We start from the raw sequence: 43,808 nt of genomic DNA, 5'->3' as shown, positions 1-43,808 counted from the left end.
GAGGCGGAGACCGATCCGCCTCTGACTCCCCAGGCGACAAACCACACGGGCGATGGACATCGACCGAGACCGTGTCCATCGATCGCGGCTCACCCGACGCGAGGGATGGTGCGGCTGTGGATCCCATCGCGGCGTACCGGGTGGGACGGCATTTGCGGGGCTCTTGGGGGCTTACCTACTTCGGGAGGACTCCATGCTGAACGTCGAGCTCACGCCCGCCGAAACCGCCATCTTCCGCGACGTGCTGGAAAGCGTCCTGTCCGATCTCGGGATGGAGATCGCCGGGACGGACTCGCAGGACTTTCGTGATTCACTGAAGAAGCGAAGGGAAGTGCTCAGGAAGGTCGTCGCGGCCCTCGACCAACGAAACACTCGCGGCTGAGCACAAGCGCTGCACTCCAGGTTCGCAGAGGCTCCGCCCTCACGACCGATCCCGCTGCGATCGGTCGCCGTTCGCCACGGAAAACCGTTCGAACAGGAGCTGACCGCGAACACCGACGCGCCGCCGGTTCTCGCCCGTCATCGCACTCGCTCTCGGCTGTGGGGACCTCAGGAACGGCGAAGTCGTGCTTCGTCCGCCGCAAGCCGAAGGTCCGCGAGGTGAGGTGATGGGATGACGGAATGGGTTCGTAGCCAGCGTGGGAAGGGCCCGCCCGTGCTCATCGAAGCCATCAGCGGCACCCCTGGGGTGTGAGGCTCACCGAGGGCGCCGCAGAGCCTCCTGCAGTTGGCTCAAGGAGTCACCGAGCTGCGGGTTGTTGGCGGTGTAGGCCAGCGCCGCCATCATCACTGCATCCGGCCGCGAACCCACTTCGAACACCGCGGCGGCAGTCATCACGGCGTGCTCCATCGCGCCCAGCCAGATGGGCGGCGGCGCGAGACTCTCTCGGAGGCGCACGCCGCGGGGTGATGGCAGCGCCTCGGCGACGCTCACGACGCGGCGAAAATGCTCGACCGGTGAAGGGTTGAGAACCACCGGGAAGGATCGGTCGGCCGGCTTGAGGACCAGGAACCCGTAGTGCTTCCGCCCCGCCGGGGATGGCATGGCCTTCCACTCCACTTCTGATGATTCCGCCAGCCCCCGGGAAATGAGCCGCATCCAGAGCGAGCGGAAGTCGCTGATCGCCACCACCACGTGAGGGATGTCCACCAGGCAATCCATCCCCTCGAAGTCGCCCGCGCCCAGATCATAGCGCACGCTGCTCGCGATGATCGCTCCCCGGTTGGAATACGATCGGAGAAACGGACGCGCAGTCTCCTCGTCGACGGTCCAGGTCGAGCTCAGCGGCGTTCCATCTTCGTCCTCGCCTCGCATCGGGGCACGGATGAGCAACCCCTCCACCCACTCGCTGCGACGAGCGAAGTTCACCACCGACGGTGTCCGGTTTCTGGAGACGATCAGATATGGCTCCAGGTCGAGCAGGAAGACGTTTTGAACGGGATCATCAGGGAGGGGCCGTTCGCGGGCGACTTCTCGGCGATCGAGCACACAGGTCTGTGCATAGCGGTCCAGCCCGAACAGGAATCCGTGAGTCACGTCAAAAATGTCGAAGGCCTCCAGAAGCTCATCGTCCGAGAGCACGTTCGCGGGCCGTTCTCCGGCGGTCGTCACCAGCGCGTGCAGCCCAACCCGGGTCAGAAGCGTCCGCATCAGCTTCGCGGTCTCCGCTCGAGGCAGGTCGGTCCGACGCACCACAGGGAGGGGGGCGCGACGGCGGCTGAAGATCGAGCGGTCTTTGCCACCGGGCGGCAGATGCGGGACTTTTACCCCGTCGGGGTCTTCTTCGGTGGCCGGCAAAATGCCGGCGCGGCGCTTTGCCCAGCTGAGGGCCTCCGCATAGGGGACCGTCTCGAAGTAGCTGCAGAGCCATTCGAAACGCTGTTGCGGCGCGTTGGACGTCGTACGAAGGGCATTGTCCAGGCGGCGAATGACCTGCTCCGGGGCCTCCCATAGCTCGCGCATCAGCGGCAGGTCGAGCGCCACGACGCCGATCTCGTCGGCGATTGTCATGACCTCGGTGTGTCGCTCGGCGAGGCTGCCTTCCGGACGGCCGGGCATACCCTCGAGCGTCTTTCTGAGCCTCTGCACACCGGGGGCGAAGTCGGGTGGAGCACGCAGCTCCTCACGCTCCTCTGTCTGCATCTCGGTTCCGAGCCACGCGATCGCCTCGTGGGTGGACTCGGTGGCCCTGAGCACCGCGTTCGTCATGTCCTGGATTGCCGCGATCACGCGCGGGTCGCCACCCTGCTCGTGCGCCGACCACACCAGCCAGAGGAGGATTCGCTCCAGCAAGCCCATGCTGCTTCTCTGCACCAAGTACACATGGGTGATCTCATGGTCGACCACGACGGCGGGCTCGAGCTCGTCCTGGGGCACCAGTGCGATCTGGTAGGCGGAGTCATAGAAGCCAAACCCACCGTGGGCGCGGCCCGGTACGCTACCCCGGTTCCGGTGCCATGGCGTAGACATGACCTCCCCCCTTTGAGTGGGGTGACCGCTATCGCCCCGCCAGGAAGTCGATCAGCGAGGCTCGAGATTTCGCGGGCGCAGGGCGATCCATGGATCGTCCGGGAAAACGTGGCGCGGGGACAGTCGGTTCCGGGACGCCGGCGCGAGTCTCCGCCAGGGTCTTGATGATCAGGGGCGCGGAAAGGCCGATGTGGAGGACGAGGATGGCGTTGCGCGGGTCGGTGCCGTAGAGCACCGCCAGCAGTCCACCGCTGACGATCATCAGCACGGTCACCACCCAGTACCGGAGTCCTCGCGCGTATTCGGGAAAGTGCTCCGACTCGCGCACCTGGTACCAGCGAAGCAGCTCGGCGAGAAAGCCTCCGAAGCTGGCGCAGAGAAAGATCTGGAGAAAACCGGCGATCACCATGGCAGGACCTCGCAGACGGACGCGGACGAGAGGTGGGATGTTGAAGATTGAGCCTGCTCGGAGGTGGACGCCAGAGTTTCGATCTGGTTACTCGTACAAGCTTGGGTTATCCGTTGTCCGGTACAAGCTTGGGTTATCCGTTGTCCGCTATACGTTATCCGTCCCGGACCGGTGGTCCTGTTTCGAGGTCAGCCCACACATTGCGCGGCGGGCCGCCCGGTTCGGGCGGGATCGCCCCAGCCCGCACTGACGTGTCGGGGAGCCAGCAATTCGGTTCGGACTGGTGACTGATAACTGATAACCAGCCAACGGATAACGGATAACCCAAGCTCCACTACCGCTGCCCTCAACACAGCCCGTCCCCGCTACACGAACATCCCCTCCCGCAGGTTGATGCCGTACTCGAGATGCGCCTTGAGCGCGCAGAGCATCTGCGACCAGCCGAAGCAGTTGTCGTAGGAGGCGCGCAGCCCCGCGTCGGTCGGGCGCCAGCCCTCCTCGGCGATGCGCACGAGCGTGCGACCGTCCTCGAGCGGCTCAAAGGTGATCGTCACGGTCGTCTGGTAGTCCGCCGGCGCGTCCGCCCCCTCCTCGTAGGCATCCCAGCGCAAAACGATGCGTCGATCCTGCTCCACCGCCAGGACCTGCACGGGGAAGGCGCCGGGGTAGTCGGCGAAATCCCAGCTGACCGTCGCGCCCGGCTCCAGCCGCCCACTCGCTCCGCCCGTAGTGAAGTAGCGCGAAAGCTGCGACGGATCGGCCACCGCCTCGAACACCGCGTGAACCGGCCGGGCGATGCGTCCGGCGACCTCGAATCTGAGCTCCATCCTCCCCTCCTTGTGCTTGTGCCGCTTGAAATCCGCACCTTGTGTTATATTTTTATAACATGTCATCCCCCGAAGTCAATGACGATCTGATTTTCAAGGCGCTGGCGTCACGGACGCGTCGGGCGCTGCTCGACGCGCTGCGCGATGGGCCGCGCACGACGGGTGAGCTGTGCGGCCTCTTCCCCCACCTGGATCGCTGTACCGTGATGCAGCACCTGCGCGTGCTCGAGAAGGCGGAGCTGGTGATCCCAGCCCGCCGCGGGCGCGAACGCTGGAACCATCTGAACGCGATCCCGATCAAGCGAATCCACGACCGCTGGATCCGGCCGTACGCCGTCTCCGCGGTGAGCCTGCTCGATCGGCTGAAGCGAGATCTGGAAGAGGGGGCGGAGGGGAAGATCGACTGAAGCCCTACGGCCGCCCGGCCACCGGATGGAGACGGGGTGGCTCGGCGATGGTGTCGCCATCGGGGAGCGCGTAGACCGTCAGCTCGCGGGCACCGGCGAGACGGGTGGAGGAGAGCGCGAGCTCGAGACGGGAGCGCGCGGCTTCGGACCCGTCGAGGTCGGCGACGAAGATGCCGCTGGTTTCGTCGCGGGAGGACGCGAGCAGGAAGACTGCTACGCCGGTGTAGCGGGCCAGCGCCCTGGCAAAGCTGAGCGCCGCCTCGTGGCCGTCCTCGTCCCGGTCCTCGGTCCCGATGGCAATCAGCTCGGCGTCGCGCTCGCGCGCGTACTCCGCCAGCTGCTCACCCGGCTCGCCTTCCCGCACTGCCACTTTCACGCGGGTGCTGCCGAGCACGTCGGCAATCTGGTGGGCGACGCTCTCGACGTACGCCTCGCGCAGCGCGTGCTGACGCCCGTTCTTCCCGAAGCCGGCGTCGCGCGGACTGCGGCCGGGCGCCGCATCGGCGGCATCCGGGGAGGGGCGCAGGTCGACGACGTGGACCACGGCATCGCTTCGCCGGCCGAGCTCGATGAGGAGCGGGATCAGTCGCGGCGAGAAGAGCGCGTCGTGTAGCGGCAAAATCACCGAAAGACTCATGGCACTGGGGTCTGGTTCGTATGCGGACGACCGGTCAACGCCGGCCGCACACCTGCTCACCTCGACCGGTCGACCTCCCTCGCCCTCCGACTGAGCCCATGATGGCGGGAGCGGTTCGGCGTCCATCCTGATGGTCCGCTCCTCGTGCCGTTTGTTACGGACTGGCAAAACGGTGGCAGCTCTTTCGACATCCGGGCACGCCCGCCGTGAAATCCGGCCCGCCCCCGTCCGTGCGTCGAGCTGCCAGCACAACGTTCTCCGCGGCTCGCGGACGCCGTGTAACATCTGCGCCGCTAGCGAGACTCTCCAAGTAAGAGACACGCACGAAGAGCCCCCGCCGCATGGGCCGAACAGATCGACCATGCGGCGGGGGCATGCACATATGTCGACCTCGCTCTCCGGTCGTCAGGAGCCACAACCCGCGCGAAATTCGATCCAAGGAGGGGGTTGGGCGATGCGCTTGGAGGTCGCGAACATCTGCGGAAGAGTCCATGAACACCTCTCTGGAAAGCCGACTCAACAGCCAGCTCGAGCAGCTGATCTGGGAGCTGACCGAGCACATCCCGCACATGCTCGGCATGGAGCACACGCCCGAGGAGTATTCCGCGATTCTCGACCGGCAGCGCGCCGTTCAGCAGAAGGTTCGCTATCTGAAGCGCGTACTCGCCGGACTGGAGCGGGTGGGGACGGATATGGTCATGGTCGATCGAGCTGGATTCGGCTCTCGAATCCTGGTAGAGGACCTTCGGACGGGTGATTCGTTCGAGTACACGATCATGAATGGCGACGACCTGGATCTCGACGCGGGGGAGGTCACGATCGGCTCTCCCGTGGGCCAGTCGTTGCTCGGCGGACGCGAGGGCGACCTGGTGGAAGTGGCCGCGCCTCAAGGAAGGCGACGTCTGAGGATCCTTTCCGTATCGACAGTGTTTGATATGGTAGGCATGGGCGAGGCAGAGGTCAGCCAGACGCTCGGGCGGCGGAAGCGCGACTACCCGCCCGATCGGATCGCGGCCAGTGCCTGACTCCGGCGTACGCACACAACGAGAGCTGGATCCTCATGGGGCCGCAGCGGCGGCCCCATGATGTTATGGTCACCCTGGAACGAGGTGCTGACGTGAAATCGACGACTCGAAAGTGGCTGCGGAGCCCGCGTGAGCGCGTAGGCACGCTGTCACATGCCGACCTTCCGCCGCCGCTGCCGACACCCAGGAAGGCCAGCGCGGAAACCCTGCTGCTGCGGGCACTGCGGGATGGCGACGAGGCCGCGTTCGAACGGCTGCTGGACCGCTGGTACTCGCCCATGTTGCGCGTGGCCCGGAGCTACGTCCGCACCGATGCGGATGCCGAGGAGGCCGTCCAGGAGACCTGGCTCGCCGTGCTGCGGGGAATCGACACCTTCGAGGGACGGGCCTCGCTGAAGACATGGGTCTTCCGCATCCTCGCCAACCGTGCCCGCAGCCTGGCTCGTCGCGAGGCGCGCAGCGTTCCGATGAGCGACCTCGCCGTGCCCGCCAACGCAGCCGGAGCAAGCACGGGAGAGGAGCTCGAATGGCTGTTCCTCCCGGAGCGCACGGGGCCGCTGGAGTGGCATGGGAACCTGGCCAGCGGAAGCGATCCCGACGAGGAGCTCGCCGGTCGCGAGCTGCAGGCCCGCATCGAAGCCGCAATCCGCGAGCTGCCCCCGCGGCAGCAGCAGGTGATCACGCTGCGGGATCTGGAGGGCTGGAGCGCCGAGGAGGTCTGCGAGGCGCTCGACCTGAGCGATGGAAACCAGCGCGTGCTGCTCCACCGGGCTCGCACAAAGATCCGCGACGCCATCTTCGCCGAGGCCTGAGCTGCGCGGTGGGTGCGTAACGATCACCCGGGCGGAGGGACTGAATCAACGAGTGACCTTCATCGTCCCGTGCTCGCCAACGATTGGGTCGCGGCGCTTCCGCCGCGCCGCCCCCGCGCAGGAGGAAATGATGCTGGCCGAGGTAAAGACGCGGATCGGAGAAGAGCTGGAAACCCTATCGCACGAGCTGACCTTGCGAATGTCCGCGCGGCTTTCGCAGTCGTTGGAGGTCTCCGAGAGTGAACTGGCGGAGAGCGTGGAACGGATCTATCAGAAGCGAATCCGGTTTCTGGGACAGTTGTTGGCGGGGATGACCCACATCGACCCTCGAACGCTGTGGACCGATCGGGTGGGCTACGGCTCACTCGTCCGCATCCGTGATCTCGATACGGGTGTCGAGGAGACGGTGACCCTGCTAACGGGGCACCTCGTCGATCCAGAGGAGGGGCAGTTGTCGATGTCTTCGCCGCTGGGCGAGGCGCTGCTGGGTCGATCGAGCGGGGAGATCGTCACGGTCCCGGCCCCGGGAGGGGAGCGGCGCTACCAGATCGTCGACTTCGTGCCACTCACCCAGCGAGTCGGGCAGCGGACCGCCGAGATGGAGCTTCTTGCGGGCGAGGAGGACGCGGAGCTCTCCGCAGGATCGCGAACGTAACCCTTGGAGGTAGCCGGCAAGATCTGAAAGGTCAGGAGGATACCAGCCCTTTTCCGTACTCCCTCATCTCAGCGAGGCACCCACTCGCTCCGCCGGGCCTGGAGACTGCTACGAAAGGAACAGGTCGTGCTCAGTAGAGCGGCTGGAGCCACCTACCGCTCCACCTGAAGCCGCCTGTTCCCGCTCACCAGCGCGTTCCACATCCGAGGTAGTCGCTCGAGGGCGGGAGAGGCGACGCGGCGCGGCAGCCGACGCCGCAGAGCGAATCTCACCTCGCAGGAGTTCTCGATGCGCTGGTCCTTCACCATTCTCCGGGTGGCGGGAACCGACGTGAAGATCCACGTCACCTTCCTGCTCCTCCTGGTCTGGATCGGGATCATCTACTACTGGCAGGGGGGACCTGCAGCCGCCATCAGCGGGCTGATCTTCATCCTCCTCATCTTCGCCAGCGTGCTCCTGCACGAGTTCGGACACGTGGCCGCCGCCCGCAGGTACGGCATCGAGACCCCCGATATCACGCTCCTGCCGATTGGCGGCGTGGCGCGGCTGAAGCGGATGCCGGACGACCCGAAGCAGGAACTGGTGGTGGCGCTCGCCGGTCCGGCGGTGAACGTCGCGATCGCGGCCATCCTGTTCCTGATCGTGGGCCAGATGGCGGATCCGGAGGCGCTGGCGCAGCCGGGAGCGGCGGCGCTGCTCGCGCAGGTGCTAACCGTCAACGTGATGCTGGTGCTCTTCAACCTGCTGCCGGCCTTCCCCATGGACGGCGGTCGCGTGCTGCGCGCCTTCCTCGCGATGCGGATGAGCTACGTGCGCGCCACCAGCGTCGCGGCCCGCATCGGACAGGGGATGGCCTTCCTCTTCGGCTTCGTGGGGCTCTTCACGAACCCCTTCCTGGTCTTCATCGCCCTGTTCGTGTACCTGGGCGCCACCCAGGAATCCGCCGCTTCGCAGATGCGCGACGTCACCGAGACGCTCCCGCTCTCGGAGGCCATGGTAACGCACTTCCGCACGCTGCCGCCGAGCGCGACGCTGGCAGACGCCGCCGACGCCCTGCTCCACACCCACCAGCACGACTTCCCGGTAGTGGATGGAGCCGGGATCGTTCTGGGCATCCTCACTCGCGACGACCTCATCACCGCGCTCCGGCGCCGCGGCGCCGACGCACCGGTTCAGGAGGCGATGCGCACCAACATCCCCTCGATCCCCTGGTGGGCATCTTTTGCGGAGGCTTTCCGATTGATGCAGGAGTCCCACTGTCCAGCCCTGCCGGTAACCGACCAGCACGGCCGGCTCGTGGGCCTCCTTACCCCCGAAAACGTGGGGGAGATGATCATGATCCACGGCGCGCTCCGCCCGGAGGAGGGAGTGTCGTGGCGGAGATCCGTGCGATCGCTGTGAGGAAGGAACGGGCGATTCAGAACGTGCCGAGCGGAGCCGCGTGCTTCAGGATTGGACACTGCGGGACGGCGCCGGCGGAACGTACACCAGGGGGAGCACCTCTTTCGACCGGAGCAGCGCCACGACCTGCTCCAGATAGAGTTGATCGATCTCGTCGAAGGCGGCCGGGAGGGTGCTGTCCACGTCCAGCACAGCGATCAGGCGGTCGTGGGCATCGAAAACCGGCACCACGATCTCCGAGCGCGAGGCAGAATCGCAGGCGATGTGGCCGGGGAACACATCGACGTCCGGAACGATGATGGTGCGCCGCTCGCGCGCGCAGGCGCCGCACACCCCGCGATCGAAGTCGATGGTGAGACAGCCGAGCGTACCCTGGTAGGGTCCGACCCTCAGCTCGCGTAGAGCCACGCGGCGGTAGAAACCGGTCCAGTAGAAGTACGGCAGCGCGTTGTGCAGCAGGCAAACGACCGAGGTCATGCACGTCAGCAGATCTCGCTCGTCGGCGATCGTGGCTTCGATGAGTTGCACGACTTCACCGTAGCGATCGCGCTTCTCCGTCTCGGTCAGCCGCAGATCGCCGCTGCGGTCCGCAACGATGGTGGTCTCAGCCATCCCCCTTCCCTCCTGCTTGCCGCCGTCGGATCGCTCGCCCCGGTCGGGGCGAGCGACCTGGTGCCCGGCCTCAGGAGCCCAGCGGCCGGATCTTCAGGTTCCGGAACCAGACCGGATCCCCGTGGTCCTGCAGCACGATGTAGCCGCGCTGCTGGACGCCGAAGCCAGGATACTCGGTGAACTTGCTGGCCTGGTAGAGGCTGTCCCAACGCTCGCTGCCGATTTCGTACTCGACCACCTTCTGGCCATTGAGCCAGTGCTCGACGTGGTTGCCGTTCGCAACAATGCGCGCCTCGTTCCACTGCCCGGCGGGGCGAACGACACCCGGCGTCGGCGCGATCATGTCGTACAGCGAGCCGGCCCTGCGGTTGCCATTCACCCCGGCGTTGGCGTCCGGGTGACGCTCGTCGTCGAGGATCTGCATCTCCGGACCGGTGTGCCAGGGCGCGTCCGAGTCCTCCGTCGCTCGATAGATGACTCCGCTGTTGCCTCCCTCCGAGATCCGCCAGTCGTAACGGAACTCGAAATCGCCGAACTGCTCGCGGGTCATCAGGTCACCGCCGTCGTCCCCTTCCGGGACGAAGGCGAGCACGCTGTCCTGCGGCTGCCAGCGCGCCGGCGGGGTATCCCGGCGGTAGCCTCGCCACTGGTCGAGGTCGTCTCCATCAAAAAGAAGCACCCACCCCTCCGCCTGCTCCTGAGCCGTCAGCGCATTCGGAGCGCCAGCCTGGGCGGCTCCTTGCGTGGCGGTTCCTTCGGTCGCGGCACCTTCTGCGGGGGCTCCTTCGCTATCGGCGGAGGAGCAGCCGGCGACGAGCAGGCCGGTGAGCACCAGGCCGACAACAGGAGCGGTGTGGACCTTCTTCAGAGAGAGGTTTCGAGTCCGCATGGTCCGATGGTGAAAAGTGCGAACGGGCTGTGCGCCACGACGGCGCGTGGTTCCAGCCTACAGTGCCGCTCTCCGCGCTGCGGCACAAGGGGGTGCGGGGCGCACACGTCGCACCCCGCACCCCCTTTTTACCCAGCCCCTCGCGGCCAGCGGGCCCACTCGGTCGGCTCGCGGCCTAATCTCGTCTGAACCGTACCCTTTCTCCGTCGAGCCCCGAGCCGTAGAGCCGCCCTTCGATCTCGCGGCCGCGGATCTCCCCCTCGAACTCGATGGGGCTGAAGCGGTCGAACTCGAAGGTCAGGTAGACGTCTGAATCGTAGCGCTCCCCCCAGACATAAACGTCGTCGCGTCCCCAATCCCCGGAGCCGCGAACGTCGCCGCGGTCGTCCCGCAGAGAGAAGCGAATGGTCTCACCGTCGAAGCGAGTGCTCCATCGACCGTCGAGCGAGCGCCCCCCGGGCCCGGTGATATCATCGCAGGCGCCGAGGAACAGAACGGCGAGCAACAAGGGGAGCAGGGCTAGCCGTCGCAAAGCAACCTCCTGTGGATGCGGACATCAACAGCCTTCTGCCCGAGCCACGGATCAGGCCACGTGCCAGCCCTGCCATTTTCCGCATCAGATTGATATACAATAACTTACAATCCTCCACTCGGCCCTTCGGAGAGTGCAGACCGGCCCGGCGGGATGACAGTTCATGTCGTTGAGAGGGGACATGTCAGGAGACAGAAGCTAGAAGCCAGGAGCCAGGAGCCAGGAGCCAGAAGGACGGATCGGGATTCGCGAGTTCTGGCGCCATCCCCCGTTGATTCTGGCTCCTGACTTCTGGCTCCTGGCTTCTTGGCCTCTGGCTTCGCTGCCTCGATCAGGCCACGGGCTCGGGGCGCGCGGGGATGCGCAGTTCCTTGAAGGCGCGCGCCTGCGCCTCGATCGCCGGCTCGGCAGCCAGGCGCTCGATGCTCGACGCCCCGAAGAACCCGTCGATCCCGTCGGTGTTGTCCAGGATGTACTGCACGTCGTCGGGGTAGGCGATCGGGCCGCCGTGGCAGATCACGAAGACATCCGGGTTCACCGAGCGCGCGGCGTCGCGCATGCGCGCGATCCTCTCCACCGCCTCGTCCAGCGTCGGTGCGGTCTCGGGGTTCACGCCGACCGAGCCCGCGACGGTCGTGTTCATGTGGGTCACGATCAGGTCGGCGCCGGCCTCGGCCATCTTCACCGCCTGCTCCTCGTCGAAGACGTACGGGCAGGTGAGCATCCCCAGCTCGTGCGCCGTGCGGATCATCTCGACCTCGAGGTCGTAGCTCATGCCCGTCTCCTCGAGGATCCTGCGGAAGTTGCCGTCGATGACGCCCACGGTGGGGAAGTTCTGCACGCCGTCGAAGCCCATCTCCTTGAGCTGCTTCAGGAACACCTTCATGAAGCGGAACGGGTCGGTTCCACAGACGCCCGCCAGCACGGGGGTGTCCTTCACGATCGGCAGCACCTCACCCGCCATCTCCTGCACGATCGCGTTCGCGTCGCCATAGGGCATCAGCCCGGCCGAGCTTCCCCGCCCCGCCATCCGGTAACGCCCCGAATTGTAGATGATGATGATGTCCACTCCACCGCGCTCGGCGAACTTGGCGGAGATCCCCGTACCAGCGCCGGCACCGATGATGGGACGTCCGGCAGCGCGTTCCGCCCGCAGGCGGCGAAGACATTCCTCGTAACTGATGAAAGGCATGAAGCGAATTCCTGACGGTAAGTTGAGGTTTATGAACGCCCGAGCAGCTCGAGCAGGCGATCGACGGCCGCATCCGCGAACTGCGGATCGTTGATGTGTGCGTCCACCTCGACGATCTCGACCGGAGGTCGCACATGCTCACGAAGCGCGGCGAAGAGCGCCGCGTTCGCTTCGGGGTCGTGAAACGCCCCGCCTTCCTTGTCCAGCGCGCTGACCCCGCGCAGCGGCAGCATCAGGACTGTAGGACCACGGGCGGCATTCAGCTTCTCCGCGATCCGGCGGGCGATCTCGGCGCACTCCGCAGGTGTGGTGCGCATGAGGGTCACCATCGGGTTGTGCCGGTACAGATTCCGGTCGCGGAACTGTTCCGGCACTGTGTCGGCCGCGCCGAAGTTGACCATATCCAGCGCCCCGCAAGAGACGACCTGCGGAATCCCCGCGCGCCCCGCCGCACTGAGTCGGTCAGGGCCGGCGGAAAGGACACCTCCCACCACCTCGTCACACCACTCGGTGGTGGTCATGTCGGCAACCGCCACGACGAAGCCGGCGTCGATGAGCTTCTCCATCGCCCGACCACCGGTGCCGGTGGCGTGGAAGACCAGCGGCTCGTATCCGGCCTCCTCGAGGCGCGCGCGCACGCGGTCCACGCACGGGGTGGTCACGCCGAACATGGTGGCCGCCACGATGGGGTGATCTTCGGCGGGGGGCACCTCCTGTTCGAGCATCCCGCACAGCGCGCCAGCGGCGTTGGCGAGGATGCGACGCGACAGCCGGTTCAGCCCGGCGATGTCGACGACCGAGTACATCATGGTGATGTCCGTCTCGCCGACGTACGGGCGCGTGTTCCCGGAAGCGAGGGTGGAGACCATCAGCTTCGGCACTCCGACCGGCAGCTCCCGCATGGCGGCGGTGGCGATGCTGGTCCCGCCGCCCCCGCCGAGGGCGAGCACGCCGTGCACGCGGCCCGCGTCGAACAGCTCCCGCGCCAGCTTGCGCACCCCCGCGATCATCACGTCGATCGCGCTGCCTCGGTCGCCCTTCTTCCGCAGCGCCTCGAGGCTACTTCCACCGGCCTCGGCCACCTCGCGGGCGGTGACCTCCGGCATCGTCTCCGGGTCACGCAGGATGCCGGCATCCATGAGCACTACATTGTGTCCGCGGGCCTCGATCAACCCGCGGACATAGACCAGTTCCGCCTCCTTGGTATCGAGCGTGCCGATCAGCAGCACCGTGCGCCGGGTACTCATCATCCCGTCCGGGCCTCTGGTTTCGAGCTCTCGCTGGAGAGAGGAGGTCGCAGCGAACGCCACGGCTCCTCGTCATACACGTCTACCGCAAAAGGTCCCTCATAATGGGCAGGGGAGAGGATGGCCAGGAACTGCAGCTCCTCGTCGCCCCCGTTGTAGGTGGCATGGACCAGGTCGCGCGGAATGTGGGCGATCTCGCCCGGGCCGAGGAGGCGGCGCTCCTCGCCCACCCACTGTTCCGCCGTCCCGGAGAGGACATAGATGATCTCCTCGAGCTCCGGGTGGCGGTGGAAGCCGTGGCCCTGACCCGGCGGCATATAGACCCGAACCAGCACTAGATTCTCGGCCTCGGTCACCCCCGGCTTTGAGAGCCAGTGGTGCAGCCCCGTCGGCTGCCGCTCGTGCTCGGCTTCCTTGACGCCGACGAAGCGGAGCTTTCCCACCTGACTCATCAGAATCCCTCCCCGCTGACCCAGGCCAGGCTGTTCTGCAGGATCTTCCGGTAGGCAGGATGCTCGTGTGCAGCGCCGTCGTGACCCAGCGTGTTGACCACCACGCGCCCTTGGGGCACGTCCACCGTCCACACGATGGGGAAGACCATCCCGGTCTCCTCCTCCCGGGCGGTGGCCAGGACGGTGATGGGGGTCGCCTCGTCGTCGCGCTCGAAGCGGTACAGCTCGTCGGCGAGCGTAAAGCTGGCGGGCACGCCCTCCATGATGGGGTGATCCGGTTGGGTGACCTCGACAGTGAACTCCCCGTAGGCGCGATGGCCCCGCGAACCCCCGCCGACCAGGGTGCGGTTGTACTCGGGCCAGTCCTCCCAGTTGTACCAGGAGGCCGCATGGCCGATCAGCAGCCCCTTCCCCTGCGCGGGTAGCGCGAGGATCGCGGAGCGCAGCGCCGAGTCTGGCAGCGGTTGGTTGTTGGTCAGGTAGAGCACATCGGCGTGCTCGAGGTGCCCGAGCACCTCACCCGGCTGATCGGTATACGTGACCTCCGCCCCGACCTCGGCCAGCGTGGCCCCGTCTGCCTGATTGAAGAAGGCGTCGAAATCGTGGCTCGAGCCGCCGCCCACGATGAGCACGGCCGGGCCATCCTCGGGTGCCTGGGCAGCGACGGCGGCCGCTTGCTCATCGGCGGCCTGCTGCTCGGGTGAGGAATCGCCGCAGGCGACCAGGAGGCCAACCACACAGCCGCCCAGGGCAGTGGCCAGCGAACGAAGCGCAATAGACGTGGTCATTTCGCTCTGGATCGGGTGGAGGAGGTCAACGCAGCACGTCCTCGGCGTTGAGCCCGGGCGAGGTGGCCCACTCCGGCTCGCGCTGAGTTCCTAGCCGCTCCGGCCGGTAGCCGCCCGCGCGACGGTCCCGCGCGTACAGGATACCGAAGATCACGATGATGATGAGCGCCAACGGCGCAACGTAGCGGAAGGAGATGCGTCCTCCGTAGTTCTCCGCGGGCCCGAGAATATCCGCCGCATCGCCCACGATGGGCGCCTCCACGCCACTGCTCGTTATGGCTCGCAGCGCATTTGCGGTCTCGTTGCCGGAGAGCGTGCCGGCCTGCTCATAGGTGTCGAGCGCCCGGGTCGAAAGCCGCACCGCCGTCTCCACATCTCCCTGCCGGGACGGCTCCACCTGGGTGAGCATGGCCGGGAGGGTGTTGGTGGCTTCGGTGAGGAGCGCGACCGTCTGCTGCTCCGGAACCCGGTCCGGCACGTGGTGGTCGGCGATGTTCCCCATCACCGGAATGGTCACGGCGCCGCTGATGGCCATGCCGATGCCGCCCATCAGACCCAGCCCCAGCGCGCCGCTACGCGGGATGCGCTCGTTCACGAAGCCCAGCATGGTCGGCCAGTAGAAGGCGATACCCACCGCGTAGACCGTGGCGACCACGAACGCCATCACGATCGACTCGGCGAAGCTCAGCATGTAGAGGCCGGTCCCCGACACGATCGCGCTCATCAGCAGCAGACCGGTCGGCGAGAGCCGTTCGACCAGCGGACCCGCCTTGAAGCGCAGCACCGCCATCAGCCCGCTGATCCAGACCAGCACGAGGATGCCTGGAATGCCTCCCGACTGCAGCACGGCCGGGATCCACCGCATCGGCCCGAGCTCGAGCGAGGCGGTGATCATCATGCAGAAGAACATCACCAGGAAAAGCGGGCTGGTGAACGTCGCCCGGAACATCTCCCCGAAGCTGATGCCCGCGCTCACCCCCTCCGTCTGCGGGAAGGCCTGGCCGAGGAGGAGCGATCCGTAGATCAGGATGGGAACGGCAATCAGGCCGACCCGAAACTCCCAGGCGCCCAGCGGCGTCATGGCGAGCACATAGCTGGCCAGCCCCGCGATCACCATCCCGCCCGGAAACCACCCGTGAAACTGGTTGAGCTTGGTGGTCTTGTTGTCCGGGAAAAGAGCGGTCACCAGGGGGTTGCCCGCCACCTCCACGAAGCCGTTGCCAAGCCCGAGCAGGATCGCGCCGATGAACAGCACCCAGAAGCCGCTCGCGACCGGGGTGAAGGTCGCCGACACCATGGTGACCACGCCCAGCAGGTGGCACAGGAATGCCAGCCGGAACATGGTCCTGATGCCGAAGTCCGCGAAGGATCCCAGCAGGATCTGCGAGATCGCCATCCCCCAGAGAGCCGCGCCGCCGATCAACCCTACCTGGTAGTTGGTGAGGATGAAATCGGCTTTGAGGGCCCCCAGTACGTCACCGAGGATGGCGAAGGAGGCCGCGGTCGGTACCAGCGCGAAGCAGGTGCCGAAAAAGAGCCGGTTCGCGTTGATCGGCCGTGCAGGTCCGGATGCTTGAGCCATGCGTGTCTCGCGGTTGGTGGTGGCCGCCGCTCAGCGGGAGGCAGCGGGTTCGACGACCAGCGTGCCCTGCATCACCCGCCAGTGCCCGGGGATGGTGCAGATGAAGGTGTATCGACCAGGTTCCGTGGGTGCCGTGAAGGTCAGCTCGTAGCTCTGACCTGGCCCGAGTACCGGGGTGGAGGCGACGACCTCGGGCGCGTCGGGAACGTACTGCCGCGAGCGCCCCTGGGGCGAGGTCGCCAGCTCGTCCGCCAGACGTCCGATCTTCGCCAGCGATCCGGGCTCGATGAAGACCAGGTTGTGCTCCATGTTGTCGGTGTTCCTGAAGACGATCCGGACGCGCTGTCCCGCCTGTGCCGACAACTCGGTCCGATCGAACCTCAGGACGTCCGGCACCACGCCCACCTCGAGGACCACGTCCGCCTCCCCGGCGGTCGCCGCGACCGCGGCGCCCCCGGCAGCGGGGTCAGCATGCCGCGCCACCAGCCCCACGATCCCCGCCAGGGTCGAAACCGGACTGGGAGCATCCTCCGCGTTCGGAGCCGGAGGCGGAGCTCCCTCGACACCGGCCGCCGCCGCGGCCGCGAGGAACCCTTGCGGGCTCTTCGCCGCGGCGAGAGCCATCGCCTCGCGCATCCACTCGTCGTTCGCGTTTTCCGGGCGCTGCAAGGCCGCGAACAGCGCCCGCCCCGCTGCTTCCGACCCCGGCAGGTCGGCCAGAGTGGCCGCCGCCTGCAGACGCACCTGCGGATCCTCATCCTCGAGCAGCCCGGCCGCCAACACGTCGGCGGTGGTTGCCTCCGTGGCGGGTAGCACCTGCACCGCGTTGCGGCGCACACCCGCGGAGGGGTGCCGCAGTGCCGTCCGGGCCGCCTCCAGTGCGCGGGGATCGGAGCCGTCGAGCGCACCCAGCCCGTGCAGGGTCCAGAGGGCGTGGATCGCTCCCGGGTTCAGCCCCAGCTCGTCCACGGAGGTGTCCTGAACCAGCTCGATCAGCCGCGGCACCACGTCGCGCTGCCCGCGCTCCACCAGCAGCCGCTGCGCATGCATGCGCCAGAGGCGGTTCGGGTGCCGCAGGGTCTCGACCAGCTTCTGCGGACTCGCCCCCTCCAGCGACATCGGCTCGGCGGGCGGCGCCCCCTCGTAGACGATCCGGTAGATCCGGCCGTGCTGGCGATCGCGTAGCGGGTTGGCGTAGGCGTTGCCCGGTGCGGGCTTCTGCCGATCGCTCTCCGCGTTGTGTTGGATCACGTAGTTGTACCAGTCGGCGATCCAGACATTGCCGTCGGGCCCGACCTCCGCCACTACCGGTGCAAACCACTGATCGTCGCTGACGACCAGGTTGCGGGGGTACTCGGCCTTGTAGGTGGAGCCGTTCTCTTCCAGGAGGAACTCACCGACCAGGTGTCCCGTCGGCTCGTTGACGAAAGCAATGCGGTTCCAGTACTCCCTCGGGTAGGTCCGGGCTGTGTATACCGCGTGGCCGGAGCCCGCGGTGTAAGCCCCGACCCAGTCGACCTGGCGGAACTCGTTGCTGAGCGGGATCATGCGCGGCGTAGAGGCGAGGCTCTGCGTCACGTCCGCTTCCAGCTCGGGCAAACCGGCGTATCCCCGGATGGGGAAAGGCAGATACGTGCTCGGGTTGCCGTTCGCCGTGGAGATGAAGGCGCCGCCCTGCTCGTTGAAACCGAGCCCCCAGGTGTTGTTGTTGGTCCGGCGCAGAAACTCGAACTTGGATCCGTCCGGGCGGAAGCGATAGACGCCCATGGAGAACTCGTGCTCCTCGCCGCCGATGGTGCCTTTGAAGCCCGAGTAGCCAACTACGCCCCAGACCCAGTTGTCCAGCCCATAGCGAAGATGGCTGGGCCCGGCGTGGGTATCCCGCTGGCTCCACCCCTCGAACAGCACCTTCCGCACGTCCGCCCGATCGTCTCCGTCCGTGTCCTTCAGGAAGATCGTCTGCGGCGCCTGGTGAACGATCACGCCGCCGTTGGCGAAGGTCAGCCCGGTCGGGATGTTGAAACCGTCGGCGAACTCCGTGAACTTGTCGGCGCGGCCGTCGTGATCGGTATCCTCCGCGATGACGATCCGGTCCTTCCCACCGCCATCGGGCCACATCTCGCGCGGGTACGGATACTCCACCGACTCCACTACCCACAGGCGCCCCCGCTCGTCCCAGGTCATGGCGATCGGGTTGACGATGTCTGGCTCGCTGGCGAACAGCTCCACCCGGAAGCCGGGAGGAACGATCATCCGCTCCATCGACTCCTCGGGCGAGAGCGCGAGCTGCATCTGGTAGAAGAGGGGGTAGTTCGACTTCCGGTCCATCGGACCCACCGTCGCCTCATACTGCATCCGCACCCGGTGCGGCGGCGGGAAGGGTACGTCGAGCACCGCATACTCGAAGGGATCGCGGATCTCGCGCTCGGCGAGCGCCGTCGGCACGTCCTGGCCTACCGCCCAGCGAATCCCCCGCTCCAGGAGGTCCAGGAAACCGGGGTTTCGCCACGTCCGCTCGTCGTGGCCCCAGGCGGTATAGAAGACCCTACCCTTCCCTTCCTCGCGCACCCAGGTGTAGGGCTCGTCGCCCCGGTAGGCGAGCACGGTACGACCCTCGGGATTGTGGTTCTTGTGGACGTACGTCTCGTCCCAGCTCTCGAACCCCTCGAAGCCCTGCATCACCGGGTGATCCGGCTCCACGATGCGGGTGCGGAAGGTGGCCGTGTCGTGCGAGGCGAACTGCGCGCCGAGCAGTCGCACGAAGGCCTCGGAGGTGCGGAAATTCCCGGCCGCGCAGTGCACCGGCACGAAGCCGCCCCCCTCGCGCACGTACGTCAGGAGCGCCTGCTCGTATTCCGCGGGGAGGTCCCCCTCGTAGTTCGCATACAGCAGGAGCGCGTCGTACTTCCGCAGGTTCTCGAGGTGGAGGTCGGCGAGGTTCTCCGTGTAGTGCAACTCGATGCCGCGGTTGAGCAGGGGCGTGGCCACGTCCCGCAGGCGCTCCGCCGGCCGGTGATGCCCGGCATCACCCAGGAAGAGCACCTGGATGCGCTCCGTCCCTTGCGGAGCCCGTGCTTGCTGTGAGCGCTCCGGGCCTGGAGGGGACGCCGCCGGCGTGGCCGGCGCACACGCCCCCAGGCCGGCTGTCGCACCGGCCACGAGGAGCGCGAGCAGCGGCCGCAGACGGCGGCGAGAGGAGCGAGGGACTGAAGCGGACATGAACGTACTTCCTTCCTCCGGTGAACGGATCTCCGGTGAACGGATGAATAGCGTGCGATCAGGGCCGCTCGAGCGTGTCGACCGGCGTGTACAGCATCTCCTCCACCCCCGCCGTCTTCACCGCGGCTCGCACGAAGAGTTGCGGATGCGAGGCGAAGGCGTCGGCGAGGTCGAGAGTGAGCGTGAAGTGGCCGGTATCGCCGTCCAGCTCGCCCTCCTGCTCCGCGCGTATCAGGTGATAGCGCGAATCCACGAACTGCGTGCGTCCGACGTACAAGCCCACCCGCTCGAAGACGCTACCCTCGACGACGCGGCGCACGTCGAAGGCTGCGGTGAGCGTGTTCCCGTTCAGCGTGAACGACTCGCCTTCGATGATGAAGTAGGGCTCAACCGGCACGTCCACCGATTCGGACCCGTTCAGGGTGATCTGAACCGTATCCGGATTGTCGCGCCAGGGCCCGACCCCTTCCTTCAGGTTGAGCTTGTAGACCCCGTCGAAGACGCGCGCCGCGAAGGTGCCGTCCTGATGGAGGTTCACAGGGATTTCACGCCGTAGCTCGAAACCGTCCTGCCACAGCTCGAGGTCGATGGCGTTCTGGCGCACATTGACCGGCTCGCCCTGATAAACCACCCGCCCGGTGATCTCGGCATTGGGCGCCGGGTAGTTGTCTATCTCGCAGGCCGCGAGCGGCACGGCGAGGATCAGCGCAAGTGAAGCGAACCTGTTCATAAGCATCTCTCGTGATGAGTCGCCGGCCGTTCGATCAATGGAATGGGTTCGGAACGATCTTGGGATTCGCGTTGCGAATGTCCTGGTTGATCTCCGAGTAGTAGTTACCGAGCCGGAAGAAGCGCGGCTGGAGGAAGTCGGGCGCCACCCTCTCGATGAAGACATACTTGTCGTCCCGCGGATCGCCCGGCCGATCGATTCGGTAGGGGTAGAGCGAGCGGACCATTGCGTCTTCTGAGGACCGATTCCCATTCCAGACCACGTGCGCCAGCCGCCAGCGCTTCATGTCGAAGAAGCGATGGTTCTCGAAGGCCAGCTCCACCCGACGCTCGTTGCGAATACGATCGATGGTCAGGGAGCTGAGGCTGTTCGGCCCGAAGCCGGCCCGCTCGCGCACCTCGTTGATGTATCGAAGGGCGTCCGCCGTGCGGTCGAGCTCGAAGGCGGCTTCGGCGGCGTTCAGCAGGATCTCACCGTAGCGGAAGCGGATCCACCAGATGTCAGTGCCCTGGCCGCGCTGGCCGGAACCCGGCCGGGGGTCGAGCCACTTGCGAATGTAGAAGCCGCTGTGGGTTACATTATCGAAGTCGACCGGCCCGTCGGCACCCACCAGCACGCCGCCGTCCGTGTACCTCGTTCCAGGAGTCGTGGAGCTGATCTCCTGGTAGGAGCTGGTCGCCTCATTCCAGCGCAGCACGCCCGCCTGGATCTCCACCGGCTGTCCCCGGAAGGTCGAACCCGGGTAGATGACAGTGCCCCAGAGCCGCGGATCCTTGTTGGCGAAGATGTCCGCGGGGTCGTCGTAGTAGATGTAGTCCCCGTTCTCGTCGCGCGTGCGCAACTCGCCGCTGCTCCCGTCGAGGTATTCGAAGGCCTCCACCAGGTTCAGTGACGGGTTGATCAACGATCCGGACTCATTGTCCTCGCGCAGCGATCGCGGAATGTTGTCGAAGGTGAAGTTGTGATACTTCCCATTGAGCGTGAACATGCGGGCCCAGATCACTTCCGGATTGTCCTGCATGTTCGTAAAGGTCTCGTAGAAGTTCTGCGCCGGATCGGGATTGTTCCGGTAGAGGCTGTAGCGTCCGCTCGCGATGATCTCCTCAGAGGCGGCCAGCGAAGCCTCGTAATATCCCTGAGCGCGGTCGGCCGGGATGCCGACTTCGCCGCCCTGCGTCCGGATCGGCTGGGACATCGCGCTGTTGTACTTCGCGATCGAGCCGGCGTAGAGCATGGCTCGCGACTTCAGGGCAAGCGCCGTCCATCTCGTCGCGCGCGAATAGCTCGGCTCAGCAGGTAGCTTGTCCTTGATTTCATCCAGCTCGGCGGCGATGAAGTCGTAGACCTCCGCTTCCGTTGCTCGCGGGAACTGCAGATACGACGGGTCACCGCTGAAGTCGTATTCGTACGTCTGGGTGATGATCGGCACACCCCCCATCCGCTTCACCATCTCGAAATACACATACGCCCGCAGGAAGCGACCCTCAGCCGTGAACAACTCGATATCCGCGGGCTCGAGCTCGGATTCGGCGAGCTTCTCCAGGAAGAGGTTGAGGTCGCGGACCAGCCTGTAATCCCAGATCGACCACCATCCGTACGGATAGGCAGCAATGTCGTTGGGCGAGTTGTTGCCGCCCGACCACATTGCTTCGTCGAAATGCGCGAAGCCCTCGTAGTTGTGGGCGACGCTATAGATCTCCGGAAGCCGGTTGTAGAAGTTGGCGAGTAGACCAAGCACCAGCTTGGAATCGGTCCAGACCTGGTCCTCCAGCAGCAGGTCGGTCGGCTCGCGGTCCAGGAACTCCGGGCTGAGCGTGTCGCAGGACGTGGCCAGCAGGGTCGCTCCCACCAGGAGCAGGGACCGGATGCGGCGTAGTTCGAATCGCATGATCAATTGCGCGCAGAAGTTCGGATTTCCGGTGGAGGCGGTTCAGAGGCCGACATTCGCTCCGACGTTGATCATTCGAAGCGGCGGATACTGGAGCCCGTTTGCCGAAGCGACCTCCGGATCGATTCCAAACTCCCCGACATTGTCCAGCGAGAAGAGGTTGGATCCGGTCACGTAGATCCGCGCGCTACGAATCCGGAAGCTGTCGATCACCGACTGAGGCAGCGTGTAGCCGAGCTCCACCGTCCTCAGCCGCAGGTAATTCACGTTGGTCACCCACCAGTCCGACTTGCGCATATTGCTGTGGGTTTCCCACTCCTTGCGCAGAGCCGGGTACTTGCCGGGGATCCAACGGCTGTTCGGATCCCAGATATCCTCCCGATGCCAACGGTCCGTAAGCATGAACTCGGGCGAGTTGGCGTCGTTCTGGAAGGGTATCTTCATCTCCCAGTTGCGCTCATAGCTCTGATAACCCGCCCCTGAGAAGAGCAGATTCAGGTCGAATCCCTTCCAGGCGGTCGAGGCATTCAGGCCGAAGCTGAGGTATGGCAGCGCCCCCATGCGGAAACCGATCGGCCGCTCGTCGAGCGAGGAGATGATCCCGTCGCCGTTGGCATCTTTGTAGATGAAGTCGCCAGGCAGGAGCGTGGTGTTGTTCTGTCCGTCGATGTCGACCGGGTAGTTGGCGATCTGCTCTTCGGACTCGAACTGTCCGATCACCTCATAGCCCCAGTTGATGAAGGCCCAGCGATCCTCGATCGAGTTGCGATAGCGATCCCAGGAGTTCCCGAAGCGAGGCTTGTAGGTATAGAGATCGCGCTGCCGGGCGAAGGTCACATTGCCGCCGAGCGAGTACGACAGGCCGTTCGAGAGCTGGTCGGAGAAGCTGAGCGAGGCCTCCACACCCACATGGGCGTCGGCATTCAGGTTCTCGTTCGGCAGATCGATCGCCACCTCCTGGGGGATGAGCACATCCCACCGACGCGCGGGAAGTCCCGTGCGCTTGCGGTAGAAGTACTCCAGGGTTCCGCCGAGGCGACCGTCCAACAGGCCGAAGTCGAGGCCGACGTTCGTCATGGTGCTGCGCAGCCAGCTGATATTGTCGATCGGCAGGCCGCGCGGCTCGATGCCGGTGATCAACTGTCCGTCGAGCACGGCGTTACCGCGATCGTAGTTGTAGCCCTCGAGGTAATCGAAGGGGCCGATGCCGACGCGGTCGTCGCCGAGCACGCCATAAGAGGCGCGCAGCTTCAGCTCGGGGAGAATGCTGGAGAGGCGGCTGTTGAGGTAGAAGGGCTCGTCCGAAATTCGCCAGCCCGCCGAGGCCGAGGGGAAGAGGCCCCAACGCTTACCCGGCGCGAACTGCCACGAGGCGTCATATCGGCCGGCCACCTCGAACAGGTAGCGATCATCGTAGTCGTAATTGGCGCGCAGCACGTATCCCATTCGCGCCGACTCGCTCTGTTCGTCTCGCAGCTCCTTGAGCTCGTTCAGATTGATGAGCTCGATGTAGTTCGTGCTCGGTTGCGAGCGCAGCCAGTAGCGCGGCTCCAGACGCTCGTTGGCCTCGAAGGCGGCGTCGAAGCTGACCCCGTGACGGCCGAAACGCTTGTCATAGTTGAGCTGGAGCTGGAGCATGTTCTCCTCCACCTTGCGGCTCCAGCGGTCGCGGAAAGGATTGTCGTTGCCGCCGGTCCTGACGTACTCGTCGGTCTCCGGATAGTAGGTGAATACGTCGTAGGTATACTCGAAGGTATTTTCGACGTTGTCCGCCAGGTAATACGAGTAGCGGGCCGTGGCGGCCAGGCCGTCGATCGGCAGATCGTATGTCGCGCTCAGGTTGGTCTGCTGGACCCGCCAGATGCTCTCCCAATACCCCGAAATGTCGTAATTGAGGGTGGCGTAATTACTGGCAATGTTCTCGATGTGGTTGGGATAGAGCGGATTGTCGTTGGCGTACGCGCGCTCCGTGGGCTTGTTGCGGTAAATACCGAAAATAGGCTGCCAGTAGTCGTCGAAGCCGGGGTTACCAGGATTCTTGCGGGTCTCGATGCGGCCGTTGATCTGCGCGCCGACCGAGAGCCGCTCGCTGATCTGCGCGTCTACGTTGGCCTGCAGGTTGGTGCGATTGAAAACGTACTCGTTGAAGACCGCTTCCTGGTCAACCCGGGATGCCGACAGATAGTAGTTGATTCGATCGCTTCCTCCCGTCGAGCTGACGCTCAAATAGTGCTGCGGAGCGTTTTTCTGAACGGCGAAATCATACCAGTCGAAGCTACGGTACCCCGGCTGAGTTCCTTCCTGCCAGAGCGCGACCTCTTCCGGCGTCCACGAAGTCTCTCCGAATTGATTGATCTCAGCCTCGGCGCGGGCGCGGACCCAGGTCCCCGCGTCCGCCGGCTTGGGGAAGCGGCCCCAGTTCTGCCAGCCGTAGTAGGTGTGGACATCCACCCGGGAGGACTGATTGCGCAGGCCGCGCTTGGTGGTGACCAGAACCACGCCGTTTGCCGCACGCACGCCGTAAACCGCAGCCGCCGACGCGTCCTTCAGGATCGTGATGCTCGCGATGTCGTGGGGGTCGATGTTGTTGAACTGACCCTCGTCCTTGGGAATGCCGTCGATCACGAAGAGCGGCGTGCCCAGGTTGCGAATCTGGATGGACGTGCTGGATCCCGGTCGGCTGTCCGCCTGCCGGGTCAGCACGCCGGGGACCTTGCCCACCAGCGTGCCCGACGTGGTCACCGCGGGCGTGCGCACCAGATCGGCACCGCTCACGGAGGCGATGGAGCCGGTGACCGATTCCTCGCGCTGGGTGCCGCCGTATCCTACCGCCACCACCCCCTCCAGCTCGACCGCTTGGGCAGAGAGCACGATGTTCACCGTGGTCACTTGCCCCGCTGTGACCGTCACCTCTTCGGTGTACTCCGAATAGCCGAGAAGCGAGGCGCGCAGCGTGTACACTCCGGCCGGAATGGCGGCGATCGTGTAGCGACCGGTTTGACCACTCAAGGCCTCGTACCCTGACACGGCCACATTCACCGCCGCGAGCGGCTCCCCCGCGTCGTTGGTGATGGTGCCACTGATCGTTCCTGTCGCCTGCGCCCAGGCACCGGGTGCCAACCAGAGCAGAGCGGCGAGACAGGCAAACAGTGCCTTCCGCATTGTCGCATCCTCCGGGATGGTGAAATGAAGGCCTAGTCGGCCACGACCACGCGACTCACACGCGCGCTAACTTCAAGTAGCGACGTGATTTTTGTCGCCTTCTAGATGACTATGGAACCGCGACGATGAACGTGAACCGCGCTATCGATCACTCCGCCGGGCAGGCCGCGGAGACAAGCAAGACAACGTTGAGGGACGACGGTGGACGGGCCGGCTGTGCGTCTAGGCGCTGCGCTTCCGCGCGCGTACCCGCCTGGGCGCAGCTGCTGCTGGCTCGTCGGCCGGGCCGAGCTCCTGCTTCGGCTCCTCCTCCGCTTCCGGGGGCAAGAGCGAGCGGGTCGACTTACGGACCACGAGCTCCGTCTCGAGGTTGACCCGTTCGGGCGCCTCCGCGAGGTCCGACTCGATGAGCCGCACCAGCAGTCGCGCCGCGGTCTCACCCATCTTCAGCTTGGGCACATGCACCGTCGTGAGCGGCACCGGGAGGTATTCGAGGACCGGCAGGTCGCCGTAGCCGATGATGGAGACATCCTCCGGTACCGACAGGCCCAGCTCCGAGAGGGCCCTATAGAGGCCCAGAGCTACCAGATCGTTGTAACAGGTGACGGCCGTGGGCCACTCGGCCCGCGGCCTTTTCGTGAACAGCTCCTTTCCCGCGCGATAGCCATCCTCCAGGTGATGCCCGGCGCGCACGATGATGTCGTTGCGGAAGACGAGATGTGATTCGCTGAAGGCGCGGCGCACGCCCTCGATGCGCTCCTGGCTGTGCATCGCGAAGGAGGGCCCTGCCAGGTGCACGATGCGCGTGTGGCCGTGGCGGATGAGGTATGAGACCGCCCGCCAGGAGGCCTGCACGTTGTCCACATCCACCAGGCTCGCGCGCACGCCGTAGATCCCGGAGAGCAACACAAAAGGAAAGTTCCGCCGACGCAGCTCGTACAGGTACGAGAGGTCGGCGCCTTCGTGCAGCACGGGGTTGATGATGATGCCGTCGAGCTCGCGCTCGCAGAGCATCTCCACCCGGATGCGCTCGGTGTCGTAGTGGCCGCCCGAGGCGGTGACCACGAAGCCGTAGCCGTTCTTCTCGAGCCAGCGGCTCGCGCCAGCCGCGACCTCGACGTGGTAGGGATTGTTGATCTCGCGGATCAGCATCCCGATGGTCGGCTTGGGCGCCGCGCCCTGGTTGCGCTTGACCGCCGCCGGGCGGTAGTTGAGCCGCGCAGCCACCTCCAGCACACGATTCCGCGTGGCGGCAGCGATAGTACCGGTGTTGTTCATCGCCGCCGACACGGTCGCTTTCGAGACGCCCGCCTCCCGTGCTACATCCTGGATGGTGGCCCGCTTCGGCTTCATTACCGTCCCGAGCAGAGGAGAAGCTGCCGCCCCGCAGGGCGGCGGTGTGGCTGTGGAATCAAGCCCATGGTAATGAACTCATGAACCAGCGTCAAGAACTATGAACTGACATGGACTTGCATGAACTGTTCATATGAAACAATAGAGGGGGTTTAGAAGTTGCGTTAGCAAGGCTCCAAACGAAGACGCGGAGGCCAGGGAGCCTCCGCGTCGTGCGTTCGGGAAGAGCAGGCGGATCAGTCTCGGTGGGCGCCGCGGCGCATAGTGACCTCGATGACGCCGTCCGCGCTCCGCCAGCCGTAGACTGCGGCGCCGCCGTCCTTGCGGACGTCGATACGGTGAACCGTCTCCGGGGGGAGAGAGAGGAGGTCGGCGACCGAGGCGGGCGCGCCGTCGATCACCACGTGCGGCGGGCCGCCGCCACGGATGCTGAGCATCACGTTACCACCCTGACGGTAGACGAGGAGGCCCGGGATGCGGCCCTCGAGCAGGCGTGCCATGTCCTGACCGCGCACCCGGTCGATCTCCTCGGCCGAGAGCGAGAAGACGGACCCGGTCACCGCGCCCCGGCGCTGGGTGCCGTAGCCGACGCTCACGGGGTCCGCGGAGGCGGCCCGCCGTGAGCCCGCGCCGCTACCGTGGCAGTTCGCCAGGGCGGGGGTGAGGGTCAGGGCGATGACGAAGGTGAGCAGGGTGGCGGAAGGTCGGGTGCGCATGGACCCCTCCGGGCTGCAGCGGCGGCCCCGCGGTGAGGTGAGGCCGCAGGGCTGGATTTCTTTTCCGGCTGCATCTTTGGCTCCACCGTGTTCGGAGGGTCAAGTCTGCCAGCGCCAGCGCCGAATCGCCCTGTCACCTAGCTCCATCCGCGCACCGAGCGAAGTCGGTGGACCACAGTTGCGGAGGATTGCCGAGGTATGACCGCGACACCGAGGTCGGTGCCGTCGCGAAGGCAAGTTGGCGACGCAATTCTGAATTTTGAATCATGGGCCGACCCCCTGGCATCCCGAGCGGAGCCCCGCAAGGGGCGGAGCGAAGAAAAATTCAAAATTCCCTCTTCGCCCCCTCCGCCCCCTTCGGCTTCTCCGTGGGTAGCCCCTCCGCCTGCCACCGCGCGTATCCGCCCTTGAGGTTGATCACGTTGTCGAAGCCGTGGGCGCGCAGCAGGCTCGCCGCGATCGAGGAGCGGGCGCCGGTCTGGCAATGCACGACCAGTGGCTTATCCCGCGGGACTTCGTCGAGCCGGTCCTCGAGGTGGCCGACGAAGAGGTTCTCCACGCCAGGCAGGTGACCGGCCTCCCACTCGGCCGCTCCGCGCACGTCGAGCACGTTCACCTCTCCGGCGCGGAGGCGGCCGGCGAGCTCGTCCGGCGTGATCTGTGGCACCATCCCGAGCTTTCCGCCCTTTCGGATCCACCCCGCCAGCACCTCGGGCCCGAAGTAGCCCGCCATCCGGTCGAGCCCGATCAGGGTGAGATCCCGCCCCACCTCATCCACGCAGTGCGCGCAGGAGTCGTCCACGATCAGGTAGTAGTCGCGGTCGTAGGGGATGAACCAGCCCGCCCAGGTGGTGAAGCCGCGGTCCAGCGGGATGTTGATCGTTTCGGGGATGTGGCCCTGGGCGAACTCGGCCGCGCTGCGGGTGTCGACCACCAGCTCGCCCCGATCCAGCACCTCCTGCAGACGGGTCTCCGCCAGCCGCTGCGGGCGGAGCAGTCCCCCCAGCAACGGAGGGCCGTCCCGGTTGATCCGCTTCATCTCGGCGAAGTAGCGCGGCGGCTCGGGCTGACCGCTCAGCACCGCCTTCACAAACTCGTCCTCGTCCTCGATCGCGAACCCCCAGTTGAACAGACGCTCGTACCCGACCGTGCTGTGAGGGACGGCGGCAATCCCCTTCCCGCAGGCGCTCCCCGCTCCGTGCCCGGGCCAGATCTGCAGATAGTCGGGCAGCTCCTTGAACGCCTGGAGGCTGCGGAAGAGCGTCCGGGCCCCCGCTTCCATCGTCCCCGCGACTCTCACCGCTCGCTCCAGCAGATCGGGCCTCCCGACGTCGCCCACGAAGACGAAATCCCCGGTCAGCACCGCCATCGGCCGGTCTGCCGTGGCGCGATCGGTGACCAGGAAAGAGAGGTGCTCAGGGGTGTGCCCCGGCGTGTGGAGGGCGTCGATCTGGATGCTGCCGACCCGGAACGAATCGCCGTCCCGCAGCAGAACCGCCCCGGCTTCCCGCGCGAAAGCATACCTCCAGTCCTCGCCACCCTCGTCGGACAGGTACAGCCGGGCATCCGTCCGCGCCACGAGCTCGCGCGAGCCGGAAACGAAGTCGGCGTGAATGTGGGTCTCGGCGACGTGCGTGATCTCGAGCCCTTCCCCCTCGGCCTCGCGGACGTAGGCATCCGCGTCGCGATTGGGATCGACCACCAGGGCTTCTCCGCTTTCGGCGCAGCCGATCAGGTAGCTGACCTGGGAGAGCTTCTCGTCGTACAGGCGCTTGAGGATCATCGTCTCGGCTCCGGGCGGCGGACCTCGCGGGTCCTGGTCCTATGCTGGGGGACGGCCCGCGGGGCAGGAGCCGAAACGCGCCGCCCCTACCCTGTCGGTGCGCTCGTCTTCAAGGCCTGATTTTCACGTACCGTGCCGTCTTCGGTACTGTGCGAGGAAGTCGGCGATGCGCCCGATGGCCTCGCGCAGATCGTCCTCGTGGGGGAGAAATACGATGCGGAAATGATCCGGCCTCGGCCAGTTGAAGCCGGTTCCCTGCACCAGCATCACGCGGGTCTGTTGCAACAGCTCGAGCAGGAACTGACGGTCGTCATCGATCGGGTAGACTTCCGGATCGAGGCGGGGGAACATGTACAGCGCCGCCTGCGGCTTCACGCAGGTGACACCGGGAATCTCGGTGATCAGCTCATAGGCCAGGTCGCGCTGGCGGCGCAGTCGGCCGCCTGGGGCGACCAGGTCGCGAATGCTCTGGTAGCCGCCCAGCGCCGTCAGGATCGCCCACTGGCCGGGGACGTTCGCGCACAGCCGCATGTTCGAGAGCATCGTCAGCCCCTCGATGTAGTCCGCCGCCACCTCGCGATTCCCCGAAACCACCATCCAACCCGCCCGATAGCCACAGGACCGATAGCTCTTGGAGAGCGAGTTGAAGGTCAGCGTCAACAGATCCTCCGACAGGCTGGCGATCGCGACGTGCCTGGCGTCGTCGTACAACACCTTGTCGTAGACCTCATCCGCCATGATCACCAGGCCATACTCCCGGGCGATCGAGACGATCTCGCGGAGCACCTCCTCCGAGTAGACGGCACCCGTGGGATTGTTCGGGTTGATGACGACGATCCCCTTGGTGGCCGGCGTGATCTTGCGGCGGATGTCGTCGAGGTCGGGCATCCAGCCGCTCGCCTCATCGCAGAGATAGTGGACCGGCGTGCCGCCGGCGAGCTGCGTACATGCGGTCCAGAGCGGATAGTCCGGCGTGGGGATGAGCAGCTCGTCGCCCGTGTTCAGCAGCGCGCTGGTGGCCATGTGGATCAGCTCGCTGGCGCCATTCCCCAGGTAGATGTCGTCGATGGTCACCCCCCGGATGCCCAGCTCCTGGGTGTAGTGCATGACGGCTTTGCGCGCAGGGAAGATCCCCTTGCTGTCCGAGTAGCCGGAGGAGTTCGGCAGGTTGCGGATCATGTCCCGCTGGATCTCCTCCGGGGCCTCGAACCCGAACGGCGCCAGGTTGCCGATGTTCAGCTTGATGAGCTGGTGGCCCTCCTCCTCCATCCGCTTCGCGGCCTCCATGATGGGGCCACGGATATCGTAGAGGACGTTGGCGAGCTTGGTGGACTTTAAGACGGTCTTCAAAGGCAGTTGTCGGAAGAAGGGTCGGAGTATTTCGGCGGGGGAGGAGACGCTGCTGCGGAATTCCCCGTTTCCGAGTCCCTGAAGATAGTGCAGGAGGAGGCGGGGGGGGAGGTTGGGGGGGAGAAGGGCTCGGGAAGACAGACGCCAGGAGCCAGAAGGAGAAGTTCCGTGCCGACCTCCCGGCCCCCTTCTAGCTCCCAGTTGACATACCTAGCACCTCAATGTATAGTACTTCAAGGTACCCTATTCCCCCCCATTCCGCAGCGATGGAAATCGGCAAGGACCTGGTCGCCGCCTCCGCCACCCCGCTCATCCTCGCCATTCTGGCCGAGGGTGATTCGTACGGGTACGCAATTCTAAAGCGGGTCAGCGACCTGTCGGGTGGGCGCCTGCAGTGGACGGACGGCATGCTCTATCCGGTGCTCCACCGGCTGGAGAAGCAGGGGCACATCCACGGTCGCTGGGGCAAGTCGGAGAACGGCCGCCGGCGCAAGTATTACCGCATCACCCAGCAAGGCCTCGCGGAGCTGAAGCAGCAACGCGAGCAGTGGCAGACCGTAGACGCCGCCCTGCGCAACATCTGGCTTTCGGCGGCACTCCCGGGCGGGTGGACGCCCGCCCCTACTCCCGCGGAAGGTTGAAGCATGGCCACATCGCACGCGGCCGATCCCCTCGAATCACAGATCGAGCAGTGGAGGAACTACCTCCGCCATCGGCGCGCGATCCATCCGATGGACGTCGAGGAGTTGGAGGATCACCTGCGCGGTGAGATCGCGGGTCTGATGGACGCCGGTCTGACGCCGGACGAGGCTTTCCTGGTGGCGGTCAAGCGCATGGGAGCGCAGGACGCCATCGCCAACGAATTCGCGCGCGAGCACTCGGAGCGGCTGTGGAAGCAGCTCGTCGTCGCGCCCGAGGACGAGGAAGGCAGCGCGGACGACGCCCGGCTCGAGATGGCAGTGGTGTCCGGCCTGACGGCGGCCGCCGCCCTCTCGATCAAGGTGCCAGAGCTGTTCGGGGTGATGCTCACCCAGAATCAGTATTTCTACGCTCGCAACGTCAGCCTCTTCGTGTTGCCGCTGCTCACCGGCTATTTCGTCTGGAAGCGTCGGATCGAGATGAGGACCTGGCGGTGGCTGGCGCTCGCATTCATTGCCGCTGCCGTGGTGGCGAACGTCTACCCCTTCCACGCCCAGCGTGACACGGAGGAGCTACTGGCGATCCACCTGCCGATCGCCCTCTGGGTGATGGTGGGCCTCGCCTACACGGGAGGGCGCTGGCGCGACCTGAACGCCCGTATGGACTTCGTGCGCTTCTCTGGCGAGCTGTTCATCTACTACTCGCTGATCGCACTGGGGGGCGGCGTCCTGGTCGCCTTCACGCTGGGGATGTTCCAGGCCATCGGCATCGACGCCGAGTGGGTGGCGGAACGCTGGCTGATACCCTGCGGCGCGCTGGGGGCCGTGATCGTCGGCTCCTGGCTGGTCGAGGCCAAGCAGAGCGTCATCGAGAACATGGCGCCGGTGTTGACGCGGCTCTTCACCCCGCTTTTCACCGCTACGCTGCTCGTCTTCCTCGGCACCATGGCGATCACCGGGCGCGGCATCAACATCGAGCGCGAGGTCCTGATCGCCTTCGACCTGCTGCTGGTCCTGGTGCTCGGTCTGCTGCTCTACTCGGTCTCAGCGCGCGATCCGCAGGCGCCGCGCGATCTGTTCGATTACCTGATCACCATCCTGCTGGTCAGCGCGCTCATCGCCGACGGCGTCGCCCTGGCGGCGATTGCCGCGCGCATCACCGAGTTCGGCTCCACGCCCAACCGGCTGGCCGCGCTGGGGATGAACGTGGTGCTGCTGGTCAACCTCGCATGGTCCGCCTGGCTGTACCTGGGATTCCTGCGAGGCAGCAAGCCGTTCGCGCGGATCGAGCGCTGGCAGACCGCCTACCTCCCGGTGTATGGAGCGTGGGCAGCGGTGGTGGTGGTGATCTTCCCGCTGCTCTTCGGATTTCAGTGAATTTATGGGGAGGTTCGCTCAGACGGGCATCCTGCAGGGAACCGGCCTTGTGGCCGCCTGCACGGGAAAACTGAGGGTACCGGACGGCAGCGACTTGCCGCATCGGCGTGCGGGCGCCCCCAACGGGGCGCCCCTACGGGCAGATCTCGAGCCGGTGTCGGTTGCAAGAGCTCCGCATGCCGTGCCCGCGGCAGAGATCGCACCGACGGACTTTGCGGTTTTCCCGCGTCGGCGCAGAAGTCTCGCAAGAAAATTCTAGCTTCTAGCTTCTGGCTTCTAGCTTCCGACTTCTTTCCCAAACTCTTCCATCCGCCGCATGAGACGGCTCACGATATCCGGGTGCTCAGCGGCCATGTTGTAGCGCTCGGACGGGTCGACTTCGAGGTCGTAGAGCTCCGGCACGGCGGAAGTCTGCTGCGGGGCTGCCGAAACCTGCCCGGCCTGGGACGCCGGCGGAACCACGCGCAGCTTCCAGCGACCCACGCGAACCGCCTGGAGCTCGGGTCCCAGGAAGTAGAAGAGCTCCTGCCGTGGCGAGGGCCCCTGCCCCTCGAGCACTGGCAGGATATCCACTCCGTCCAGGCGGTGGCCCTCCGGCAGCTCTCCCCCCGCCAGGCGGAGGAGGGTGGGAAAGAGGTCCATGTTGGTGACGATGTCGGCGGAGACCTGTCCCGCCGGGATGGTCCCCGGCCACCACACGATCCCCGGCACACGCACACCACCCTCCCAGGTGGAGCCTTTCGCACCCCGCAGAGGTCCGGCCGAGCCGACGTCCCAGGGACGCTGGCCGTCCTGCAGCATGCGTGGGGGCTGGTTCTGCCACGGCCCGTTGTCGCTCGTGTAGACGACGATGGTCCGCTGCTCGATGCCGAGCTCTTTCAGCGTCCGCAGTATCTCACCCACGCTCCAGTCGATCTCTTCCACCACGTCCCCGTACCGCCCGGCCCTAGATCTCCCCCGGAAATCCTCCGACGGCTCCACCGGAAGGTGAGGCATGGGGTGGGCGAAATAGAGGAAGAACGGGCGCCCGCCCGATTCGCGGATGAAGCGGATCGCCTCGGCGGTGAATCGCTGCGTCATGTTCGGGAAATCGACCGGCCGCTCGACGATGTCGTACCCCCGCAGGAGCGGAACCCCCTCCGGGGGAGCGTCGGCCACGAAAGGCGGCCGGAAATCGTGCGAGTAGGGGACGCCAAAGAACTCGTCGAAGCCGTGCCGAAGCGGGTTGAACTCGGGACGATCTCCCAGGTGCCACTTGCCGATCATCGCGGTGCGATAGCCCTGCTCCCGCAACGCCTCGGCCAGGGTGAGCTCGCTGTCGGGCAGCCCCATCTCGGCCCCGGGCCCCAGCACCCGCACCAGCCCCGTGCGAACTGGATAACGCCCGGTCAGCAGCGCCGCCCGCGATGGAGTGCACACCGACGTGGTGGCGTAGAACGAAGTGAAGCGAATTCCCTCCTCCGCCATCCGGTCAATGTTTGGCGTGCGCAGCGTCGGATGACCGTAGGAGGAGAGGTCCCCGTATCCCTGGTCGTCGGTCAGGATGACGATGATGTTGGGCCGGGGGATTTGCCCTGCACTGCCGGGCTCCTGGGCGGCCAGCGTCGGCGGGATGGCGGCCAGCAGGTGCGCCAGTGCGATAGGCCAGAGTCGACGGGTTTTGCTTCGAGACATCGTGCTCCTTGCTCGCTCAAGGAATATCCCCCTTCCTCCTCACTGCGAACCGTGCAGCTCCACCCTGGCACCGCGCACGCAGAACGCGTCGCCCCCGGAGAAGACCAGGTACAACTCCCGGCCGTCAGGGCTCATCCACTTAGCAGGAAAATCGCCGTGCTCGCCGGGACCCACGTCCCATTTCTCCGTAAAGAAGGCGGTGGTCCAGGGCCCCCAGGGCTCCGGTGCATCGTAGATCCCGAAGCCACCCTCGAAGCGCGTGTCTCCACAATCCTCCGAACCTGGGGGTGCGGGAATCTGCTGCCACCAGAGGTAGCGGCGAAGGCCGGGAGCGTAGGTCATCGCCGAGCGCAGGGCGCGGTCCGGGTGCACGAAGACGGGGCCCCGTCGCTTGATGTCACCAGTCCAGACGGGTTCCCCGTTTTCGTCGAGCCGCTCGAAGAATTCCCAAGCCTTGCGCGAAGTGAGCCTGTCCCTCGGCGCGCGCATCAGGATGAACTGATCGGCGGGCGTGTCGGCGCGAGGCGAATCGTGGGAGTAGGCGTAGACAAAATCGTCCCGGGCCCCGGCGTAGTCGCGCCCGAAATTCACGAAGCCGACCAGCCCGAACTCCGCGAATCGCCAGGGGGCCGCGATCCAATTGCGTCCGCCGTCGTGGGACCAGGCCAGCTGTGCCTGCCCTCCCTGGTGGTCGGCATGGCCCATCCACAGATACAGCGTTCCATCGATGGAGAGGAGCCCCCATCCCTTCTTGCCGGACCGGCCTGATCCCATCTGCTCGTTCGGCGAGCGAATGTTCTCCCCCACGAAGTCGTGTGGACCGCCTGTGACGCGGGCGTACCCCATGCTCAACTTCACCGGCACCTTCGGCTCGAACCCAGTGCCGTCCCCCCAAGTCGTGTAGATGGCGTCGTCAGCCCCCCAGGTGACCGGGAAGTTGTCGCCGTCCTGGGCCGCGCAGCGGATCGATTCCGCCGGCGCGAAGGTGATCGAGCGGATCACCGGGCTGGGTGGGTAGGGCGGCGCCCCCTGCGCCAGCAGCGGGGTCGCCACCAGAATGAGCGCCGGTACGAGAATAGGGGGTTGTCGGGTCAATTGAAGATGAGCGAGCGAGCAGTGGAACCGGTCAGCGGCGGGCATGACCGATGTTGGCTTTGCTTGCCTTGGGTAGTCAGCTTCCAGCCAGCTCAGTCGTCGTTCCAGCCTCCTGACTCGTGGTTCCCGCCTGTTCAGGCGTGCCGTCGGCCTGCCCAGGCGTCCTGCCTAGGCTCACCTGGATGCGCGGGAGGCGCTCGGCCAGGCGGGCGGCGCCCTGCTCGGTCGCCCCGGTCTGCCAGAGGTAGAGGGATCGCAGGCTGGCGAGCGGCTCCAGTGCCGCCAGGCCGGCGTCGGTGACCGCCGTGCCGTACAGGTTGAGGTACTCCAGGTGGCGCAGCCCGGAGAGGGCGCCCAGCCCGGCGTCCGTCACTGCGGTGCGATCGAGCGAGAGGCGGACGAGGTGCTGGAACTGGCCGATCGTCTGGAGATCGTCGTCGTCCACCGCCGCGCCGCTCAGGTCCAGCTCGGCGAGCTGCTGAGCGAGCGGCGTTAACGCGCGCAGGTGGTCGCCGTTGCACTCCATGGCGCGGCACCCGGCGCGCAGGAAGTTGGAGCCCTGCGCGAGCGGACGGATCTGCCAGTGCTCGCCCGCGGCCGCCAGCGCCGCACTGTCCGGCGCGGGGACTTTCGTGTGCAGGACGGCCGGAATCCGCTCCTCCGGGGGGCCGGCCACCTGCTCGATGATGGCGAGAACCCCGGGCGGCGGCGTCTCTCGCCCGACGACCTGGTCGAAGGAGGCTCCGCGGTCCACCCACCAGCGCAGCAGCTCCGCCTCAGCGGCGCTCAGAGGCGGGCGTCCCCGCGGCGGCATGACATCCTCGTGCTCCGGCGGAAGCCAGACACGCTGGATCATCCGGCTCTCCGCCGCGCGCCCCGGAACGATCACCGGGCCGGAGCTCCCCCCCGCCAGGATTCCTTCGGGCGAATCGAGCCGCAGGTCACCCTTCTGTTTGTCCGGCCCGTGGCACGAGACGCAGCGCGCCTGCAGCACCGGCGCAACGAGGTGCTCGTACACCACCGCCTCGTCTGGATAGACAAAGGCCGGTGCGACCGACTCACGCTCCACCTCGAACAAGGCGGCCACCGGTTCCAGCGGGGCCGGGAGGTATTCGGTGAGGTACTCGGGTCCGCGGGTGAGGGTGCCGCCCAGGTGCCCGGTCGCCAGCAGCAGAGCCACCGCGACGCCGAGGGATGCGGTGTAGGCGTGGCGGAGCCATCTCGCTCCGCCCTGCTTCCAGACGTAACGCAGGGCAGACGCAAGAGCGACCAGCACCGCAAGCGAGATCCCCAGCCGTTCGTGCCAGCCGACCAGCGCCCCGGCGTAGCCGCCGCTGCTTCCCAGCAGCACCCCCGCCAACACCGCCCCCACCGCGCTCAGCGTGGTCACGAACAGCGCGAGGGGCACCGCTTCGCGCAGCGCGGCGAAACGACGGATGGTCCCCAGCCCCTCCAACAGCACGGTGAGCAGGAGGAAGCCGATGGGAAGGTGCACGATCAGCGGGTGCAGCCGCCCCAGGAAGAGTTGCAGCTCGGAGGGGCTGTCCTCCGCCCCGGACGCCAGCCAGAGGGCGCCGAGCACCACCGCGCCGAGCACCGCGGCGCACGACAGGGCGGTGGCGTGCTCGCGTGCACGCCCCGCCCAGTTGAAGCTTTGATTCACGCCAGGATCTCGCGCACTACCCGGCCGCCGACGTCAGTGAGCCGCATCGGCCGCCCCTGGAAACGGTAGGTGAGACGCTCGTGGTCGAACCCGAGCTGATGGAGGATGGTCGCCTGCAGATCGTGCACGTGCACCCGCCCGGAGACGCCCGAGTAGCCGATCTCATCGGTCTCCCCGTAGCTGAACCCCCGCTTGATCCCCCCGCCCGCGACCCACATGGTGAAGGCCTCGCTGTGGTGATCGCGTCCGAGGAACGGGTTGGTCTTCCCTCCGCGGTTCTCCTGCATCGGCGTGCGTCCGAACTCCCCGCCCCACACCACCAACGTCTCGTCGAGCAGCCCGCGTTGGTCGAGGTCTTCCAGGAGCGCCGCAACGGGCTTGTCGATCTCCTTGCACTTCCGCAGAAAGCCGGCGTTCAGCGCCTCGCTCTCCGCCGCGCCGTGGGCGTCCCAGCCCCAGTCGAAGAGCTGGACGAAGCGCACCCCCTTCTCCACCAGGCGCCGCGCCAGCAGGCAGTTGTTGGCAAAGCTCGATTGTCCGGGCACGGAGCCGTACATCTCGTGCACCCACTCGGGCTCGTCACTGATGTCCATCACATCTGGCACCGAGACCTGCATGCGGAACGCCATCTCGAACTGGGCGATGCGGGTGAGCGTCTCCGGATCCCCGATCTCCTCGTACTGCCGGCGATTGATCTCGTTGATGGCGTCGACGGCGCGGCGCCGGATGTCCCGGGTGGTGCCGTCCGGGTCACCCACGTAGAGAACGGGCTCCGGACCGGTGCGACACTGGACGCCCTGGTAGACGGTCGGCAGGAAGCCACTCCCGAATACACTGCGCCCCGCATCGGGCTGCTTGCCTCCACTGAGCAGAACGATGTAGCCGGGTAGATTCTCGTTCTCCGAGCCCAGCCCCCAGGTAGCCCACGCTCCGATGCTCGGACGCCCGGGGCGCGGCCCACCCGTGTGCATCAGCAGCTGGGCGGGGGCGTGGTTGAACTCGTCCGTGTACATCGCCTTCAACAGCGTAACGCGGTCCACCACCCGATGGAAATTGGGGAGCAGGTTGGACACGGTCAGACCGGACTCGCCACGCGGGGCGAACTCCGCCTGGGGTCCGAGCATGTTCGGGACGCCCTCGATGAAGGCGAAGCGCTTCCCTTCGAGCAGCGATTCCGGACACGGCTGATTGTGCAGCTTGATCAGCTCGGGTTTGTAGTCGAAGAGCTCGAGTTGGGAGGGGGCCCCGGCCATGTGCAGGAAGATGACGTGTTTCACACGGGGCGGGAAATGCGGCTGCAGCCCTCCCGAGCTCACGATTGCCCCGCCGTCGACCCCGCCCCCGCACCCGAAGAGGGAGGCCAGCGCCATACTCCCCATACCGCTCGCGCACGTGCGCAGGAAGTGGCGCCGGGTGATGAACTCCAACTCCGCGTAGCGGGCTTCCTCGAGCAGGCTCATGACGTCACTCCCTCGTCAGAAAAGCGTCCAGGTTCATGATCACCGACGCGACGGTGGTGAGTGCGGCGGTGTGCAGCGAATCGGATGGCGGCTCGGCGAACAGCGGATGCTCCGTGCTCTCGTCGCCTTCGGCGACCGCACTCACGTAGCCGTCGGCGTCCTCCGGGGGTTTGTCGTAGGGGCGGTACGGCTCAACCGCGGAATCCAGTAGCTCCCGGTCGGCGCGATACGCCTCGGCCGCGTCGTGATAGGCGTCGACCAACTCGGACAGCGAAGCGGCGTCGGGATCGCGTAGCAGGGCGAGGCGGTAGCCGCGGCGGATCTGCTCTTCCAGCGAGCCACCTTCGGCCGACATGCGCCGCGCCAGCGCCTGCGCCGCCTCCACGTACACGGGGTCGTTCAGCGTGACCAACGCCTGGAGCGGGGTGTTGGTCTGGATGCGCAGCGACACACAGACTTCGCGGCTGGGCGCGTCGAAGGCCATCAAAGACGGATAGGGGGCGGTTCGCTTCCAGTACGTATAGACGGCGCGCCGGTATCGATCCTCTCCGGGAGAGGTCACCCACTGGCGGTCGTTGTAGGGGGAGCTCCAGAGGCCCGGCGGCTGCGGCGGCATCACCCCCGGCCCGTACATCCGATCGCTCAGCAGCCCCGCGACAGCCAGCGCCTGGTCGCGCACCTGCTCAGCGGAGAGGCGGACCCGCGGCCCGCGCCCGAGCAGCCGGTTCTCGGGATCGGCCTCGAGCGACTCCGGGGTGACACGCGAGGACTGCTGATAGGTGGACGACAGGACGACGTCGCGCACTAGCGCCTTGAGGCTCCAGTCGTGCTCGTCCCGGAAGCGGAGCGCCAGGTAGTCGAGCAGCGCCGGGTGGGACGGCGGGTCCCCCTGGGTCCCGAAGTCGCTCAGCGTCGGCACGATGCCGGTGCCGAACAGCCGCGCCCAGATACGGTTGACGATCACCCGAGCCGTGAGCGGGTTCTCTTTGCTCACCAGCCAGCGCGCGAATTCCAGGCGGTCGACGGGATCAGCCTCCACGTCACCCGCCAACGCCGCGGGTATCCCCGGCTGCACCGTGTCGGTGCGTACCAACCAGTTGCCCCGGTCGAAGAGTTGGGTGATCCGGCGACGATCGGGCGGACGCTCGCGCAGGACCGGCACCTCGGCCTCAGGCGGCACGGCCAGCAGGTCGCTCACCAGGTGCTCGAGCTCCTCACTCCCCTCCCCTTCGACCATTCCGGCCGGGTAACGGGAGAGCGAGGTGATCCGGAACCCGCCGACCTGGTCGGAGAGGAGCACGAGCACCAGGTCGTGCCGCCCTGGTGTCGCCTGGATGGGCACCAAAAGCGTGGGCTCGAGCGACAGGCCGCCCGGGGAGCGCCACACCCTCCCCTCGGCCAGCGCGGCACGCCCCAGCAGCGGGCCATCCGGGGCATCGAGGCGCAGCTCCACCTCCCCTTCCTTCCCGCTGAACCCCAGCCCGATCACCGCCACCCCATCCAGATCGACGTTGGAATATCGTACCCAGCCGCCATTCTCCAGCGGAGAGACGAAGTCCCCGGTGCTCATCACCGCGCTAGATGTGTCGAAATCCGCCGCCGGCATCCAGCCGAGCGGGTGGAGCACCTTCTCGACCCTGCGCGCGAGCGCGCTCTCCGCGGGAGCGGTCTCCACCCCGAGTGCCTGGATCCGCGAGAGGATCTCGGCCACCTGTCGGCGCCCTTCCTTTTCGTAGATGGGCATCCGGGGGCCGTCGTTCTTTCGATCGCCGTCGAGGGTATTGTTGAAGAGGGCGAAGAGCTCGTAGTACTCCTCGTGACGTATCGGATCGTAGGGATGGCTGTGGCACTGGACACACGCGATGGTGGTGCCCTGCCAGACCTCCATGGTGGTGTTGACGCGATCGAGGACGGCGGCGACGCGGAACTCCTCGTCGTCCGTGCCGTCCTCGTCGTTCGTCATGGTGTTGCGGTGGAAGGCGGTGGCCAGGAGTTGATCGTCCGTGGCCTTCGGCAGCAGGTCCCCGGCAAGCTGCTCGATGGTGAACCGGTCGAAGGGCATGTCCTCGTTCAGCGCCCGGATCACCCAGTCACGGTACGGCCAGATGTCGCGGTGCTGGTCCTTCTCGTAGCCCTTGGTGTCGGCGTATCGTGCCAGGTCGAGCCACATCGACGCCCAGTTCTCGCCATAACGGGGGGAGGCGAGCAGGCGGTCGACGACCTTCTCGTAAGCCGCCGGCGAGGGATCGGCGCAGAACGCCTCGGCTTCCTCGACGGTCGGGGGCAGGCCGACCAGGTCGATTGAGACGCGGCGGAGGAGCGTCTCACAGGGGGCACGGGGGGATGGCTCCAGCCCCTCGGCTTCGAGCCGGGCCAGCACAAAGCGGTCGATGTCCGACGCGGGCCAGGATTCGTCTTTTACCTCCGGCACCGTCGGCAAGACCGGCGGCTGGTAGGCCCAGTGCTCTCCCCATTCCGCTCCCTGATCGATCCACCGCCGCAGGATGTCGATCTCTTCGTCGCTGAGCGGATCCGCATCGTGCGGCATCCGCTCGGTCGGGTCCGGATGGGTGATCCGCCGGATCAGCTCGCTTGCGTCCGCGTCCCTGGGGACGATTCCAGGGCGTCCCGACTCACCGATCGCCAGCGCGTCCTCGCGGAAGAGCACGCCGAAACCGCCGGAGCGCTTCACCCCGCCGTGGCAGGCGATGCACTTGCCGTTCAGGATCGGCCGGACGTCGCTGTTGAAGTCGACGCGCTCGCCCCCGCGAAGGCCGGCGACCGCGACCACGGTCACCAGCGCGAGCCCCGCCACCGCGCCGAAGCGAACGGCAGGCGGCGCTTCCCTCAGCCGGGCTGGCAGGCGCCTCCGGATGGACTCACCGATCATGGCACCCCGCGGGCGAGCAGTGGATCGTCAGAATGCCTGCCGGCCGCCCGATCGCCGGAGGCATTGTCGAGCTGTGGTTCTCCCGTAAACGGGTCGTGGCGGTCGGGCTGGAGAGACGAATCGCGGCCATGGGCAGCGAGCTGGAGGAAGGAGATAGGGAGCCGTGTGTTCCGGTAGAATGGCGAATGAACGCCATTCGATCAATCTTCCGGGAGCTCGGCACCGGAGGGATGCCGATGCCTTCCGGTGGTTCGCGTCGCAGATGCACCGGCAGTCCTGCCGCGGCCGGGGTCCCGGACCGCTCTCCCGCAGGCGTTCGCTCGATCCGCAGGCTGCATCAGAACGCTCGGCGGCAGGTGAAGCGGCCACCAGAGTGACCGGGGGCCGCAGCGGGTGGAGGTCTCTGCCGGGTGCCCACGACCGGGACGAGAGTCACCTGGGAGCACATTGCCTTCATAGTCGCCCACCACTTTCCGGTCAAGTCCCGCAGCCCCCTCCGCTCGCTGGGTAGCCCCTTCCCTCCGCAGGAAGGCCTCGTTCTTTTCGGTAGCCGACTAGCCGGGGGCACCCGGCACACATCCTGGTCCATGTCCCGGTCCACGTCGCTGCCTCTCAGTTGGCGACGCGGACCGGGAGGAAACGCCAATCGCGCCGGTGCTTACCCATCTCTCTGCATCTCTCATCATGACCCGTTCACCCGCCTCATGTCGGTCCGCCGCGCTGCGCCTCTGGCTCGCTCTCGCGATCGTGATCCCGGGAGCGTGCACGCCCTCGGCCTCGAACCAGGACGAAGGCTCGGGTGATCCCGCCACACCTCCGGGCGCCTCGCAGGCCGGGGCGCTGTCCGAGCTGGCGATCGAGCGCCCCATCCTCGTCGTCCTGACAGACATCGGCGGGGATCCGGACGACATGCAGTCGCTGCGTCGCCTGCTGCTCTACGCCAACGAGTTCCGGATCGCGGGGCTGATCGCGACCGCCAGCGGCATCCCGGGGGAGCTCGATAATGCGATCACGCAGCCGCACCTCATCGAGGAGATCGTGGACGACTATGCCGCGGTCTACGCCAACTTGAGGGGCCACGACGAGCGCTACCCGCACCCCGACAGCTTACGGGCGCTGATCGTGAGTGGCAGCGCGCAACGGGGCGTGCCTCACCTGGGCGAGGGGCGGAGCACCCCCGGCTCCGAACGCATCATCGCGGTCACGGACGCGGCGTCCCCAGCCGATCCGGTGCGGGTCGTGATCTGGGGTGGAGTGCACGACCTGGCACAGGCGCTCTTCGACGTGCGCGCCGCCCGCGACTCCGTCGCGGCGGCGACGTTTCTCTCGAAGCTGCGCGTCTACGCCATCGCGGATCAGGACGCCTTCTCGGGCGAGCCGGGTACGGGCGAGTGGATCCTCGAGAACTTTCCCTCGCTGTTCTACGTGGAGACCGGGCCTCCGGGCATGGATCGCTTCTCCGCTCTCTTCCGCGGGATGTACCAGAACGATTCCAGGGTCGGAGACGGCCCTGCCCTGCCGCTGGTTGACGACTCGGTTGCTCCGCTCGTGCTCGAGGACTGGGTCGAGGAAAACGTGAGGACGGGCCACGGCCCACTCGGGGCAGGCTACCCGGTCACCGCTCAGAACCCGGGCACGCCGCGCAACGGTCGGGGTGTGAAGGAAGGGGACACGCCCTCGTGGTTCTACTTTCTGCCCAACGGTCTCTCCGATCCCGAGCACCCGACCTACGGCGGCTGGGGCGGTCGTTTCCAGCACCGGGTCGGCGGGCGTTTCGTGGACGCCGAGGACGCGCATCCCTCAGGGACAACCGATGTAGCGGTGCGTCGCAAATGGACGGTGGCACGCTGGCGGCAGGCCTACCAGAACGACTTCGCCGCACGGATGGATCGCGCGGTCCGGCCTGTCGACGAAGTGAATCACAACCCGGTCGGCGTAATCGACGCCGACTCGTCGCGCCGAGTGATCGTACGCTCGGTCGCCCCCGGCGGGGAGGTGACGCTCCGCGCAGGCGGTTCGTACGATCCGGATGGGGATCCGCTGGATTTCCGCTGGTGGGTCTATCCCGACCCCTCGGACTACGAGGGCTCGGTGGAGCTCGTGGGTGCCGAGGAGGCGGAGGTGGTAGTGCGAGTGCCTGAGGACGCAGCGGGATCCGAGGTTCACGTGATTCTGGAAGTTGCGGATCGCGGGGAACCCGGGCTGACGGGGTATCGGAGGGTGGTGTTGGAAGTGGGCGAGGCAGAAGGGAGAAGCTAGAACTACCGCCCCCTTCTGTCACGCTGAGTACCACGAAGCATCGCGCGCATCGAGGAGGGCGGCGGACAATCCCATGCTTGGCACGGGCTCTCGCACTGACCTACAGGCACCCCTCCACATACTGAATACTCGGCCCTCCGGCGTGGATGTGGGCCACGCGTCCGTCTTCGCCGACTTCGTACACGATGCCTCGGGCCTCACCTGACGAGCCGGGCCGGACCGTCCACACGGTGATATACTCCGCCGGCGCGGGGGAGTATTTGTGCGGCATGGTCTCCGCGGCCTCGCCGTAGGCCTGCTTGATCTCCTCGGCAGAGCCGCCCACCCCAAAGCCTCGGTCGGTGCGAACGTCGGCTCCCGCGCTGATGGTGATGCGGGTCACACGATCGCGCTCGACCATTACCAACATGCCCTCGGGTGCCTGCGTCGGCCGGAATTCGTCGCAGGCCTCCGGTTCCGGCCCCCCGACCGCCTCCGGATTCGCGTCCTCCCCGGCGGCCGCCACCAGCTCAGCCCGCGTCATCCCGATCCGGATCGGGCCCCAGCCTTCCGGGGTCAGCGGCGGGGACGAGTCAGTGCCGGCAGATCCGGCAGATGGCGCGGACGGCGTCGGC

Annotated in this window: 35 protein-coding genes (1 of these 35 only partly in view); 9 read left to right on the top strand and 26 right to left on the bottom strand. The window is 66.5% G+C overall.

The annotated features are described in order from the left end of the window. Positions 1 to 193 precede the first annotated feature (193 nt). Positions 194 to 382, top strand: a complete 189-nt coding sequence (locus VF167_15305; protein ID HEX6926788.1) for a hypothetical protein — start codon at positions 194 to 196, stop codon at positions 380 to 382. Between the two features lie 315 nt (positions 383 to 697). Here the strand turns inward: VF167_15305 and VF167_15300 are convergent, their stop codons facing one another. From VF167_15300 to VF167_15290, 3 genes are all read right to left on the bottom strand, one after another. Then, positions 698 to 2,470 (bottom strand): hypothetical protein, encoded by a 1,773-nt coding sequence (locus tag VF167_15300; GenBank protein ID HEX6926787.1) that lies wholly within the window; start codon positions 2,468 to 2,470, stop codon positions 698 to 700. Between the two features lie 28 nt (positions 2,471 to 2,498). Then, positions 2,499 to 2,879, bottom strand: a complete 381-nt coding sequence (locus VF167_15295) for a hypothetical protein (protein ID HEX6926786.1) — start codon at positions 2,877 to 2,879, stop codon at positions 2,499 to 2,501. 365 nt (positions 2,880 to 3,244) lie between these two features. Further along, complete coding sequence (locus VF167_15290) at positions 3,245 to 3,706, bottom strand: SRPBCC family protein (protein HEX6926785.1); 462 nt, start codon at positions 3,704 to 3,706, stop codon at positions 3,245 to 3,247. A gap of 59 nt (positions 3,707 to 3,765) precedes the next feature. Here VF167_15290 and VF167_15285 point away from each other — a divergent pair, with 59 nt between their 5' ends. Next, a complete protein-coding gene (locus tag VF167_15285; protein ID HEX6926784.1) occupies positions 3,766 to 4,113 on the top strand; it encodes a metalloregulator ArsR/SmtB family transcription factor in 348 nt (115 codons plus the stop codon). Between the two features lie 4 nt (positions 4,114 to 4,117). Here VF167_15285 and VF167_15280 read toward each other — a convergent pair whose 3' ends face one another. Then, positions 4,118 to 4,750, bottom strand: a complete 633-nt coding sequence (locus VF167_15280; GenBank protein ID HEX6926783.1) for a universal stress protein — start codon at positions 4,748 to 4,750, stop codon at positions 4,118 to 4,120. Between the two features lie 491 nt (positions 4,751 to 5,241). On the opposite strand from VF167_15280, the gene VF167_15275 reads away from it, so the two are divergent. From VF167_15275 to VF167_15260, 4 genes are all read left to right on the top strand, one after another. After that, positions 5,242 to 5,775, top strand: a complete 534-nt coding sequence (locus tag VF167_15275; protein ID HEX6926782.1) for a GreA/GreB family elongation factor — start codon at positions 5,242 to 5,244, stop codon at positions 5,773 to 5,775. A 92-nt stretch (positions 5,776 to 5,867) separates the two neighbouring features. After that, a complete protein-coding gene (locus VF167_15270; protein ID HEX6926781.1) occupies positions 5,868 to 6,587 on the top strand; it encodes a sigma-70 family RNA polymerase sigma factor in 720 nt (239 codons plus the stop codon). A 127-nt stretch (positions 6,588 to 6,714) separates the two neighbouring features. Then, positions 6,715 to 7,242: a GreA/GreB family elongation factor gene (locus VF167_15265; protein ID HEX6926780.1), complete on the top strand. Its 528-nt coding sequence runs from the start codon at positions 6,715 to 6,717 to the stop codon at positions 7,240 to 7,242. Positions 7,243 to 7,530: 288 nt separating this feature from the next. Beyond that, positions 7,531 to 8,643: a site-2 protease family protein gene (locus tag VF167_15260; GenBank protein ID HEX6926779.1), complete on the top strand. Its 1,113-nt coding sequence runs from the start codon at positions 7,531 to 7,533 to the stop codon at positions 8,641 to 8,643. A 45-nt stretch (positions 8,644 to 8,688) separates the two neighbouring features. On the opposite strand, the gene VF167_15255 is transcribed toward VF167_15260, so the two are convergent. From VF167_15255 to VF167_15180, 16 genes are all read right to left on the bottom strand, one after another. Continuing rightward, positions 8,689 to 9,255 carry a GAF domain-containing protein gene (locus tag VF167_15255; protein HEX6926778.1) on the bottom strand — a complete coding sequence of 189 codons (567 nt, stop codon included), beginning with the start codon at positions 9,253 to 9,255 and terminating at the stop codon, positions 8,689 to 8,691. A gap of 70 nt (positions 9,256 to 9,325) precedes the next feature. Beyond that, positions 9,326 to 10,144: a DUF1080 domain-containing protein gene (locus VF167_15250; protein HEX6926777.1), complete on the bottom strand. Its 819-nt coding sequence runs from the start codon at positions 10,142 to 10,144 to the stop codon at positions 9,326 to 9,328. 175 nt (positions 10,145 to 10,319) lie between these two features. Next, the gene (locus VF167_15245; protein HEX6926776.1) at positions 10,320 to 10,676 is read right to left on the bottom strand and encodes a hypothetical protein; all 357 of its coding nucleotides are present in this window, start codon (positions 10,674 to 10,676) and stop codon (positions 10,320 to 10,322) included. Between the two features lie 331 nt (positions 10,677 to 11,007). Then, positions 11,008 to 11,868, bottom strand: coding sequence for a phosphoenolpyruvate hydrolase family protein (locus VF167_15240; protein HEX6926775.1), 861 nt, complete (start codon positions 11,866 to 11,868; stop codon positions 11,008 to 11,010). A gap of 29 nt (positions 11,869 to 11,897) precedes the next feature. After that, positions 11,898 to 13,118: a Tm-1-like ATP-binding domain-containing protein gene (locus tag VF167_15235; GenBank protein ID HEX6926774.1), complete on the bottom strand. Its 1,221-nt coding sequence runs from the start codon at positions 13,116 to 13,118 to the stop codon at positions 11,898 to 11,900. After that, the gene (locus VF167_15230) at positions 13,115 to 13,567 is read right to left on the bottom strand and encodes a cupin domain-containing protein (GenBank protein HEX6926773.1); all 453 of its coding nucleotides are present in this window, start codon (positions 13,565 to 13,567) and stop codon (positions 13,115 to 13,117) included. Before VF167_15230 ends, VF167_15235 begins: the two co-directional genes overlap by 4 nt. Next, complete coding sequence (locus VF167_15225) at positions 13,567 to 14,355, bottom strand: ThuA domain-containing protein (protein HEX6926772.1); 789 nt, start codon at positions 14,353 to 14,355, stop codon at positions 13,567 to 13,569. Before VF167_15225 ends, VF167_15230 begins: the two co-directional genes overlap by 1 nt. 25 nt (positions 14,356 to 14,380) lie before the next feature. Beyond that, positions 14,381 to 15,937 (bottom strand): MFS transporter, encoded by a 1,557-nt coding sequence (locus VF167_15220; GenBank protein HEX6926771.1) that lies wholly within the window; start codon positions 15,935 to 15,937, stop codon positions 14,381 to 14,383. 30 nt (positions 15,938 to 15,967) lie between these two features. Beyond that, positions 15,968 to 19,156 (bottom strand): PVC-type heme-binding CxxCH protein, encoded by a 3,189-nt coding sequence (locus tag VF167_15215; GenBank protein HEX6926770.1) that lies wholly within the window; start codon positions 19,154 to 19,156, stop codon positions 15,968 to 15,970. Positions 19,157 to 19,214: 58 nt separating this feature from the next. Beyond that, positions 19,215 to 19,886 carry a DUF3823 domain-containing protein gene (locus tag VF167_15210; GenBank protein ID HEX6926769.1) on the bottom strand — a complete coding sequence of 224 codons (672 nt, stop codon included), beginning with the start codon at positions 19,884 to 19,886 and terminating at the stop codon, positions 19,215 to 19,217. A 34-nt stretch (positions 19,887 to 19,920) separates the two neighbouring features. Then, positions 19,921 to 21,774: a RagB/SusD family nutrient uptake outer membrane protein gene (locus tag VF167_15205; protein HEX6926768.1), complete on the bottom strand. Its 1,854-nt coding sequence runs from the start codon at positions 21,772 to 21,774 to the stop codon at positions 19,921 to 19,923. A gap of 42 nt (positions 21,775 to 21,816) precedes the next feature. After that, positions 21,817 to 24,936, bottom strand: coding sequence for a TonB-dependent receptor (locus VF167_15200; protein ID HEX6926767.1), 3,120 nt, complete (start codon positions 24,934 to 24,936; stop codon positions 21,817 to 21,819). A 222-nt stretch (positions 24,937 to 25,158) separates the two neighbouring features. Beyond that, positions 25,159 to 26,289 carry a LacI family DNA-binding transcriptional regulator gene (locus VF167_15195; GenBank protein ID HEX6926766.1) on the bottom strand — a complete coding sequence of 377 codons (1,131 nt, stop codon included), beginning with the start codon at positions 26,287 to 26,289 and terminating at the stop codon, positions 25,159 to 25,161. A gap of 236 nt (positions 26,290 to 26,525) precedes the next feature. Beyond that, positions 26,526 to 27,005: a TonB-dependent receptor plug domain-containing protein gene (locus VF167_15190; GenBank protein ID HEX6926765.1), complete on the bottom strand. Its 480-nt coding sequence runs from the start codon at positions 27,003 to 27,005 to the stop codon at positions 26,526 to 26,528. A gap of 325 nt (positions 27,006 to 27,330) precedes the next feature. Next, positions 27,331 to 28,788: a rhodanese-like domain-containing protein gene (locus VF167_15185; GenBank protein HEX6926764.1), complete on the bottom strand. Its 1,458-nt coding sequence runs from the start codon at positions 28,786 to 28,788 to the stop codon at positions 27,331 to 27,333. Between the two features lie 123 nt (positions 28,789 to 28,911). Continuing rightward, a complete protein-coding gene (locus VF167_15180; protein HEX6926763.1) occupies positions 28,912 to 30,138 on the bottom strand; it encodes a pyridoxal phosphate-dependent aminotransferase in 1,227 nt (408 codons plus the stop codon). A gap of 266 nt (positions 30,139 to 30,404) precedes the next feature. Here VF167_15180 and VF167_15175 point away from each other — a divergent pair, with 266 nt between their 5' ends. Both VF167_15175 and VF167_15170 read left to right on the top strand, forming a co-directional pair. After that, complete coding sequence (locus VF167_15175; protein HEX6926762.1) at positions 30,405 to 30,779, top strand: helix-turn-helix transcriptional regulator; 375 nt, start codon at positions 30,405 to 30,407, stop codon at positions 30,777 to 30,779. A gap of 3 nt (positions 30,780 to 30,782) precedes the next feature. After that, a complete protein-coding gene (locus tag VF167_15170) occupies positions 30,783 to 32,153 on the top strand; it encodes a permease prefix domain 1-containing protein (protein ID HEX6926761.1) in 1,371 nt (456 codons plus the stop codon). 276 nt (positions 32,154 to 32,429) lie between these two features. Here VF167_15170 and VF167_15165 read toward each other — a convergent pair whose 3' ends face one another. The 5 genes from VF167_15165 to VF167_15145 form a co-directional block, all read right to left on the bottom strand. After that, positions 32,430 to 33,827, bottom strand: coding sequence for a sulfatase (locus VF167_15165; GenBank protein ID HEX6926760.1), 1,398 nt, complete (start codon positions 33,825 to 33,827; stop codon positions 32,430 to 32,432). A gap of 39 nt (positions 33,828 to 33,866) precedes the next feature. Continuing rightward, the gene (locus VF167_15160) at positions 33,867 to 34,880 is read right to left on the bottom strand and encodes a hypothetical protein (GenBank protein ID HEX6926759.1); all 1,014 of its coding nucleotides are present in this window, start codon (positions 34,878 to 34,880) and stop codon (positions 33,867 to 33,869) included. A 118-nt stretch (positions 34,881 to 34,998) separates the two neighbouring features. Continuing rightward, on the bottom strand, positions 34,999 to 36,585 hold the full coding sequence (locus VF167_15155) for a c-type cytochrome domain-containing protein (protein ID HEX6926758.1): 1,587 nt from the start codon (positions 36,583 to 36,585) through the stop codon (positions 34,999 to 35,001). Then, positions 36,582 to 38,045 (bottom strand): DUF1501 domain-containing protein, encoded by a 1,464-nt coding sequence (locus tag VF167_15150; GenBank protein HEX6926757.1) that lies wholly within the window; start codon positions 38,043 to 38,045, stop codon positions 36,582 to 36,584. The genes VF167_15155 and VF167_15150 overlap by 4 nt, the downstream gene beginning before the upstream one ends. A gap of 4 nt (positions 38,046 to 38,049) precedes the next feature. Next, a complete protein-coding gene (locus VF167_15145) occupies positions 38,050 to 40,935 on the bottom strand; it encodes a DUF1553 domain-containing protein (GenBank protein HEX6926756.1) in 2,886 nt (961 codons plus the stop codon). A gap of 684 nt (positions 40,936 to 41,619) precedes the next feature. Here VF167_15145 and VF167_15140 point away from each other — a divergent pair. Next, entirely contained in the window at positions 41,620 to 43,194 is a 1,575-nt protein-coding gene (locus VF167_15140) for a nucleoside hydrolase-like domain-containing protein (GenBank protein ID HEX6926755.1), read from the top strand. A gap of 100 nt (positions 43,195 to 43,294) precedes the next feature. Here the strand turns inward: VF167_15140 and VF167_15135 are convergent, their stop codons facing one another. Then, positions 43,295 to 43,808, bottom strand: the 3' portion of a protein-coding gene (locus tag VF167_15135) for a hypothetical protein (protein HEX6926754.1). The gene runs 176 nt beyond the window's last position; 514 of the gene's 690 nt are visible here — the last part of the coding sequence; its start codon lies off the right edge, out of view; it ends in the stop codon at positions 43,295 to 43,297.

The organism is Longimicrobiaceae bacterium (genome assembly GCA_036375715.1).
Taxonomy (GTDB): Bacteria; Gemmatimonadota; Gemmatimonadetes; order Longimicrobiales; family Longimicrobiaceae; genus DASVBS01.
Note: the sequence above shows the minus strand (reverse complement) of the source record. Positions and strands in the feature narration are given on the sequence as shown.

What these genes read in the sequence shown, in the direction of transcription:
- VF167_15215 (HEX6926770.1), bottom strand. Translation starts at nt 19,156, where the DNA reads ATGTCCGCTTCAGTCCCTCGCTCCTCTCGCCGCCGTCTGCGGCCGCTG.
- VF167_15265 (HEX6926780.1), top strand. Translation starts at nt 6,715, where the DNA reads ATGATGCTGGCCGAGGTAAAGACGCGGATCGGAGAAGAGCTGGAAACC.
- VF167_15220 (HEX6926771.1), bottom strand. Translation starts at nt 15,937, where the DNA reads ATGGCTCAAGCATCCGGACCTGCACGGCCGATCAACGCGAACCGGCTC.
- VF167_15230 (HEX6926773.1), bottom strand. Translation starts at nt 13,567, where the DNA reads ATGAGTCAGGTGGGAAAGCTCCGCTTCGTCGGCGTCAAGGAAGCCGAG.
- VF167_15240 (HEX6926775.1), bottom strand. Translation starts at nt 11,868, where the DNA reads ATGCCTTTCATCAGTTACGAGGAATGTCTTCGCCGCCTGCGGGCGGAA.
- VF167_15205 (HEX6926768.1), bottom strand. Translation starts at nt 21,774, where the DNA reads ATGCGATTCGAACTACGCCGCATCCGGTCCCTGCTCCTGGTGGGAGCG.
- VF167_15150 (HEX6926757.1), bottom strand. Translation starts at nt 38,045, where the DNA reads ATGAGCCTGCTCGAGGAAGCCCGCTACGCGGAGTTGGAGTTCATCACC.
- VF167_15145 (HEX6926756.1), bottom strand. Translation starts at nt 40,935, where the DNA reads ATGATCGGTGAGTCCATCCGGAGGCGCCTGCCAGCCCGGCTGAGGGAA.
- VF167_15235 (HEX6926774.1), bottom strand. Translation starts at nt 13,118, where the DNA reads ATGATGAGTACCCGGCGCACGGTGCTGCTGATCGGCACGCTCGATACC.
- VF167_15195 (HEX6926766.1), bottom strand. Translation starts at nt 26,289, where the DNA reads ATGAAGCCGAAGCGGGCCACCATCCAGGATGTAGCACGGGAGGCGGGC.
- VF167_15200 (HEX6926767.1), bottom strand. Translation starts at nt 24,936, where the DNA reads ATGCGGAAGGCACTGTTTGCCTGTCTCGCCGCTCTGCTCTGGTTGGCA.
- VF167_15305 (HEX6926788.1), top strand. Translation starts at nt 194, where the DNA reads ATGCTGAACGTCGAGCTCACGCCCGCCGAAACCGCCATCTTCCGCGAC.
- VF167_15210 (HEX6926769.1), bottom strand. Translation starts at nt 19,886, where the DNA reads ATGAACAGGTTCGCTTCACTTGCGCTGATCCTCGCCGTGCCGCTCGCG.
- VF167_15165 (HEX6926760.1), bottom strand. Translation starts at nt 33,827, where the DNA reads ATGTCTCGAAGCAAAACCCGTCGACTCTGGCCTATCGCACTGGCGCAC.
- VF167_15140 (HEX6926755.1), top strand. Translation starts at nt 41,620, where the DNA reads ATGACCCGTTCACCCGCCTCATGTCGGTCCGCCGCGCTGCGCCTCTGG.
- VF167_15255 (HEX6926778.1), bottom strand. Translation starts at nt 9,255, where the DNA reads ATGGCTGAGACCACCATCGTTGCGGACCGCAGCGGCGATCTGCGGCTG.
- VF167_15260 (HEX6926779.1), top strand. Translation starts at nt 7,531, where the DNA reads ATGCGCTGGTCCTTCACCATTCTCCGGGTGGCGGGAACCGACGTGAAG.
- VF167_15175 (HEX6926762.1), top strand. Translation starts at nt 30,405, where the DNA reads ATGGAAATCGGCAAGGACCTGGTCGCCGCCTCCGCCACCCCGCTCATC.
- VF167_15295 (HEX6926786.1), bottom strand. Translation starts at nt 2,879, where the DNA reads ATGGTGATCGCCGGTTTTCTCCAGATCTTTCTCTGCGCCAGCTTCGGA.
- VF167_15275 (HEX6926782.1), top strand. Translation starts at nt 5,242, where the DNA reads ATGAACACCTCTCTGGAAAGCCGACTCAACAGCCAGCTCGAGCAGCTG.
- VF167_15300 (HEX6926787.1), bottom strand. Translation starts at nt 2,470, where the DNA reads ATGTCTACGCCATGGCACCGGAACCGGGGTAGCGTACCGGGCCGCGCC.
- VF167_15280 (HEX6926783.1), bottom strand. Translation starts at nt 4,750, where the DNA reads ATGAGTCTTTCGGTGATTTTGCCGCTACACGACGCGCTCTTCTCGCCG.
- VF167_15185 (HEX6926764.1), bottom strand. Translation starts at nt 28,788, where the DNA reads ATGATCCTCAAGCGCCTGTACGACGAGAAGCTCTCCCAGGTCAGCTAC.
- VF167_15225 (HEX6926772.1), bottom strand. Translation starts at nt 14,355, where the DNA reads ATGACCACGTCTATTGCGCTTCGTTCGCTGGCCACTGCCCTGGGCGGC.
- VF167_15190 (HEX6926765.1), bottom strand. Translation starts at nt 27,005, where the DNA reads ATGCGCACCCGACCTTCCGCCACCCTGCTCACCTTCGTCATCGCCCTG.
- VF167_15285 (HEX6926784.1), top strand. Translation starts at nt 3,766, where the DNA reads ATGTCATCCCCCGAAGTCAATGACGATCTGATTTTCAAGGCGCTGGCG.
- VF167_15170 (HEX6926761.1), top strand. Translation starts at nt 30,783, where the DNA reads ATGGCCACATCGCACGCGGCCGATCCCCTCGAATCACAGATCGAGCAG.
- VF167_15250 (HEX6926777.1), bottom strand. Translation starts at nt 10,144, where the DNA reads ATGCGGACTCGAAACCTCTCTCTGAAGAAGGTCCACACCGCTCCTGTT.
- VF167_15290 (HEX6926785.1), bottom strand. Translation starts at nt 3,706, where the DNA reads ATGGAGCTCAGATTCGAGGTCGCCGGACGCATCGCCCGGCCGGTTCAC.